This window comes from Chitinophagales bacterium, from assembly GCA_019694975.1.
In the GTDB taxonomy this organism is placed as follows: Bacteria; Bacteroidota; Bacteroidia; order Chitinophagales; family UBA10324; genus JACCZZ01.
Map to the genome: position 1 here is coordinate 57,672 of JAIBAY010000003.1, position 57,671 is coordinate 115,342.

Sequence of the window (57,671 nt, forward strand, 5' to 3'; positions counted from 1 at the left end):
CAGTTGCTGATTCTCTTTCTTAAATATGCCGGCAACTATCAGTGATAAAATAGATCCAAAAATTATGGTGAATACCAGGCTCCATATCGCAATCCATAACGGATTCATAAACTTACGCGTCCATTCCATAGCCACCTGGATTTGTGCATCCGGTAACCCCTTGTTGATCATATCCGTTTCCGCCTTTTTCAGGATTTCGCCGATCATATCAGGTGCTATCACATTCATCATGATTACTCCGAAAACGGCACCGATTGCTCCGGTAATAAGGCAAAAGAGGAATCCGGTCTTGAATCCTTCTCCAAATGAAATTAAGCCGCCCAAATCCTTGTCGCGGCGGTCTTTCACTGCGAAAACAAGGCCGGCAAGCAGTAATATGTAACTCAGCCAATTCAAAGTACTGTTAAGATACATCCCTGTAATATACATGACGATGGAGAAAATAAACATTGCCAGTGATGTGATGATGGCATACTTGAGCGCTGTGCTGAATGCAGACTTTTGATTTTCCATGTTATTGATTTTTCCTGAATTGGTTATTGTTAAAGATCGCTATTGGCCTTCCGGTAAATTTAGTCCCAATGAAAGGAGTGTTGTATGATTTGGAACAGATATCTTCCTGCCGCAAAGACCATTCAGCGGTAGCATCAAAGATAGTAAAATTGGCTTCCGATGATTCAGCAATAACCGGTACATCAATGCCGACAATTTTTCGTGGATTCACTGCTATTTTCGCAATAAGGTCTTCCAGCCTGATCACATCTCTCAAAGCTGTATTCACAAGCGCGAAGCAGGTTTGTAAATTGATCATTCCAGGTTCGGCATATTCGAACTCCAGCATTTTGCGTTCCTGGTTTTGAGGCTGATGTGCCGAGCAAATCACATCAATGGTACCGTCTTTCAGTCCTTCCTTCAAAGCCTGAATATCCTGCTGTGTACGCAGTGGCGGAAATATCTTAAGGTTGCTGTCATATTCAGCTAAAGCGCTGTCGTCCAGCATCAGGTGCACCGGATTTACGCCACATGTGACGGGGATTTTTTTAAGCTTTGCTTCACGGATACGGTCTACAGCTTCCTTCGTGGAAATGCAGCTGAAATGAATTCGAGAGCCGGTATATTCCGCCAACTCAATATCACGCACCACCATCAGATCTTCCGCGAGTGCCGGAATGCCATGCAGGCCGAACTGTACACTGCTGATGCCTTCATTCATGACGCCATGCGGTGCCAGTGAATCATCATGCGGATAATGAATGATGAGGCTATTAATCTTCTTGACATACAGTAATCCTCTCATCATCAGGCCTGCTTCGGCAATGGGATATTGAGCGTCTGAAAAAGCGATCGCACCGGCAGCTGCCATATCGTATATTTCAGCCAGTTCCTTTCCTTCACATTTTTTGGTAACCGCGCCTACAGGGAACACATCTACGATTTTGCCTTTGGATTTATTGAGGATGTATTCAATTCCCGATTTCGAATCCGCTACCGGCCTTGTATCGGGCAAAACAGCCAAGGCAGTGAATCCGCCAGCAGCCGCGGCATTGGTGCCAGACTCAATATCCTCTTTATATTCATAACCTGGATCACACAGGTGAGCGTAGAGGTCAAACCATCCGGGAGAAATACATTTTCCTTCTCCGTTAAATATTTCGGTATCAGCATCAGCTTCCAGGTGATGAGCAATTGCGGTAATGATGCCATCTGTAACAAGAATATCTTTGGTTTGAAGATGAAATGGTGAAGCAGTGTCAATAATCTGCACGGCACGGACAAGTAATTTCATCTATTTCCAGAATTTAAGCAGCACAGTTTCCAAAGTCAAGAAGAGTAAAACAAAGATAGCAGAAACTTTCCACAGCGACAATCCAAGGTGCTGTCCTGAAATCACATTTGACAGATCACGGCCGGCATTTTGAATCACCTTCATATTGATAGATTTGCTCTGCTGTAACAGGTCGTCATTGGAAATCAATTGCATATCCGATTCGCGTCTGTCGTAATTCATGGCGACATAATTCTTCACATCCTTCGCTTCATCTTCCAGCGAATAAATACCAGCCAGGTTTATTTCATTATTAATATTGACCGTTACCTGGTTGGTAATCAGGCGTTGTGCAGGAATAAATTCCTGATCCATCCCTTTCAATCGTAAAACCTGTGCACCCAATGCAACATCGGCCGGAACAGTAACCAGGTTATTGCGGCCAATAACCATAGCATTTAACGGGGCGGACTCTTTCACAATGGCCATCCTGTAAAGCATGGGAGCAAATAACGGATTGAGTGGCAGATCCGTAAAGTTTTTATCGAGGGGAACAGATGACACGAAAAAAAGTCCGCTTCCAACAGCATACTTGCTTATAAAAGAAGAACGGTCACTAAAGGACAACAATAATTCTGCAGTGGTATTTGTGCGGGTAACATTGATAAAACTACCCGATACCTGTGGCAATGCAAGGTTTTGAGGAACCTGCTGAAAGACATCTGCGAATACTTCATTGCGGGTATTGATCTCACTCACCGTCTTCTTTTGTGTACTGAAACCGGAAAATTGATCAGCACCCATCATCTGAAAAAAGGAATTGTAAGAACTGATATCAGCGCCCGCATCCGGAAAAACAAGCAGGTTCCCTCCTCCTTCCACGAATTTTTTCAACTCTGATGAAAGACCTGTTGAAATCTGTTTCAACCCATTTAAGATTACAAATTGCTGCTTCAGCAGATCAGCATAGTTGAGCTGATTGAATGCAACATTCTGCATTACAAAAAAATCATTTTTGCCGAGCAAAGCATTCAGATAAGGGCTTTCGGTGGTCTCATTCACTACCAACGTCAGCCTGTGATCAATGACGGGATAAACGAGAAAGTAGCTGTCGTCAAAAGTTATGGGATGATCTGCCAGTGATAATTCTGCTCTGCCCCATCCCTTTTCGGTGACTGTATAACTCAGCGTATCATCGGTTGACGACTGAGCAGCAATGGAGAAATTGCCAATTGCTTTTGTTTCATTGTTAATCTTCAAAGTCAGTCTTCCATTCTCGAGCGGTTGATTGCTTTCGTTTCTGATCTTAACGATCATGCGGTTTACCTGTCCGGTAATCTGCACCGGAGCTTCCATGCTGCAGGTATCAATAAATACATTTTCCGCTTCGCGCGCATGCAACGGAACCAGGCTTGTGCCATAGCTTGTATCTGCTTTAATCAGGCTGAAGTCGTTAAAGTTTTTCTGAAAATCAGAAATAACAAATATCGACCTTTGAGAAGCTCCTGAATTACTCAATGCCTGTCGTTGTCGTGCAATAATATCGCTGAGCAGGTGTGAATGTGTGGATAGCCCGACTTCCTTTATGAGGTTTATAGCTTCATCCCTGTCAACAAGTCTTTGCTGCTTCCCTTCAAAATCCTGTGTCAGCAATTGAAATAAATCATCTGCACCATAAGCTCGTACAATTTCTCCGGCTTTTGATTTGGCCAGATCAAGCAATGGCACATCACCTGCTAATTGACCCATGCTGAAGGAATTATCAATAAAAACACTGATCGCCCTTTTCCCGGCAGCAACCGGCGTTGATTTTCGCTTAATATAGGGCTGGGCAAAAGCAATCACAAGGAAGGTTATAGCCAGTATTCTGCACAAGAGGATTAATAAATGCTTAAGCCTAGAACGGGAATCTGTTTGTTCCTTGACTTCTTTCAAAAACCTGACATTTGAAAAATAGACTGTCTTGTAACGCCTGAAATTGAATAAATGAATAATAATGGGAATGGCAACTGCAGCGAGGGCAAATAAAAATGAAGGATACAGGAATGACATCGACAGCCTACCGGATTAATGATGATCAGCGTTTGCGAAAGTAAATAAGAATGCTGAGAACAGCTATCAGCACACACAAACGATTTTGTTCATCCAACGTTTCCATGCACATGATATTTGAATCGCCATACCGTTATACATCAAAGAAGGAGAATTTATTCTTAGGTATTATTTCCGAATAATTTAGCTTTGCGGACTGTTCCTTGTATTTGGTTTAAAAATTAATCGGGGTGTGGCGCAGTTGGCTAGCGCACCAGCATGGGGTGCTGGGGGCCGGTGGTTCGAGTCCACTCACCCCGACTTAATTTACGCTCACATTTTTTATTGCTTATTACGACAACATGCATCCCTGCATTGTCGTGATTACTGGCAGCAACGGTTTCATCGCATGCGTTTGATTACTTCGTCAGTCACTTCATTTTTACAATGCAGTCGCACTTCCCGTAAGGCATATCGCATCCGACAATAAAGATGTAAACTGCTCTGAATGATTTATAAGTAAGTTCGGTCGTTACGCCGATGAATTGCGATTAACCCTAAGCAAAGCCCGAAAGAAAATACACCCAGTTAATAAAATAAAGATCCGGGTGTTTTTGGCATCGGCTTACCGAGGTGGCTGAAGGCAATCTGAGTTGCCTCCCTGCCGCGTGAAGTCCTTTTTATATAACCTTCCTGGATTAAGAAGGGCTCATAAACCTCTTCAATCGTACCGGATTCTTCACCCACTGCAGTTGCTATAGTATTCAAGCCTACCGGGCCGCCATTGAATTTCTCAATAATGGTTGATAGAATTTTATTGTCCATTTCATCAAGTCCGTGCTCATCCACATTTAATGCAGATAATCCATATCGCGCCATTTCGAGATCAATGGTGCCGGTTCCTTTGATCTGTGCAAAATCTCTCACCCTTCTGAGCAAGGCATTTGCGATGCGCGGTGTGCCGCGGCTTCGTCGTGATATTTCCTTTGCTCCGTCTTCGGTAATGATGGTATTCAGAATTTTTGCGGAACGGTGAATTATCCTTTTTAATGTTTCTCCATCATAATAGTCCATCCGCGATGTGATGCCGAAGCGGGAACGGAGTGGCGAAGAAAGTAAACCGGACCTGGTAGTTGCCCCAACCAGTGTAAAGGGGTTAAGGTTGATTTGAATGGAACGCGCATTAGGTCCGGTATCGAGCATGATGTCGATTTTATAATCTTCCATCGCAGAGTATAAATATTCCTCAACCACTGTGCTCAAGCGGTGAATTTCATCGATAAACAGCACATCATGATCGCCTAAATTGGTAAGCAGGCCGGCCAGGTCACCCGCCTTCTCCAATACAGGCCCGGAAGTAATTTTAATGTTGACACCTAATTCATGAGCGATGATGTAAGCAAGTGTTGTCTTACCAAGACCCGGAGGACCGTGCAGCAATACATGATCCAACGCTTCTGCACGTTGCTTTGCAGCTTCTATAAAAATTTTCAGATTCTCCACAATTTTTGGCTGGCCTGAAAATTCTGAAAACGCTGATGGGCGCAAGACCTTTTCCACTTCCAGTTCGGATGCATTCAGGTTCTCTTCTTCAGGATCAAGATTGGGATTGCGCATAAGAAAGATTCAGCATCAAAAATAGGAATAAAGAATTTTCGCCTTTAACCCAACTCCGCAAAATTCATTTCAACCAACTAAAACATACGTTCACTTTAAGTGCTATGCCGTTAAAATGGCTGCGGAAAGTAATTGCTTGCCCTGAACATACGTTTTGATAAAATCAAGTAATTTCGAAACATGAAACGGTTGCTTCTTCTGCTGACACTGATCATATCCTTTGATGCTGTTAAGGCATCCATGCTAATGCTGCCCATGGATATGAAACAAACAGACCACCTCAAAGCATATGGCATTGCCTATTGGGTTTTGACTAAAAATGTAAAGGTTGACTGGATGCTGAATTATCGCGGAGGGAGTTTTGCCATACCTTACTTTGCGGAAGCGGAGAATGAATGTGTGGTGAGAGGTGTTACTTACGAGATTGTTCCCGATGCGCAATACAATGTTATCTTATCGTCAATCGCAAATCCAGAGGTGAACCAGGATATTGAAAAGCTGGAAAAACCGCCAAAGATTGCCGTCTATTCGCCAAAAACAAAAGAACCGTGGGACGATGCAGTTACGCTGGTTCTTACCTATGCGGAGATTCCGTACGATCTGGTGTATGATGATGAAGTACTGCAGGGCAAGCTTAGCTTGTATGACTGGCTGCATTTGCATCATGAAGATTTCACCGGTCAGTTCGGTAAATTTTACGCGGCCTATTCCAATGCTGCATGGTATCAAAATGATGTGAAAACAGATGCTGAAACAGCAGCAAGATGGGGATTTGGCAAAGTTTCGCAACTGAAACTGGCGGTAGCGGATAAGGTAAGGGATTTTGTTGCGGGAGGCGGATTTATGTTTGCCATGTGTTCCGCGACGGATTCATATGATATTGCGCTGGCTGCGGAAGGCGTGGATATCTGTGAAAGCATGTATGACGGTGATCCTGCTGATCCATCCGCACAATCCAAACTTGATTTTACAAAATGTTTCGCCTTTCAGAATTTTCAACTTGTGAGGGATCCATTGCAATATGAGTTCTCCAATATTGATGCTACAAACATTCGCCGCGTTCCCATGGATCAGGATTATTTTACCCTGTTCGAGTTTTCTGCCAAATGGGATCCCGTTCCCAGCATGCTTTGCCAGGACCATACCCAAACCATAAAAGGATTCATGGGCCAGACCACAGCTTTCCGTAATGAAGTAATCAAATCAACCGTGCTGATCATGGGTGAAAACAAAGCCGCAGGTGAAGCCCGTTATATCCACGGAGAATATGGTAACGGGACGTGGACTTTTTACGGCGGACATGATCCTGAAGATTATCAGCACCAGGTTGGCGATCCGCCGACTGACCTTGCATTACATCCCAATTCACCGGGTTACAGGCTCATCCTGAACAATGTGCTTTTCCCTGCCGCAAAAAAGAAAAAGCAAAAAACGTAGGTTGTCTTCAACTATCTTTGCGCTCATGTTCAGCCGGTTGTATTCACTTCTCCTGTTATTGCTATTACTCAGTCTGCCATTTACACAACCTGTATCGGCACAGGTTACCGTGAACAGGAAGGAATTTAAATGCACGGATCAACAGATTTTTGCTACTTACGACTTGCTGAAGACAACCCGTAGTTACGGTAATTATGATCCACAGAATGAATGGAGCCAGGAACTTTCATCAGATCAGATCATCAGGAAAAGCGTGGAACTGGAAGGAGGCAGGCAATATGCCATTTTACTGGTTACACGCAAAGATGTTGACGCAACAGGTGTTGAAATCCGTGATCAGTATGGATTTCAGTTGGAATATGTTTACAAGGTAACGGAGCTGGATAAAGGACAGATTAATGTGTTTTACACACCTGATGTTGATGGCATTTACCAGCTGTACTTCCGTGTAGTGGATAACGCGCCTGTATGCTCCTATATGGCTGTTTTAAAGGGTGATTTAGATCCGGAATTCGGTATTGATGAAGATGAGGACGGGAACAGCAAATAAGTTATCCGTATTTACGGTTGTCAGCCATTAATTCCAGAATCGCCATTCCAACCCCAGCTTAAATGACCTGTCCGGCATAGGTGAACGATACACTGCAAAGTAACCGGGCCCGAACATGTCCTTGTTAATATGCTGCATCATTGCAAAAGCCCTTACGCCTTTTACCTGCAACGAAATAAATAAATCAGCCACCGGATAATAATGCAGCTTGCTGAATTGCTGCTGATAAAACTGACCGGTTTCCGGCATATAGGCAGGAGCGAAATAATCATTGTTATAACGTATGTCAATCCCGATCTTGCTGTGCAAGGCGCCCTTAAACAGACGGTTCTCAAAATAAAAACTCTGCCGCAACAGGAATGTCGGAAAGCTCACGACAGTATCGTTGCTGTAAGACTGATATTGCAATTCATTCTCCAGGTGAAATCCCTTGTACACAAAGTTTTTCTGAAGAAAAAAAGAATACGCTTTCAGCACACGATCATACTGCGCCGGCAGTGCATCGCTGTTCCAGTATAAATAGTTTTTGACTGAGAAGAACTGAGCGGATAATTTTAATTTCCATACCGTTTGCTCCCAGGAAACAGAAGCAATAGCAGTATTGTAAGCCGAAAAATTATTGTTCCAGCTGAAATGGTTTGACAAATAGTGTTGCTGAATGTAGGAAGGGTGATTTGATGCGTTTTGCGCATCAACAGTAATGATATTTGATGCACCGGCATGCACATCCATAAGAAATTGCAAACGGAAATCGCCTTGATTTCTGTCGATAAGATTCACTTCACCAGCCAGCTGATATTCCAGTCTTAACCTGTTAACGGAATCAGGCCGTCCTGTTTTGCGTAGTGCAATGCCGGCAATTCCATTTTGTACTTTTTCACCGCCCAGCGCCGACTGCAACGCATACAGATCATGATGTAAATAAAGGTCTGCAGCAAAATTCCTCAATGGCCCGAGATCGCTTTTCATTGTGCGAAACCTGACTTCACTGCTTACACAATCAAACTTTAAGGTGTCTCGTGTAAGAACTGAATCCAGGTAAATATTGGAATAGAAGGCGCTGTCAATAGCTGCATCCCGGAACCTGTAACTGCGTCTTTCCCACTGAACCGATTGCTGCAGCCGCCATTTCGGAATAACCTTTCTATATGTGACGGAATCATTCTTTTTCACGTCAACCTTTTCACCGAAATCAAAACTATGCTGAAAAAAAAGCACATCATTCTTGCCGGTATTCATTGCGCTGTCCAGCAGCACTGGCTGCAACGACTTGTCGAGTAAAGTTGTATCGGTAAACACATCGGTATTTTCCACCCCTCCATTTTCTTCTACCTTCAATGAATTGAGTATGTAGGAAAAATCCAGGTGATAAAAACCATTTTGAGATGCATACCTCGTAAATGCGTCCATATTGGTGATCTTGGTTACCTGCCGCTGATAGAAGCCGTCTGTTCTGTAGCGGTTCAGGCTGACGCCTAAACTCCATTGTGGCAGTATATTCTGGGTGTGAATGAATGAACCCAATACTTCGGCTTTTGAACCTTGTTGATAGGCGACGACAGTGTATGGATGTTTTGAATCAAAATATTTTACAGCATCGCTTTTCAGCCAGTAAAGATCAAACTGATGAAAGCCAATATCAAAAGCGGCATCCGAAGGCGGTAAAAAAAACATCGGTCCGGCGGCGGCACCGATATGCCCGGTATGCAAATATCCAAATGCAGCCTCCGCAGGATGATACCTGTTGAAATAGGTAATAACCGTATCGAGCTGATAATAAATATCAGGATCCTGCATTAAAGAATAACTCGTCCAGGAAGGATTGTAGTTGAAAACGGTGTCTTGCGCGGTGGAAACCTTGGCCAATAAGAGTGTTGACAGGAGCAGTATGCAAACAACGGGTTTATTAAAATTTACCATCTGAACTATCTTATCCGCGGATGCCAACGATAAACTTTTCGGATGAATGGCGACGCGAAAGTGCTGTCGGAAAACGCTTTGTTACTGTTGCTGAATACTTTGAATAACTGGCAGGTTGGCTGCATGCAAATGAATGTTATGATTTATTTTCAAACAACAGTCAATAACTCCCGGAGAATAGTTGCCATGCGGGGTTCTGCTTCCCGTGCCGCATTCACCACTTCCTGATGTGTAACGGACACCGGTACCGGCGGATTGCCTTCATCACAGATCACTGAAATACAAAATATCCTCATGCCCATGTGGTTAGCCACAATCACTTCCGGCACAGTGGACATGCCAACTGCATCGCCGCCAATGATCCGCATATACCTGTATTCTGCCGGTGATTCAAAGTTGGGACCAGTCACACCCACATACACACCTGTGTGGCAAGTTATGGCATGCCGGCGGGCAATATTCAGTCCCTGATCAATCAATGCCTTATTGTACATAGCATGCTGATCCGGAAACCTCGGACCTAATGATTCTATATTTTCACCCCGCAACGGATTATCTGAATTAAGGTTAATATGATCCGTTACAATCATCAGCTCACCAATTTTAATAGCAGGATTCAGTCCGCCGGAAGCATTGGTAACAAACAAATTCACCGCACCCAGCAATTTAATTACCCTGACGGGAAAAGTCACCTGCTGCAGTGAATAACCTTCATAGAAATGAAACCTGCCTTGCATCACAGCCACCTTTCTTCCGTTCCATTCTCCCATACAAAGTTTGCCGGGATGTCCGTGCACGGTGCTTAAAGGGAAATGGGGAATATCCCGGTAGTCAATCACATCCTGAATGTTTATTTCACTCACGATGCTGCCCAATCCTGAACCCAGCACTATGCCGGTTTCAGGAACGATGGTCGTTCGTCGTTTTATATAGGCAACCGCTTCGTCCAGCCTCTTCACCAATGTATCCATTGTGTTCAATTTGTCATTTGCATCCTGATAAACTGAATCATTCATCCTGCCGACTGCCTTCAGTACTTTGCCCGTGATCTTCGGCATTGAATGAATGAACAAATGATCTTATCATTTCATCAAATTGCTTTCTATCTGCTTCAGGAAAAACTGTTTGTACTGGCATGCAATATATTTCAAGTTGATGACTATCGATAAATTCTTTAAATGGTAAAAGCCTGACGGCATCCTTCTCGGTTGTCAAGAGCATCTTATTCCCGCCTTTCATTCCTGAAAACTGCTGATGAATATCTTTCAGTTGCTTCAGGCTAAACGGATGATGGTCTTTGAAACGAATCAGTTGCACCGCAGCTTCTTTGCGCTGCAGACAGGTTACTAATGCATCTGGGTTCGCAATTCCGCAAAATAACAGGACCTGATCGCCGGCTGCAACACCTCGTTTCCTGGTATTATCAAATATATCATAGGGCTCACCATATTGCAAGGTGGAGAAGAACACGGGTTTTGACAGCACAGGTGACAGCTCACGCTTCAATGCTTCACGCTCATTTCCACTCAGTGCAACCGGACATTTTGTAACAACAATTACATCTGCCCTTAATGCTCCGCTTGCAGACTCCCGTAACCGGCCGGCCGGCAATAACCGGTCTCTGGTAAAAAGATGAGCATACTCAGAAAGCAGAATTGAAAATCCGGGTTTAACAGCTCTGTGCTGAAATGCATCATCCAGGATGACAACCTGCAAGCCGGGTTCATCACTCACCATACTCACCAGGCCTATCACTCTTGATTCGCAAACGGCTACCATCACTTGTGGAAATTTTCGCTTGAGCTGCATGGGTTCATCTCCTGTTTCCCTATAACTTAACTGCTGCTCTACTTCCAGGTAACCTTTTGTTTTGCGACGGTAACCACGGCTCAGGACACCGGTTTTATAGGAAGTTGCAAGCAGGGAAATAAGGTACTCCGCCATGGGTGTTTTACCCGTACCGCCAGCGGAAAGATTACCAACGACAATGACGGGAAAAGCGAATGCGACAGACTTTCTGATTCCGAGGTCAAATTGCCTGTTATGCAGCGCCGCTCCGGCTCCATACAACCATGAAAGCGGCAATAATATTTTCTGTAAGAACCTATTCATTGTATATACAAGTGGAGCTCTCAGTACCTAAACAGCAAAACAATCTGAAGACGGAACCTGCTGCCTGTTTTTTTAATGCAACTATCCGTCAAATATGATAAGAATAAAAAGATCACTCTGTTTGCAAACGCTATTTTTGTTCACAAATCTTTAAAGGTGAAATTGTCAGAAATTACCAAGGCCCTGGAATCCTTCGCTCCGCTTAGCCTGCAGGAAAATTATGATAATGCCGGACTGTTAACCGGCAATCCTGAGCAGGATGTACAGCAAGCAATGCTTTGCCTCGATATTACCGAAGAAGTGCTGGAGGAAGCAATTTCCACCGGCTGCAACCTTATTATTGCGCATCATCCGGTAATTTTTTCAGGGCTGAAGAAAATAACCGGCAGTAACTATGTAGAACGCATCATTATTAAAGCCATTCGTCATGATATCGCCATCTATGCAGCACATACCAATCTGGATAACCTGTTACGGGGTGTAAATGCAAAAATCGCCGGCCGGCTCAATCTGCAAAATACTACCGTGCTTACACCTGCAAGGCAGCAACTGATGAAGCTGGTCACATTTGTCCCCGTCGTTCATGCCGATAAGGTGAGAGACGGGCTGTTTGCAGCAGGCGCCGGCAGTATCGGAAACTATGATGAATGCAGTTTCAATACCGATGGAACCGGAACTTTCAGAGGTAATGAGCTCTCACAAGGTTTCACGGGTGAAAAAGGGAAAAGACACTATGAGCAAGAAACAAGAATTGAAGTAATATTTCCTGTATGGCGAAGGCAGCACATACTCTCGGCATTGAAGATGTGCCATCCTTATGAAGAAGTTGCTTATGATTTGCTGCATTTGTCTAATACCTTATATGAGGTTGGGATGGGACTGATCGGTAAACTCCCGGCAGCCATGGAACCTGTTGCATTCCTGAAATTCCTGAAAGAAAAAATGGCAGCCAAAGTAATCAGGCATACCGCGCTTTGTAAAGAAATGATAACTACCGTTGCTGTCTGCGGTGGCGCCGGCAGTTTCCTGCTGGAGGCGGCAAAAAATGAAGGAGCCGACCTTTTTATCACTGCTGATTTCAAATATCACCAGTTTTTTGATGCAGATAAGGATATAATTATTGCAGATATCGGGCATTTTGAAAGTGAACAATTTACGCCGGAGATTTTTGCTGATGTTTTAAGGCAAAGATTTCCTACTTTTGCCGTCCGTTTTACTACTGTTAACACTAATCCAATAAACTATTACTGATGGCAAAAGTGAAAGAAGCTCCAAAAACCGATAATTCGGTTGAAGAGAAATTGAGGGTGCTTTACCGTCTTCAAAAAATTGACACCAAGACGGATGATATTCAGGTGCTGAAGGGTGAACTTCCGATGGAAGTGAAAGATTTGGAAGATGAGCTGACAGGATTGAAGACACGCATTGGCAAGATTGAAGATGAGCTGAAAGAAATGGAAGAAAACATTGCCAGCCGCAAAAACTCAATCAAAGAAGCGGAATCATTAATCAAGAAATACCAGAAGCAGCAGAACAACGTAAAAAACAACCGTGAGTTCGATGCCCTTAGTAAAGAAATAGAACTGCAAAAACTGGATATACAGCTTGGCGAAAAGCGCATGCGAGAAGCAACGGATGAAATGGCCGCAAAAGGTGTATACCTCGAGGCTTCCAAAAAGGCCATCAAGGAAAAGGAGAAAAACCTGAAGCAAAAAAAGGAGGAGCTGGAGCACATTATTGAAGAAACTGATGCGGAAGAAAAAGCGCTCTTGAAAAAATCAAAGGAACAGCAATCGAAGATTGAAGAAAGGTTGTTGCAGGCTTATCACCGTATTCGCAGTTCTTACAAAAACGGCCTTGCCGTGGTAACGGTTCAACGGGACGCCTGCGGGGGTTGCTATAATGCTATTCCGCCACAGACGCAGATGGAGATCCGTCAGCACAAAAAAATCATTGTGTGTGAACATTGCGGCCGCATACTTGTGGATGAGGCTTTGGAAAGCAAGTAATCAAATAAAGCAAATGACAGAATGATTGAAAGGGCTTCGACAGAAGTCCTTTTTTTTGGTTGCTCCGCATCGTGACTCTGCATAAGTCGGGTTGTACTGCTGCTCGCAAATTCCTAATGAGACATCTTTATGATGATGACAAGGAATGAGAAATTATCTTATCTGTTCAGAACAGTGTTTCCGGTTCAGCTGGGAATACTGTTGTTTGTGTATGTGCTGGCGCGTGCCATTTTACTCCCCATCACACACGATGAATCCAATACCTGCCTCACCTATTCAACAATGTCCGTTCATGACATTGTTACTTATGAAAGACCCATTCCCAACAACCATATCCTGAATACACTGCTGATTAAGTTGTCGGCTTCCATTTTTGGCATGCATCCGTTTTCCGCACGATTACCAAATGTGCTTGGGTTTATATTATACTTTACCATCGTTGTGCTCTTTACCCGAAAAGTAACGAACGACGCAATAGTAACCTTCTTCGGCATCTGTGCCATGGTTTGCAATCCTTACCTGCTTGATTTTTTCTCCCTTGCCCGTGGTTATGCGCTATCCATCTCTTTCATGATGACAGGTATCTATTTTGCCTGGCTCTTTCTTCAGCGGCAGAAAGATAAATACCTCGCATTGGCTGTACTATTTGGAATGCTGGCCGTCTATACAAATTTCACCACCCTTAATTTTTATGCGGCACTTATTGCTTTACTGGGTATCGCCACATTTCAAATGAAGCTTCAGATGCGAGGTGAACATAAAAAATGGGTACAAACGCTGGCCAGGCAATGGTTTATTCTCCTTATCGGTTCGCTGATGCTGGCCGGAGCTTCTTATATTCCCATCAGCAAGATGGTCGCAACTGATCAGTTTGTATACTGGGGCACCAATGGTTTTTATAAAGATACGGTACTCACTTTACTCTATGCCAGCCAATACAATGTTCCATATTTCCACCTGCATGCTGAAGTATTCAGCTACCTGCTTGCCGGCATTGTCGGTGTAATGGTGTTTTGTGCCATGCTGCTTCTCATAAAAAACAGGACAGGCTGGTATAAAAACGCACAGGTTTTTTTTATGGCACTTTTCATTTTCACTATCATCGTAAATGTATTGCAGTTTTACCTTGTGCACACACCTTATCTGACTTCCAGAACAGCATTATTCTTTTACCCGCTGATGGCGCTCAATTTTATTTTTTTCGCGGAATGGCTGCGTGCTTATTCACCGCTGTCAAGATTTTATTTTTCACTGCCGCTGACAGCTTTGGCGCTTTTACACCTGTCGAGGTCGGCTAATCTTACATCCTGTTTTGAATGGTGGTATGATGCCGATACCTACAAAGTGATGAATTATTTGGAAAGCGAACACAGGAAAACCAATTTACCAATATCACTCAATTGCAGTTGGTGGTTCTTCCCTTCTCTGAATTTCGACATCGTGACTAAAAATAAAGATTGGATTACATTGGCTCCCTTTCACCAGGATTTTGAACCCAAAAGGGACGCTTTGTATATGTACTATTATACAACCTCAGATGATACGAAACATCTGGCAGCTTCCTATGATACTGTATTATCGTTGGGATGGAATTCACGTTTCCTGATGCGAAAAAAAGAAACGATCAACGAATAATGCAAAACCTCCATTTGAATTTTTCAGCATCCAATTTTTGCATCAATAGCTATTTTCACAGTTACATTTATGTTTAATCTGGTCCCATGAAAAGAATTCTTTTTATTGCTCTGTCATTTGTTTCATTCGCGCAGCTAAGTGCCGCTCAGCAAAGCAATGCACCTGCTAAACCTAAATTGGTGGTCGGCATCGTGGTTGACCAGATGCGTTATGATTACATCTGGAGATTCTGGGATCTCTATGGAGAAGGCGGATTTAAAAAGCTGGTCAATGACGGATTCCTTTGCAGGAACACACACTACAACTATTTCCTGACCACAACGGCGCCCGGGCATGCCTCCATCTATACGGGCACTACTCCGGCTATTCACGGAATTGTCGATAATGGCTGGTATGACAGGGCTTCAGGAGCTGAAATTTATTGCGTAACAGATCCTTCTGTAAATACGGTCGGCAATGAGACCGCCGGTGTTTCAGCTTCGCCTTTCCGGCTGGAAAGCTCTACGATTACTGATGAGTTGAAACTGGTAAGCAAATATTCAAAAGTTATTGGCATTGCCCTGAAAGACCGTGCTGCGATTATGCCGGCCGGACATCTGGCAGATGGCTCCTACTGGTTTGATTCCAAAACAGGTAACTGGATCTCAAGCACCTGGTATATGAAAGCCCTGCCGGAATGGATGCAGCAATTCAACAGATCCCGGAAACCTGATGCTTATCTTTTGAATGACTGGCGCTTGCTGCTACCGCGAAAAGATTACATTATGTGCTCCGGTGATACGGTTCCTTATGAAAGCAGTTTACCGGGCGAAATGCTTCCAGCCTTCCCTCACAGGATGGTAAAAAACAACTATGCACTGATTCCAATATCACCCTATGGAAATACCATGACAAAAGATGTTGCCATTGAAGCGATAAAAGGAGAACAATTGGGTAAACATACAACCACTGATTTTCTTTGTGTCAGCTTCTCCTCCACCGATATCATTGGTCATTCCTTTGGTCCGAATTCATTGGAAACAGCAGATTGTTATGCGAGGCTGGACAGGGATCTTGAAGCGCTGATCAAATTTATTGATGATTACGTCGGCAAAGACAATGTGCTGATATTCCTCACCGCCGATCATGGTGCAGCCTTAAATCCACAGTTCGCCAATGATGAGCAGTTAAACGGAAGATTTACTAACGCCGACAAATTGATGATTGACCTTAACAAGCACCTCTCATCCTTATATGGACAGGATTCCCTGGTGGCCGGTATCGGCAGTCAGCAGATTTATCTTAACAAAAAACGTATCGCTTCCGCCAAAATATCAGAAGCTGCTATAGCCGGCAAAATTCGCGATTACCTTATTCTGCTGCCAGACATTTTGTGTGTGTGCGCGCCAGATTATAACATTAATGACTGCTCACCATATGTACAAACCACCATCATGAATGGTTTTCAACCTGCCAGGAGTGGTGACATTCTTTACTCGCTTTCACCGGGAACTGTTGACTGGCATCTTACTACCGGCACTTCACACGGTACCGTTTATGCTTATGACAATCATGTGCCGCTGATCTGGTATGGCTGGAAAATAGCACATGGAACATCTGCCGATGCGACAGTCATTCCGGATATTGCACCAACTATTTCAAATTGGATGAATATCTCCTTTCCATCAGGCTGCACAGGCAAGCCCATTACAGGCATTCTTATGAAGTGATTTTCAGCATGTGTTTTGAAACCGGATTGCTGAAGAATCAACAGTTTGATCTCTGTTGCTAATACAAATAGTCTTTGAAAATGGGTGCTTCTTTTGCGCGAATGCTACAGGCGCTGATATTCAAATTGAGGATATCCCTTCTCACCTTGCTCATTGTAAAAATCAATAAAACGGAGTTTCCAATAGACACCATTCAGGTCGCGCAGTATATAATTGATATTTGAATGGACTACATAAGCTGCTTTGTCGAAGTCATAATACTTCCAGCCATACCCGATGATGTCACGGTTATCCGCAAAGTTTAAAGCCACTGCTTCCTGATAACCAATTTTACTGAAAGTCATGGTGGAATCTATTGCCACTGCCATGCCGGGATTAATCAGCACGCCTGTAACCAGGTAAGGCAAAGCTGGATGCTGATCATAAAAGATGTAGCGATAGTGCGTAAACTGCAAATGCCAATCCTGCCGTTTGGGTTCAATATCCGGCAGGTTACCATTTTCTTCAAAAGAAAAATACTTAAAGGTGTAAAGATCATTTTTGGGAATCTGCACATTGTGCCAGTCGCTTCCGTCCAGGTTTGCATATTCCATTTCATAAGCCGCATCCGATACACTTTGAAAAATTATTTTTTTATAGCGTTTTTCGGCGGGTTTTAGATAGCCAAGATCCAAAAGGTACACTTCCTGACTATTGCGCCATTCACCAATGGCTGTTGAATCAGGGTTCCAGCTCGATTCATCCCATTTCCAGGTGACTCCGGAAATGCTGCTGACTGAGTCGAAGTTTTTTGTATTCATCCGTGCGATCAGTGCAAGGTTACCTCCATTCATCCAGATGTGCCAGCCTGATGTTGCTGCTTCAAAACATAAATCCCAGGAATCGTAATTGCTGCCGAGTGTATCGCCGTTACTCAGATTAAAATACTGCTGCCGGTGATAATCCGCAGTCAAAGCAACCTGGCTGATGTGTGCATCGCCCGGCGGCGGAAGTACCATAGCCGTATCTCCCTTAAAGCAGGAAGACATAGCTGTGATAAACAACCATACTGCGATCACAGATACAATAGAGTTCAAATGACGGAGCAGCTGATCTACTTTGAAAATGCCGGATTTCTCCAGCGCACAAAACACTTTCATACATCCTATGTTATGGTATGACATGGATCATTCCCTGTAAAATTTAAACCGCACCGATGCAAACACGAATCTTCCCGTTGCATAAGGGATAGTTTCGGCTCCGGAAGTATGCACAGCTCCGGCATTTGCATTGCTTTGAATATTCACTACATTGAAAATATTCTTAATACCCGCGGAGAACCCTATCCGCTTTTGCAGTGCATATTTGGTTGCCGAAAAGTCAAGAATCGTATAGGCACCGGTGAAAACCTGGATCACTTTGCCCTCTGCATCAAGATTGAATGAAGGCGTTTCACCCGTATGCTTAAAAAAAACGGCACATTCAAAACCGGCTTTTGGAAAGGTCAGCAGTAAGTTGTTCCGGAGCTCAGGCGTAAGTGAGAATTTGTCAATCGCGAACGAATCAGACAATACATTGAAAAGCCCGGTTAAAGAAAAGCCCGTGGTCAATGACAGATGTGCTGAATTCAGTGATGCAGATATAGTTGTCCCTGCTGTTTTATATTCATCAAGATTGATGTACGTATAAAGCTGGGCAGCCTGATCAACCAATGCAAGTGTAATGATATTATGGATGCTGTTATAAAATAGCGCGGCATCGGCTTTGAGATTCCATTTTTCTTCTTCTTTAACTGCAGTAAAAGACAAGCCAAAGTTATCGGATGTCTCAGCCTGGAGTTCACTATTGCCAATAATGTTATGGTTTATATCAACAAAATATAAATCGAGCTCTTTCAATGATGGCGCCCGGAAACCATGAGCATAGGAAGCACGCACCGTGTACTTTGAAAGAAAGCCATACCTGATATTAAGTGAAGGGGTAGCCGGCGCGCCATATCGGGTGTTGTATGAAAAACGAAGGCCGGGACGGATAAAAAAATTATTAAAGGCACGGTACTCTACACTGCCAAATAGGGCATAATCATTTATTTGCTGCTCTCCCGACATTAGTTTATCACCTTTGCCGGTTTCCAGATTGATATCATAGCCGGCCTGAAAATTAGACCTGCGAAGCGGCAAACTGTTGTTATAAGTACCCCTGAATGACCACGAATCAAAAACGTTTGTATCCTGAATCGCTTCCGCAGTCAACAAACTCTGTTCAAGAGATACAAGGTCAGTTCTGTAAATGTTGCGGATATGACGGTAATAACTGTATGCATTGATGAATTGCAGCTTCGCACTATTTGGGAACCGGTATTCAGCAGTCAACGCATTATTCCACCTTCTGGTGAAATAGTAATCATCAAATGCGTATGCCTGATAGGGTGTTAAAACCGGATTTCCCTTGTTTTGGATTTGTTGCTGGAAGTAATCTGTCCTGAATCCGATTTTCAGTGACTTTCCCAGGTAGTCATAATTAAATGTGGTAAAATATTGTTCCCTTGGCTTCCATTCCATCCACCTTGAAGTATCGGTTGATGAAAACCCGTCAAAAAAATTGCGGCCACCTGAAAGTGATATGGCATTGTTGCGCTTACGCCAGAACACTGCAGCATCGCCGTTGTAGGTTCCAACCGTTTCATAGTACAGATGCAGATCTGCCGCTAACGGATAGCTGCTGGTTTTCCTGGTTACAATGTTGATCAAACCGCCAATAGCATCGGTGCCATAACTCACGGACATGGGACCTTCTACTATCTCTATGCGATCCACATTATTCATGTTGATCTGGCTGACATCAATATTACCGCCTTCTCTCCCAATTACATTGACACCGTCAATAAGAATCTTGACATGCTGGCCTGATATTCCATTCATGCTTACACTGCTGCCTAAAATATTATCCTCAGACAACCGGCAATTCAACTGATTCGACAACACATCTGAAAGATTCTTAGCCGCCATTGATTCAATGGCAGATCTGTCAATCACCTTGATGTTATAGATTGATTTATCCGTCGTATTAATGTCATATTGCCCGGTAACGACCACTTCACTGAGGTTCACACTTAACCGGTGGAGGAAAAATGTATAAGAAGCTCCCGGCAAAACGGTATCCTGAATCGTATTAAATCCAGCCGCTTGGATATAAATCGCAACCTTCTCCGGAAAAACATTTTTCAGCTCTCCTTGTTGATCCGTAAAAAGGATCATTTGCTTATCGCCTGATTCAGGATTTAATGGCTGTAGTATAATAACTGCTTCTGCCAGTGGTTCCTTCAGATCATTGTCCATTACAGCAATCGTACCGGGCTTCTGCGCAAAAACAGGACTAAGAAAAAAAACAAATATGCACGTTAACCAACTACCACTGCTGTAATTCACAAATTCAAAAATAAATTTCCCGTTTTTTCAACAAATTCAAACAGATCCGTTCTGCCACTATTGAGCAATCATCACTTTCAGATGCACTTCATCATTTCCCGATTTCAGCGCAAGAAGATATAATCCAACAGGAAGCTCAGGAAGCTGGAACGACCGTTGATTTATACCGGAAGCAGCCGGAAAATCAGTGCTAAATACTTCCCGCCCGTTAACATCATTTAATATGAGCCGAACTTCATTCAATGAGCTTTTCGCATCAAAAACAAGTTGTAACCTGTCATGAACAGGATTGGGATAAACCGCTGCCGCGCTCAGTGCAAGATTCAGGTTACTAACAGATGATACCAAATCAGTCTGGCTCCAGGAGATGACGCCGGTGGAAGAACCTTCAAAATCGGTAAACACCAGTTTATAGATGCTGCCATCTGCAAGCTTTACAAAATAGCATAATGAATCAACGATAACGTATTGACTGCTATTCATGTCAAAATACTTCCAGTCGTATCCAATTGCCGAGATGCTGTTCACATAGGCATTGCTGTAATCGTTAGCCTCTGCGGTGTTTACGTCTACATTAGCAGCCCTTGCGACTGCTACACCTGCATTACTTAAAACACCTGTTACCAGGTAAGGCATATTGTCGGGTGGCAACAGGGTAACATATCGTGTAAACAGGAGGTCCCAATTACTGTTATCCGGTTCCAGGTTTAGCGGTGTGCTGTTGGTAACGGAGTAATAAGCAAAATTCTTATCCGGATAATCAGTGGCATTAAGTGTCACGGTCTGATCATTGGTGTTGTCAAGGTTGGCATACCGGAATGTCCAGTTACCGAAATCCTTTTTTACAATCCAGAGTTTCTTATAGTTGGAAGTACCCAGTTTAAGGATAAACAAAGAATCACCATTTACAACATGCGTAGTCATGTCATAAACACCCCACCCGAAATCAGGAAATACGGTTGTTGACCGGTCAAATGCACCAAATTCCCATGATGTATCACTGTTGAAAAGCTGAGGCCAGGTGTTCAGACCAGCGGTATCAAGGGTAGCCCAACCTGAAATATCAGTATTGGGCACTTGATATAAGGAAACTCCATTGGCAGAATTAATGAATATGGAAGAATTCTGTAAACCCATCCTGAACGCAAGTTCCCAGCTGTTGATTGAGGCCTGTCCTGAAATTCCACTCTGTAACTTCCAGAAAACTTCATTTGCATAACCGGGGCCCATAACAGCGGAAGCCGTTGTCTGGGAAATAGCATTGCCGGCAAATAACAATATAATTATAAGTAGAAATACATTTTTCATTTGGCATTTATTTTATCGGCGCCAAAGGTACATTACCGAATTTCTCACGACCTTTTATAAACATCAATGCATGTTCATTTTACAGTAACATGACATTGAAATCACGTTCAGTGCTTCGCTGCTAATCCATTGCTACGGCACCTTCCTTATACAACTGATCGCGGTATTTTATTGATGGAGAAGTAAGTTTCGGACCGAGGGAAAGCGTGTCCCACTTGTCATCAATGGATTGTATGGTTTGCTCATCCATGCAGATAATATTTGGCCAATCACGATCAAAGCCATCATATTCCTTCGTCTTACGTGTTCCATCAAATCCAATGTGTGAGATCTTCAAATCATCCTCTGCCGGCAGCATAAAACTGTCACGCCGTGGATCAACGTTATTGCTCCAGCGCCAGATTACTGAAGCAAGGTCTTGCACATCCACGCTGCTTTCCACATAAATGATAAACTTCACTGCTTTAAGCTGCGACTCACGAAATAACTTATCATTGAGTTCGCGCAGGTGATTTTTCCGGTTCTTTTTAACGGCAATGAAAACCACAGAAATTCCAATTTCAATAAGCGCGGTATTCACATCAATTATTTCAGGGTACTCCAAGCGCATGGACTTCTTAAAAGCATCTGACCAATCCAATATGGCATCTGTAACAGAAGAGGTCTGCAGGTTGCTGATCAAACTGCTTTGCGTAATACGCAATTCTTCCTGGAATTTACGGGTAGCATCTATGCACATTTTACCACCAAAAGCCATTCGGGAACAAGAATGATCGAGCACATCCATTGGACCCTGTGAGAAGAAAATATCCTGTTGCGGATCAACATTTTCAGACACAGCCTTTGCAACCGCAGTATAATCACTGATATTGATATCCTCATCTACCACCACCAGCATTTTATTAAACATCATTTGCCCGGCTCCCCACATTGCATTGGTAACTTTTTGCGCCTGCCCCGGATATTCTTTCCTGATCTTTACAATGGTCAGGTTATGAAATACGCCTTCAATTGGCAGCTCCATATCAATAATTTCAGGTACCAGTGTCATCTTTATGGGAGCGAGAAAAATTCTCTCTGTGGCCTTGCCGAGCCAGGCATCTTCCTGAGGAGGAATGCCGACAATGGTGGATGGATAAATCGCCTGCTTTTTATGGGTGATACATGTGATGTGAAACTTAGGATAGTAATCTGCCAGTGAGTAGTAACCGGTGTGGTCTCCAAAAGGTCCTTCCATAATATATGCTTCATCAGGATCAACATAGCCTTCAATAATAAAATCAGCATCAGCCGGAACTTCCATATCTACCGTCAGGCACTTCACAAGTTCCACTTGCTTTTTACGCAAAAAACCAGCGAGCATATATTCATCAACGTTTTCAGGCAATGGTGCTGTAGCTGCATAAGTATATACAGGATCACCGCCAAGCGCCACTGCCACTGGCATACGTTTCTTCAGCTTTTTGTATTCATTAAAATGCTTCGCCGAAACCTTATGCTTATGCCAGTGCATACCTGTGAGCACTGGTCCGAAAACCTGCATACGGTACATGCCCACGTTACGGATGCCGGTATTGGGATCTTTGGTATTGATTACAGGCAACGTGAGAAACGGTCCGCCATCAGCAGGCCAGCAGGTCATTACCGGGAGACTTGTGATGTCGGGAGTGGCCATCACCACTTCCTGGCATTCTCCTTTACCTGGCCTCACTTTCGGCATCCATGAAGCCATTTGTGAAAGCTTGGGCAGCATCATCAGTTTTTCAAGAATACTGTCCTTTGGCTTCATCAATGATTTGAACAACTGCTCAATTTCTGATGATACATCATCAAGGTCATTTACACCGAGCGCCATACAAATACGCTTGCGTGAACCAAAGGCATTGATTAGCAAAGGGAATTCAGTCCCGTTATTTTCAAACAAAACCGCCGGTCCGTTATTTTTAGAAAGCCGGTCAATCACTTCCGTTATTTCCAGGTGCGGGTTAACAAATGATTTAACACGAACGAGTTCGCCGGCTCTTTCCAGCTCATCTGCAAAATGTTTTAAAGATCTGTATGCCATGTCAATCCTGTTATCAGGTGTTAAATTTAGAGAAAAGAAACTGCGCAATTCCGGCGGGAGAAGTCTAAAGTAAAATCCACATTAAATGTATGTTCAACACCTGTCAAATCCTGCAACTGTTGCCAGTATAAGTTAACAGGAGACTTATACGTTTTGTTTACAACGAGCAGGATAGGCTGACCTGCGGCAATGCTGATAGTATAGCGGCTGAGAATATAAACTGCTATATCAGTTCACCAGCGCTGATTGTTAAGCATTATGCGGAAATAACTGCTTGAGATTTCCATATAGATGGAACTTTTCAAGGAGAGACAAACTCATCGCTTCTTAAATCATAAATGGATACTGAAACTTTGTTGGTATGCTCCGGAACCAAATATTACGCAAGGCGTTTCAGGCTCCACTGAAATTCACTTGATTTTATCAGTATCAAAAGATGCAGCTAAAATATATTTGCCGCTGACAATCCTACATCAAAAACCGGTACGATTACTTGGCATTAGAATTTATAGGCAAAAGTCATCACTACATTACCACCATTATTGTCAATTCCGACGCCAGGCACCGCTTCAGAGCTCAAGGAATACGGCTGATAATATTGCCTGGAGGAAGTATGAATATAAGCTAAGTCAACAGATAATTTTTCCAGCTTCAAACCCAGACCTCCACTGATGTTTGTTTTGCTATAGTCGTAATCACCGGTTGCAACCCCGGACCTGAAAGGTGACATATAATACCCGAATCCGGCCCGGAAACGGAAAATGTCATAGGCAAGTTCACCACCAACCCGTATGTTGGATACGGAACCATATTTCTGATTAATGGACTGATTTAATGCAGCCTCTACAGAAAGTTCCGAAGCAGGTGCATAGTGGTTAAAGTTATAGTGCATGGATCCGTAATCCATGTATTCATAATCAACTGAAATAAATCCATATTGCTTGAAAAACAATGCCATGCTTGCCATTACCTTCCAGGGTGTTACCAGTGCATAATCATAAACTCCATATGGGGTGGAATAAGAAGCTCCCTGTGTTGTGTCCAGTTTCGCATTAATGTATGAATTGTAGTCATCATGCATGTAATAAATAGTGGGTGAATGGAAAGCGCCGCCAAACCTGATCCAGTCATTCACTCTGTAAGCAATACCGAATTTGCCATTAAACCCAATTCCATAGGTTGACAGATTATCATACAGCTGAAAATTGGAAAAATTGGAAATGGAATTATTTACATCTGTTTCCACATAAGAAGATGAAAAAGTATAGTGAAGTGATGGCATACCGAAAGTGGCGCCTATAAAAAGGTGATCATCATAGTTTGATCCAAGAGTAAACACATATTCAGTTGCCGAACCATCTTCCTGTATCAGCATGTCCTGTTCTACCTGGCCATCAGGAATTACGCTTGTATAAAAATTGGAATCAGAAATATCAGGATTAACCAGGTATGACTCCCATGCCATCGCCGATGAAAACGGATAAGTAGAAGTTATCTGTGAAGGGGGAATTCCGCCGCCGGCATTCAACTCCTCAAGGTAGGAGTCAATTAAAGAATTATCTTCATTAAAACCACGATAGTAGGTAGACTTATTGAAATCATTGATCCGGTTGGCACCGAAGCCGAAATTCAGCCGCTTCCATTTATTATCCGATTGCTTACGGGTGAGATCTGATGAAAATACGACGCCAAAATTGCTCACATTGAACTGGGAGGATGATGCATCATGCAGGATATTCTGAAAGTTAGTCGTAGAATTTGTCCAGGATACGGATGGAGAAAAACTCATTTCCGAACTACGGTAAAGCCCGATGCCGGCCGGATTGAAACTCAGTGAACCGAAATCCGCGCCCAAAGCGCCAAATGCACCGGCAACGCCGAGAAACCTTGCTGATCCGCCAACATTGTTTTGGGAAAAACGAAGTGCGTCTTCATCTGTTTGTGCGAAAACCACTGATTGAAAACACAGGAACAGACCTATGGCTAACAGTATATTTTTCATAACTGGAAATTAAATTGTCAGGAAATTGGAATACCTTATTTTCTGTGAAATGAGCCGGATGAATTCCTGCTGCTGCCGGATGAAAAATTATTTGAATTGCTATGCAGCTGACTGTAACTGCGGCTGGTACTATTGCCGTTGCTGATTGAATGCCGCTCGGAATTAGCATTCATTTTTATTTGCTGACCGCTTTTGCTGCTTCTGCCTGATGCGACTACATTTCCTTTTTGATTTTCCAGCCCATTGATTTTTTGCACCGTCGGGCTTTTTGAAAATTGTGCATTGCCTGTAATGTTGGCTTTGACGCTACTACTACTTTGTGGTCCTTTAGTTACGTCTTGAATGCCCTGGCTTGCAGCAATGCCGGTATTGCCTGTCTGCTGATGGTTGTTAGAAGCATTGATTGCCGCATTGCTGGCGCGCTGTTGCTGAAACAACAATTCTGCAGAGGAACTCGTGCGCGGACGGCCGTCCTGCGTATTCTGACGTGCCGGATTATTGGCAGGAGTAACCGAATGGGCAGGCGGAACCACTGATTTGATATCATTTGACTGGCCATTCAAATTAGGATTCTTACCGGTAACACCTTTTACATTGCCAGTTTCTGAAAGATTCCCGTCTTCAATAACAGGGTTACGCTTTATGTCTTTCGTTACTCCACTTCCTGTTGTAATTACAGGTGCTGCAACCCCGCTTTTGGCATTAACGGTATTTTGTGAAGCAGGAGCGGCAACATTAAGACCGGAACTGCCTGCCATTCTGCCTCCATCACCATTTAACCCGCCTTCTTCCCCGGCAGAACTGTAACTGCGTCCGCCTCCGTCTGAAGAAGTGTTACTGCTCGATGAGCCACGTGGTCCGTAGTAAGTATTGCCTCCGTAATAATACCCATCACCATAGCCACCATAATAACCGCCACCACAGTAACCCCCGCCATAGTATCCATTCCAATAAGGATAGTAATAAGGATAACCACAGTAACTATAAGGATAATACCATGAATAATAGGGATAATAGTATGGATTATAGTATGGATTATACCACGAACTTCCCCAACCAAAACCTATAGACCACGAAACACCAAATCCCGGCATGGAATAATATGGGCTGAAATAACTAAATCCTAATGACGGACCATACCAGTGGTTTAAGTCTGCCGAATAACTGCTTTCGCTTCCGTAAAAGTCGTAGTTCTGGCCTTCATAGTAATTATTGGTTATATAGCTTGTTCCATTCTCATCCGTGTATTTTTCCGTGGTGGTATAATCAGGATCCGGGTTAACCTGACCATCCTCATAAGCGGATGCGGGTGCATCTGAATAGTAATCATCTGTTGCACCTGCCGACGACTCTGTTTTTACAGTATATAAATCATCACTGTTTACGGATGATTGCATCTTATTCCCTGTGGAACAGGAAGCGAAGAAAATCACTGCTGGTATAGTTAGAAGAAGTGTCGTTTTCATAATCCTGGGATTTAAAAATGTGACTTTAATTAGCCCTTTAAGTTTAATACCAAAAAATGAGTTTTAAAAAAATGAACTATTTTTCCGACTATTATCCAACTTGTATGCCAAAAGTACGACATGAGTAAAGAAATTACAAATAGGAACGATGACTATGCACAATGGTACAACGACCTTGTTATCAAGGGAGGATTAGCAGATTATTCTGCTGTACGCGGCTGCATGGTAATAAAGCCTTATGGGTTCGCTATATGGGAAATGATGCAATCTGTTCTGGATTGTATGTTTAAAGATACAGGACATCAAAATGCCTACTTTCCGCTGTTTATCCCAAAGAGTTTTCTTGCAAAAGAAGCGGCCCATATCGAAGGTTTTGCAAAGGAATGCGCAGTAGTTACACATTACCGGTTAAAGAATGATCCTGACGGAACAGGTGTAATAGTTGATCCTGATGCAAAGCTGGAAGAAGAATTAATTGTGCGACCCACTTCTGAAACCATTATCTGGAATGCCTACAAAGGATGGATTAAATCTTATCGCGACCTACCACTATTGATCAACCAATGGGCCAATGTGGTCAGGTGGGAAATGCGGACCCGTTTATTCCTCCGTACTACCGAATTTCTGTGGCAGGAAGGACATACAGCTCATGCTACCCGCGAAGAAGCGTTGGCTGAAGCCCGCACCATGCTCGATGTTTATGCTTCATTTGCCGAAGATTGGATGGCTCTGCCGGTGATTAAAGGGTTGAAAACGGTGAATGAAAGGTTTGCCGGTGCAGAAGAAACATTCTGTATAGAAGCCCTCGTGCAGGATGGTAAAGCAATTCAGGCAGGCACCTCACATTTTCTGGGTCAGAATTTTGCAAAAGCGTTTGACGTCACATTTACGAATAAGGAGAATGTATCTGAATTTGTCTGGGCTACTTCATGGGGTGTTTCCACAAGACTCATCGGCACATTGATTATGGCCCATTCGGATGACCGGGGTTTGATTTTACCGCCGAAAATGGCGCCTGTTCAGGTCGTCATTATTCCAATTGTAAAAACGGAAGATCAACTGATGCTCATCAATGAAAAAGCGGCTATCATTCAGAAATCACTGCAAGCCCGCGGTATCAGTGTAAAATATGATAACGATGAAAAGCAAAAGCCGGGCTGGAAGTTTGCAGAGTATGAACTCAAAGGCATACCCATCCGTATCGCTATCGGACCACGCGATTTAGAAAACGGTACAGTTGAACTGGCCAGGAGAGACACGCTGACTAAATCAGTCGTCTCAATTGCTGGACTAAATGACACCATTGCAAATCTTTTGCAGGCAATTCAGCAGAATATTTACAATAAAGCGCTTGCCTATCGGGAATCAATGATCACCGCCGTAAATTCCTTTGACGAATTTAAATCAGTACTTGATGGAAAAGGTGGTTTCATCTCTGCTCATTGGGATGGCACATCCGCCACGGAAATCAAGATCAAAGAAGAAACAAAAGCAACTATACGGTGTATTCCTTTAAACAATCCTGCTGAACAGGGTACTTGTATTTATTCCGGCAGGCCGTCTGCACAGCGTGTGCTCTTTGCCCGTGCCTATTAAATTATTTATACGATGTCAGAAAAATCAATTGGCATAGGATCAAGGATACAACATGCAAGGTTTGGTTTAGGCGTGATTACCGGCGTGCGCCTCACCACCTATCTTATCACCTTCATGGAAGCTGGCCTGCATGAAATTGATCAGTTTGATGCACAGCTGGAAATAATTGAGGCGGTTGAAATTTCATCGGAAATTGAAACGCTTTCGGAAGTCGAAAAATCATTATTAGGAATATTAAGAAAATGGAGCGACGCCCAGGAAATCGTACCACTGGGTGAGCGATGGACCGGTGGAACATTGATATTAAAGCCCGCGGACAGCAAGTTACAGTCAAAAGAAGTGCCTATTGATGCATTCTTTCATAAGATTGTTATGCTTCGTGACCGACTACGCGTCTTGGAGCAAAACATAAATAGTCATGCTAAACTTTCGGATGAAGAAAAGGTTAATCTTCAACAGTATATCACCAGAATTTATGGTACGCTCACTACCTTCAATGTATTATTCAAGTACAAAGAACACCAGTTTGCTGGTGAAAAAGGAAAGCAGGATTGAGCAGCCTGCTTCAGGTTGATGTTACTTTCTCATTATTCACAGCCAAGTCTTCCTTCTGCGCCTTCTTTTTCGGCCTGCGCGAAGAGGTTTCTTCCTCACCGATCAGGTAGGCAAATGGTTTCAGCTGATCAACACTGTCAAAGACTATCTTGGCAATCCCAAGCAACGGAATAAATAAAATCATACCGGCAACACCCCACACCATGTTACCAATTAATATTACGCCTATGGTAGCTAATGCATTTATTTTTACCTGTGAACCGGTGATGCGTGGCGTCAGGAAATTATTATCAACAAATTGGTTAAAGATGAACAATCCCAATACACCCATAGGATAGAACAGGCTGTCTTTAGTGATCAGGGCCAGCAGAATAGGAAGTCCGGCACCTATCCATACACCGATATAAGGTATGATATTTAATACCGCAGCCAGCACGCCAAAAAAGATCGCATTCTGAATGCCAAATAGCAGCAACCCGGCTGAATTGAGTACCGACATCACACCCATTACGATCAATACCCCTGTGAGATACTGGCCTGTAATCTTTGTGATTTTCTCTATCATAGTGCTTGCCTTTTCATGATGCCCTTCTTTGATGAGCATCAGCAGGAATCCCTTTATTCGTTGCCTGTATAGAAGAAACAAAATAAAATGGAGAATCATCACTCCGAAAGCAGCAAGGGTTCCTCCGGTTGATATCAGGATTCCGGTTGCCCAACGATCAGCATTGGACAGGATAAGCGCTGTTTCCTTGTCAATGAAACTAACCTGGTTCTCAACGGTAAACCCCGTCATTCTCTGAATGAATTCCTGGAATTGGTCAAATTTTATTCTTAGCTGTGATTCTATGACAGGCAGATCCTGCGTAAAACTTATGATCTGCGTTGAAATCACCATGATGATACCAGAGATGATCAACAGAATGATTAACAGCGAGGCGATGATTGCCAGGATCCTTGGTGTACGGTAACGCTCCAGTAAACGGTTAAATGGCAACATCAGCATGGAGAGAAATGCCGCAAAAGTTACCGGTACGAGGTAGAAACTTAATGCTTGAAGGATAATAAATGAGAGTACAAAGAATAACAGAATGAAAACATACAATGCAATACGCGGGATTCCGGATGTGTTCATAGTCATACAAAATAGATTATTATTAATTATTTCACAAAAAATGGCTTATTGGTACACCGCTTCATATCCGATATTTGATATCCACCGTCAGAAATTGTGGTGAAAACAATGCATCAAAAACAATCGTCTGCGCTGTCTTCCTCATTTTGCAGATCATGCATTTTACTAATTCTTAACATCTCTGAATAACTCTTCTTTCCCCATCCCGAATTCAAAAGCTATCTTTGCGACCGTGAAAAATATCAGGAATTTCTGCATAATAGCGCATATAGACCATGGTAAGAGCACTATGGCGGACCGGCTGCTGGAAAAGACGAAGACAATAACAGAACGTCAGATGATGAACCAGGTGTTGGACGACATGGATCTCGAGCGGGAAAAGGGTATTACCATCAAGAGCCATGCGATTCAGATGTTGTATGAGCTGAATGGTGAAAAATTTGTCTTAAACCTAATCGATACCCCTGGCCATGTCGATTTCAGCTACGAAGTATCAAGAGCTATTGCTTCCTGCGAAGGAGCGTTGTTATTAGTGGATGCATCTCAGGGTATTCAGGCACAAACAATTTCCAATCTTTACCTCGCTATTGAAAGTAATCTTGAAATCATTCCAATAGTTAATAAAATTGACATGGCCGGTGCCATGATCGAAGAAACATGCGATCAGATAATTGATTTGGTAGGCTGCAAACGAGAAGATATTCTGCTGGCAAGTGGTAAAACCGGCCTTGGAATCGATGAAGTGCTTGAAAACATTGTGAAGAGAATTCCAGCTCCTAAAGGCAACCCCGATGCACCACTGCAGGCACTCGTCTTTGACTCGGTTTTTAATTCCTATCGCGGTGTAATAGTTTACTTCAGGATCTTCAATGGCGAGTTAAGAAAAAATGACAAGGTTAAATTTTTTAATACGGGAAGTGAATATGAAGCGGAAGAAATCGGTGTGCTGCTGTTAGAACGATCACCACGTGAAGTGATCAGCACCGGCGATGTTGGTTACATCATTACCGGCATCAAAGATGCCAGTGAAGTAAAAGTTGGTGATACGCTTACACTGCGTAACAAACCGTGTGCAGACTCTATTCATGGTTTCGAAGAGGTGAAACCAATGGTTTTTGCCGGTGTCTATCCGGTAGACACTGACGACTATGAAGAGCTACGGGATTCTATGGAAAAACTGCGGCTGAATGATGCTTCGCTGACTTTTGAACCAGAATCATCTGCTGCACTGGGCTTTGGATTCCGGTGTGGTTTTCTTGGCATGTTGCATCTTGAAATAATCCAGGAGCGGCTTGATCGTGAATTTGATATGCCGGTCATTACGACCGTCCCCAATGTTTCCTATCATTCTTATACAACGGATGGAAAGATGAAAATCGTCAATAACCCCAGCGATCTTGATGAACCAACAAAGCTGGAACGTGTTGAAGAACCATATATCAAGGCTCAGGTGATTACTAAGCCGGAATACCTCGGCGCAATCCTGTCACTGTGCATAGGCAAAAGAGGCATTCTCAAGAATCAGGCTTACCTCACTCCTACGCGCGTGGAAGTATCATTTGAAATGCCACTCGCCGAAATCGTATTTGATTTCTATGACAAGCTTAAATCAATCTCAAAAGGATACGCCTCATTCGATTATCATCCTATTGGTTACCGTCCCGGCGATCTTGTGAAACTGGACATTAAACTGAACAGCGAAAATGTGGATGCCTTATCTGCATTAATACATAAAGACCGTGCATACGATTTCGGACGAAGAATTTGTGAAAAATTAAAAGAACTGTTACCACGGCAGCAATTTGTGATCGCTATACAGGCTGCCATTGGCCAGAAAATTATTGCACGGGAAACCATTTCAGCGCTGCGAAAAGATGTAATTGCAAAATGTTATGGCGGTGATATCAGCCGGAAAAGGAAGCTGCTGGAAAAGCAGAAAAAAGGTAAAAAGCGCATGCGGCAGATTGGAAATGTAGAAGTACCGCAATCTGCATTCCTGGCTGTACTGAAGCTGGAAGATTAATCATCAGAGAAACTGAAAAAGGCGCCTTTTCATATTTTTTCTCTGGCTGAAAGTTCTATCAAATTGAAGAACACATGCAGATATTAGACGGAAAGCAACTTAGCATACAGCTCCAGGAAGAAATTGCCGCAGCAGTAGAGCAATTCAAAAAAGAGGGCAAAAAAACTCCACACCTCGCCGCAGTTTTGGTTGGTGATAACCCGGCAAGCCAGACTTACGTCAATTCAAAAATAAAGGCATGTAAAATCGTTGGCTTTAAATCCACGCTTGTACGATTTAACAGCAATGTTGCTGAAAGCGAATTGATCAGCGCAGTGCAAACTTTAAACAATGATGATGATGTGGATGGCATCCTTGTTCAGCTACCGCTTCCTGAACATGTGAATGAAGAAAAAATTACGGATTCAATCTCACCGTTGAAAGATGTAGATGGTTTTCATCCAGTCAACATTGGCAGGATGGTAAAAGGACTTCCTGCGCATTTGCCGGCAACTCCTTATGGCATTCTGCTTTTACTGGAGCGATTTAAAATTGAGACCAGGGGTAAGAACTGTGTCGTTGTCGGAAGAAGTAATATTGTTGGCACACCGGTGAGTATTTTGCTTTCACGTAATACCAATCCGGGGAACTGTACGGTTACCCTTGCACACAGCAAAACATTAAACCTGCCGGAAATCTGCCGGCAAGCCGACCTGTTGATCGCCGCAATCGGCCGTCCTGATTTCATTAAAGCAGATTGGGTGAAAGAAGGTGCGGTTGTGATAGATGTCGGGATAAATCGTGTGGAGGACAGCTCAAGAAAATCCGGCTTCCGGTTGAAAGGCGATGTTGATTTTGACACTGTAGCACCTAAATGCAGCTTCATTACGCCTGTACCAGGTGGAGTTGGTCCACTTACCATAGCGGCATTATTGATGAATACACTGCATGCCGTACAATCAAAAAATAACTGAACTGATACCACTCAAATTGACCCAGGCAAAGCCTTATCAAAGCTGAAAATTTTGAAGAGCTGCCTACTCAGTTTACACACCATATAGCATGAATCCTCCAAGCATAGTTACTATTATTGAATCACTTCCTGTTATGGAGCAATTTTATACCATTCAGGGAGAAGGATATCATCAGGGCAAAGCTGCCGGTTTCATAAGGCTGGCCGGATGTGATGTAGGTTGTTTTTGGTGTGATGTTAAGGAATCATGGGATGCTGCCAATCACAATTTGATAAGTGTTGAAAAAATAGCTTCGGACTGCAGTCAATACCCGTCTGATATATGTGTAATAACAGGTGGTGAGCCATTAATGCATGATCTCACAAACCTGACAAGATCACTGCATTCATTCAATAAAAAGACACACCTGGAGACTTCCGGGGCTTATCCAGTCACAGGGTCATGGGACTGGATTTGTGTCTCTCCCAAGAAATTCAAGGCACCCGTACCGGAAATAATGACATTGGCTGATGAGCTTAAAGTAATAGTATACAATCAGTCGGATTTTAAGTGGGCGGAATCTTTCAGCGATAAGGTAACAGACAAATGCATGCTTTTCCTGCAACCCGAATGGAGCAAAGAAAAAACCATGTTGCCGCTAATCACGGAATATGTGAAAGAAAATCCTAAGTGGAATATTTCACTTCAAATCCACAAGTACCTCAATATTCCTTAATTGCATGCTTAACCAATAATCGCTTCGCTAATTTTCCTCTCATGAAAAATCTGATTTATTTATTCATATCATTTTTCATAATATCGGAAGCAACCAATGCACAGCAGTATACGACCGTTAAGAATGCATCAAAGAAAACGTTACATGCATATGATGACGCACAAAAGATGATTATGTCGGAAAACTATGCCGGCGCCATTCAGCAACTCGACCTCCTCACAAAAACCGATGAAAATTTTATTGATGGATGGCTGCTGTTAGGTGAATTATACAAGGAAGAAGGAAATTACCAACAGGCAAAGACGACATTGGAAAGGGTGACTGCCCTTGATATCAACTATTCATCAAAATGCTACTTCTTCCTGGCTGAGAGTAACTGGAACCTCGACAACTATGAAGAATGTATAAGTGCCAGTAAGCAATATCTCACCTTCACCGACATCTCTAAAAGCCGTGAATTGCTTGCAAAACAATATATCGCCAATGCTGAATTTGCAGTTGTTGCAATAGCACACCCGGTTCCTTTTAATCCGGAAACTTTGGGCGATGCGATTAATACTGATGCACCGGAATATCTGCCTTCACTAACAGGTGATGAAAAGACAATCATATTTACCCGGAGGCCAGGCAATGGCAGAAGCTCCAATGAAGATTTTTTTGAGAGTCATATGGTCAGCGAACAATGGAGTCATGCCACTCCCCTGACGGAAATTAATACAGCATATAATGAAGGTGCACAATCCATCACACCGGATGGAAACATCATTTATTTTGTTGTTTGTGATAAGCCAAATGGCTATGGGAGTTGTGATATCTATTTCACACAAAAGCGTGGTGATGAATGGAGCGTACCTGAAAATGTTGGTGCTCCGGTCTGCAGCAATGCGTGGGAAACGCAACCCAGCATTGCGGCAGATGGAAAAACATTGTATTTCGTCAGCACACGGCAGGGAGGAAAAGGCGGTAGTGATATCTGGTATTCAGTAAAAGATAAGAATGGACGATGGTCTGTGCCACAGAACGCAGGTGATTCCGTAAATACATCCTTCGATGAAAAGACACCTTTTATCCACCCTGACGGGAAAACACTTTACTTCTCCTCATCCGGGCATCCCGGGATGGGAAAAGATGATATTTTTTTTTCACGAAAAAATGATGATGGTCGCTGGGGTATGCCTGTAAACCTCGGCTATCCGATTAATACCAAAAATGCTGAAAACAGTTTTATTGTTTCTTTAGATGGAAAGCACGCTTATTTCGCTTCAGATCGTTTTAAGACCGGACGTGATATGGATCTGTATTTTTTCAATCTTTATAATGCGGCACGTCCCAACCCCGTTACATACTTAACAGGTAATGTAACCGATTCAGAAACCGGGTCAGCGGTCGCCGCTGATCTTCAGCTAATAGAACTCAAGAGCGGCGAAATCACCGGCGAGGCAACATCTGATTCCCAAACAGGCAATTACCTGGTGAGTGTCCCCACGGGAGCGAATTATGCACTGAACGTTTCAGCTAAAGGTTATTTATTCTTTTCGGAGAACTTGCCGCTAAAGGATTATATCAGCGAAGAGCCGTTCCGGTTCAATGTGCCATTACAGCCTATACAGAAGGGTGGTACTGTTGTGCTGAAAAATATTTTTTTTGAGAGTGATTCTTATGTTTTGAAGGAAGAATCAAAAGTTGAGTTAAGCAAACTCAATGATCTGATGAAACAAAATCCAACGCTGAAAATTCAGATAAGCGGACATACTGACAATAACGGGTCCGCAGCATATAATCAGTCATTATCAGAAAACAGGGCCAGAACAGTCTATGAATATCTAATCAGCAGTGGAATAGCTGCAACCCGGCTCTCCTATAAGGGATATGGGGAAACCAAACCGGTGCGAGGCAATGAAACAGAATCGGGCAGGAGTGAAAACCGGCGCACTGAATTTACCGTCACCGGCTATTAAGGAGTTTGTAACCAGTTAAGAATCTCCTGTTCTTCGAGACTGATGTAAAGGCTCTTTCTGGTAACAAATCCATTCTCCACCCAATAAATAGTTGGCACATTACCACCGGTGATTTTAGCAAATGGCTCTCCTAACAATATCATATAGGGAATATTTCCTGACTTCGTCTCTTCAAAAAATTGATTAAGATTTTTCTGCTTTCCGTTCAAAACCATAAAAAATGGAATTTCAGGATGTCGCTTTTTCATGACATGCAACTTAAATGCTGCAGATTTACAGTGCACGCATGTCATGCTGAAAAAAGCTATGATATGCTTTCCTTCACCGGGTTGAAGGCTGTCACCTTCCGCTAAAGCATCACCCTTCATTACGCTGGCATCTAAAGGGAAATTAACTTGCTGCGGTAATCGCGATTCAGCAGCCAGCAAGTCAACCGGATTCAGGATAAACGGCAGCACGAGAGATAGCGTCAACAAAACAGGTAACAGCCATTTCCATGGCTGCACAACAGGATCAGGATGAAAGTACTTCAAAAACAACACACCTGAAATGAGGATACCATTCTTAATAATTGATTCCAGTGGTGTCATCTGAAGATAAGTGCCAAAGCACCCGCAATTTCCATTGTTACCCTCCAGCAGTAATTGCAGCATCAAATAAGCAGTAAAAAAAATCAAAGTAATTAATGTCGCGTTCAGTGTAAACCTCTTCAAATAGAATCCAAATATTAAAAGCAGGCCGAGAAAGAGCTCTAATGCTACAAGTAGCCTGGCAATAAATGGAGCCGTATACCAGTTTGCGATTCCCATATCAATGAAATTCAACTCGAATGGCTCAATAGGAAACAGCTTAAGAATTCCTGAGCAAAGCAGGATCAAACCAATCGCGGCACGCAGCCCTTGCGGGAAATAACCAAGAATTTTCATAAAAAAAGGGCATCGATGAATGCCCTTTATTAAGTTGGGTGAATGAGTTAATCTAACGTGCAGGTTCCACCAACCAATTGTGCCGCAGCATTTTCAGCATCACATGCGGTTTGTGCATCATCTTTCGATGTATTCTCAAATGGAATTACAGTTGTTTGTCCAAGAATATTACAGGTACAATTGTAATCCTTCTTGCAACTGGTTAATCCAATAACGGCAAATGATGCAATCAATAAGAGTTTCTTCATGCTAAGGGTTTTTAAGTTAAGGAATGAAAGAAGCAAGATTATGCTTTTATATATGATTTCCAAATTTTGCTTACAGTTTCAGCTGATTCATTTGACTGCGGATGCAGCCTATACTATTGCCTTTCTGATGCGCACCAGCTTTTCAAGTAAATTTTCCATCTCCTTAAGCGGAAGCATGTTCGCGCCATCAGATTTGGCGACAGATGGGTTTGGATGTGTTTCAATAAACAGTCCATCGACGCCTGTGGCTATTCCTGCCTTTGCAATTGTTTCAATCATCTGAGGATTACCACCGGTCACTCCTGATGCCTGATTCGGTTTTTGCAATGAATGCGTACAATCAAGCACAACAGGGTAACCAAATTGCTGCATGATCGGAATACTGCGATAGTCAACGATCAAATCCTGGTAACCGAATGATACACCTCTTTCCGTTAAAATAATTTTTGAATTTCCGCTCTCCACCATTTTTTGAATAGCAAAAGACATTTGATCAGGCGCCAGGAACTGACCTTTTTTTATATTGACAAATTTTCCGGTTCTGGCAGCTGCAACGATCAGATCTGTTTGACGACAAAGAAATGCCGGTATTTGCAGCACATCCACATATTCTGCCGCCAAAGCTGCATCGCTTGATTCATGGATATCCGTAATAACCGGAACATTAAAAGCATTACCGGCATGCTGAAGAATTTTCAATGCGGTTTTATCACCTATTCCTGTAAATGAATCAAGTTTTGAACGGTTGGCTTTCTTAAAAGATGCCTTAAAAATAAGGGGAATTTCAAGCCGATCAGTAATGCGAACTAACTGCTCAGCTGTTTCCATAACAACTGACTCACTTTCCACGACGCATGGCCCGGCGATGAGGAAGAAGTTTGAATGAATAAGCTCATTAAACCCATTAAATTTCCGTTTCATCCATTAAACAATAATACAATTAACATTAAATACAAGCTACAACATAAACCTTTCAATCTAAACAAATCTATTTCAATGATATGAAAAAACCAGACTGGCCATCTGTCTCAACTGAATATTCAAAAACATCAATTTTATAACCAGCTTGCTTAATTAACTCATCAAAGTATCTTCTATCATAACGAACGCAATGGAGAGGCATCTTCCAGGTCATAATGTAATTTTCTGGATTCTCAAGTTCATCTTCGACATTCTCCTCCACAAATGCAGTAAAGAATATTTTGCCAGTCGAAGCAATTATACGTTTAAATTCTCGTAAATAATTCATAATATCTCCTGATCTCATATGCGAGAATACAGAATATAAATATACTACATCAATCTCACCATTACTAAATGGTAATACTATTCCATCTTTCATATCTAATCCATTTATATTATATAATTCATTATGCATATCCACCTTGATAAACATAAAATTCAAAGAAGCAGTTTGCAAATATTTATTACACCAATTGATCGATTTTTGACTCACATCTATTCCATAATATTGCTTTATGCTAGGAAGTTCATGTAATAATCCAATCGCTAATCTTCCAACGCCACAGCCGACATCCAATACTTTTGAATTGTTTGTTACACCCATTCTAGTAATCAACCTTCTTGCTTCGTATATTGCGCTATTAAAAAAATGATCGTCATTATAAAAATCTGTACCACAATATCTCAAATGCCTGGCAGGCAAATAAATGCTACCATACTTTACTGAGTCTGCTAACATCCGATAATATATTTTTTTTAATTTATTTATCCCCATAATAAATTTCCCTTTTTAAATACCTCCAGTATTCTTTGATTTGTAGCACTCTGCGTATAAATCTAAACTTCTATGTAAATCTTCATCAATTAGATAAAAATTATCTATTGATAACAAATCTCTTTTTTCTAAAAATTTATCACCCATATTGTCTTTTAATCCCAAAACTCTTATACTTTTGCTTAGTATACTTTTTAGTTTAGTCGGCATGAAATTCATGCAACTATTCAAATCTTTCTGGATCTTATGAATACGCATATATTCGTATTCCATTATTTCTAATGAAGCTGAGATTCCCTTAATAGCTACATTGGTAAATGAGCTTTTTAATAATTCTTTCAATTCATGCGAATAATATTCTCGTAAATGATATCTATTCCAAGGTTTTTGCTTGGGATATAAGCGAATTGATTTATTAGGAGTAGTCAAATAAAAAGCTCCTCCTGGCTTAAGTATTCTATGAACTTCACTTATGAATTGATAATCATTTTCAACATGTTCTATAACCTGAAATGAGACAATAGCATCAAAACTCTCATCTTTACAATCAATATGCACTCCATCATAACTTCTAAACTCACAATTCGCACTACTATACTTAAGATTCGCATAACTCACAGCTTCTCTGCTAATGTCAATACCCAGAATTTTTTTAACCTTCTTTGCTAATAAAAAGGTTCCATAACCCACTCCGCATCCCAAGTCTAGTATCATATAATCCTTCCCTAAGGCATTTTTGACATGCTCATATACAAAGAGATGCCTAATTAACATCAACTCCTCACTAAATCCTTTAGCTCTTTCAGGAATCATTCTTTCAGATGTCTTTTCAATCTTATATATGCTCATAATGAATTTAAAAATTATCTTCCATATATACTCTTCATTCTATTCAATGTCATTTTGAAAATTACCCACCATTCCATCTCTCACAGCTCTTAAGAAAACTTTATATGTATTTATTTTTAAAAACAATATTGAGGTTAACAACATAATGAACAGAAACAAAAACATGTTAAAAATAAATAACATTTTAGAAGAACACAAAAAGTTATGTGCAAAATATACATTATTTCTTACTGTATAATATCTTCGAAATTTGTCCTGCAATAGATATCTTGAACCCAAAATTGTGGATCTTCTATTACGATACCAAACAGAGTCGAGATCTACAATTTTACAACGATGCAAAAGAAAAATCCTACCTCCGGAATTTGTTATCCTGTTAGTATACTCAAAATCATCAGCATAAAGAAAATATTTAATGTCTGGAAGCCCAATCAAATTAATCAAATTTTTGTGCAGAAATAAACCTCCATATGGCGCAAAAGGGATTTCCACATCACGTGCATTTAGTAAGCTTTTCTTTTTAAATGCTTTGGAAATTTTGTACTTAAAATAAGCTGGTAATCTAATTAAGTTGAATCCTAGAAAAGCATTCTTTGAAGGAAAATTAAATTCAATCGGATCCCCGTTTGATACATTCACCAAATATTTTCTATTGATTCTTAAAGGTAGTATCGCATGCATCTCGTTTTTGCTAATTGATTTAATAGCATACCAATAATGTAAAATATGATCTAAACAATTGTCAACAGGTTTGTTGTCATCGTCAAGCATCCAAACAAATTCTGTATTTTTATTATACATAATATACTCTAATCCAAACTTAAATCCGTATGCAGATCCCATATTCTTTTCTAACCTTAGAATATTTATTTTATTTTTAATACTTATATTACTTATTAATTTTTCTAAATCATAATTTGTTCCATTGTCAACAATAACTATTTGCACCAAAGGATCGAGATCTATCAAGCTTAATATGACCGTTTTCAACATTGTCCATCTATTACCGTATGTTACAATAAGAATACTGATCATACATTGAATCTGATTAATGTAATCGCATTTTTAAGTATATTAAGAATTGTTTTCTTCAATATATTTTATTATTTTAAATGCCAATTGTTTTCTTGAATATTGAGTTAAGCTAAGCGTATCAAATCCTTTGGGCATTGTCATTTTAAAATTGTATAAAACTAGAATCTCGGCTTTCAATTGCTCTGTATCTGAAAACCCACAAAACACACCCCTTCCTGTTTCTCCTACAATCTTTGCCGCATCGCCATCATCATTTCCTATGCCTAAGATCGGCCTGCCTGCTGCAAGATATTCAAAAAGTTTTCCCGGAATGTGGCCCAATACATTAGGGACATTATTCAATACCAATAACAGGACGGCCGACTTCCGCTGCAACTTTATTGCTTCTTCATGCGGCACATATCTGAGATACTCAAGATGCGGCATCAAACCAAAGCGCTCCATTTCGCTGAATACCTCAAAATCAACCTTCCCAACCAACCTTATAACCAGGTCTTCCTTAAAGGCCGGATTTTCATCACACAATTGCTGAAGCGCCTTCCAAAATGCTGTCATCGTCCTGTCGGCACTTAAGAGTCCAATATGACTGATGGAAAACTTCTTATCCACTTCAACAGCAGCCCCCTGATAATCATCTTCATCAAAACCATTCGTAATTACTTCCACCTTCCGGTTCCCTATCTTTCCCAATTCCTCAGCCCAATGCCAACTCACGGTGGTTACTGCATCTGCCTTTGTCAGCACTTCCTTTTCCAATCGATGATGCTTTGCATCAGCCCATCTGGTTAATTTCAGCTGATCGTAAAAATCAATGTTAGTCCATGGATCCCGAAAATCAGCAAGCCATGGAATATTCAGTTTCTCCTTCAGTGCCATAGCAATCAGGTGCGTGCTGTGCGGCGTGCCGGTAGAGATAATGGCATCAACGGGATTCTTGCTAAGTTCATGCAAGAGAAATTTAACCGATGGCTTAATCCAAAAGCACCTTGCATCCGGTATGAAGAAGTTACCACGAATCCAGATGCTCAATTCTTGTGTTAATGACTTGGGCTGCTCCTCGGTTAAAAAACCCGAATACACTTTTTCTTCCTGTTTCTGCCCGGTAAATCTTTTATACCAGCTATAGGGTTCCCATATCGGCCGGCGAATCACTTTTATGCCAGGCAGCACATCTTTTTCCAAAGACTTGTCTATAACCGGATATTCAGCATTAAGGGCGGTATAAATGACAGGATCCCACCCCAATTCCGGAAGGTATTTCGACATCTTCAACCATCGCTGAACACCTGCGCCACCACTCGGAGGCCAGTAATATGTTATTATCAATACCTTTTTCAAAAGAAAATTTATCAAAGGTAACAAACAATCATTTCATTTTTAACCGCAGCGAGGCAATCAAAAAACTGCTGATCTCATTATCATATCTAAGCGAATTGAGCATTTTTTTCTCAGTCAACTTTATCCATCTTAACCTGATGCAACATGCGCATTAATGCCAGTTCAAAACAAAAAACCATGGCATGCTTCAGCATTCGACCAATAATTCAATTCTTTCGACCAATCTTCTTCAGCGGAATAATATTGTTGCTACTTTTGCAATTCATTTCAACCTCCATTTCAATTATGAAGAAATTAATCTACCTATTCCTGCTGCTGATATCGTGGACAACCATGGCCGCTGCTCAGGAACATCTCCCCTCCAATTTCTACCTGCAGCGTCTCAGCAATGGGTTACAGGTGCTGGTTATAGAAGACAACAGTGTGCCACTGGCTACTATAGAAATTGCAGTGCACAACGGTTCATATACGGAGGATTCAGCTTTTAACGGGCTCTCCCACTTGTATGAGCATATGTTTTTTAAAGCAAATAAGGACATCCCTTCGCAGGAAGCTTATCTTAAAAGGGTTCAGGAACTGGGTATTTCTTTCAATGGAACAACTTCAGAAGAACGGGTTAACTACTTTTTCACGCTGCCCGTGGGCAATCTTGATGAAGGTCTCAAATTTATGAACAGCGCGATCCGCTACCCTTTGTTTCTTGAACAGGAAATGAAAAATGAAAATCCGGTGGTTGACGGTGAATTTCAAAGAGCTGAATCTAATCCCGCCTTCCTGCTTTTTCAGGATTACAACAAAGCAATGTGGGGGAAATTATACGTACGCAAAAATCCAATCGGTATACATGATGTGATTCTGACGGCGACTCCTGAAAAGATGCGGACAATACAGTCAAAATATTACTGGCCTAATAATTCAATACTGGTGATCGCCGGTGACGTAAAGCATGATGTGATATTTACAAAGGTAAACAATCTGTTTGGTGACTGGCAGTCTTCCGGATTCGATCCATTCGAGAAATGGCCGATCCCTGTGTTCGAGCCGATCAAACAAAATAAGTCCTTTATCACTATTAATGAGAATTCAAGGGTGCCTTTCGTGATTCAGGGCTGGCATGGGCCTGATACACGCAATGATGTTAAAGCCACCTATTCTGCAGATGTATTTTCATTTATCCTCTCGCAATCATCTTCCAAATTTCAGCAGGAACTGGTTGACAGCGGATTAGCCTACCAGGTTCAGTTCGGCTATCAAACCTGCAAATACACCGGCCCGATACAATTATTTTTTGTTCCTAATCCACAGCATCTGAAAGAGTGCATGAAAAAGGTGGAAGAACAAATAAACCTGTGGGACAGCGACAATTACTTTACCGATGAACAGTTGCAAACGGCAATTAATCAGCTTATCATCAGCCAAACTTATGAGAAGGAGAAGACATCCGCATATGTTCACACGGTAACTTTCTGGTGGGGTTCTGCAAATATCGACTACTACACAACTTACACTGACAATCTGAAGAAAGTAACACGCCAGGATATCCAGGACTATGTACGCAAGTACATCAAAAACAAACCGAAAGTTTCAGGTATTCTGATGTCAAGCGCGATGCAAAAAATGCTCGGCATCACTTCTTACGATCAATTGTTTCAATAATCCACTCCGCTACAAAATTCTGAAATCATGAATAAAATTTTCTCAAAAATCAATATTGCTTTCGTTATCGGCCTGCTTATGACCACTTTTACTGCCTGGGCCAGCAGCGGAATCAAAGAAATAAATGTCGATGGCTTGCGTGTCATCATCAAGCCTACCTCCAAGGATGTCATCAGTGCCCGCCTTTTTATTCAGGGAGGAACTGCTAATTACACGTTGGAGAAGCAAGGCATCGAATCGGCTGCATTAAATGCTGCATTAAACTGTGGGACACTTTCAAAAAGCAAAAATGTATTCAAAACCGAAGCGGAAAAAATAGGCACCAACTTTGGCTATACCGCATCCCTCGACTACAGCCAAATGAGTATGACATGCATCAAACCTTTCTGGGATAAATCATGGGATCTGTTTGCCGATGCTATCCTGAATCCTTCATTTAATCAAAATGAATTTGATCTCATTAAAGATCAGATGGTCAGCAATGCCAAGCAGCAGGAAGAAGATCCGGATGCGGCTCTCCAGCGCCTCGCAGACGGATTTGCTTTCAAAGGCAAAAACTATGAAAAAGACCCGGATGGAACATCCGAATCGCTCAGTAAGCTGACTGCCGAAAGTACTAAAGCATACTATAAAAGCACGATCGGCAAAGCACGTTGTTTCCTGGTTGTTGTGGGAAACCTGCCGGAAGCAGATATCATAGCCAAAGTGAAAGCAACACTCTCAAAACTACCGGGAGGCACCAGTGCCAAATCTGAGCCACGATTCGTCATAACAAAAGGCGCCGAGAATATTGTAGACCGCAATATAGCCACCAATTACCTGTGTGGCATTATGTCTTCAGCTCCCTTAGCCAGCCCCGACGGAATCCCGATGATGATGGCAATGGCTATCATGTATGACCGCTTTTTTGTGGAGTTAAGAACCAAACGCAGTCTGTCGTATGCTCCTGCCGCATTCATTAACTCCAATGCAATCACCAGCCCGTACAGCCAGATATATATCTCCACCGACTCTCCCAAGAAATCCATCCTCGTGATGGTTGATCTGCTGAATGATATCAAGCGTGACGGATTTAAAGCCGAAGAGTTGGAGAATAAAAAAGAAGGCTTCCTTACCCGTTACCTCATGGGCCTGGAAACATCGGATGCACAGTCGCAGGCACTTGGACTGTGGACTGTTCGCGGTAACTGGAAAATGTATGACGAATTCGTGGAACGCGTTAACAGTACCACGCTCAAGGATCTCAATCGTGTGATGGATCAGAATACCAATGCCATAATATGGACTTACCTCGGGAAGAAATCAGAGATTGTATCGGAAGATTTTAAACAGACAGAGGTATATAAAAATAAACCTTATTGATTCCCTAAACTTACTGGCGTATTGCATCTTTCAGCTTTAGGTGCCTCATATCAGGTATCAGGCATTTAACCAAATAACCGGATATTCATTTCCTCCTTACCAGTATAAAGGAACTGAATATCCGGCTCCACAGTCAACCGTAAGCTGCACTTATCAACTTACAGGTTATCTTTACCGGCTCCATGAATTATCTATACGCTGAAAACATCGCCAAATCATTTGGCGAGAAAGAGCTGTTCAGCGACATTACCATCAGCATCAACAAAGGACAGCGCATTGCGCTGGTCGCCAAAAACGGTTATGGCAAAACTTCACTCCTGCATATCATTGCAGGGCTCGAGCCGCCGGATGCCGGATCAGTGTTGCTTCGTAAAAACCTCCAGGTTGGTTTCCTGGAACAGGAGGCATTACTCGACGATAACAAATCCATCATCGAAACAATTTTTGATGCCGACAATCCTGTTGTGAAAGCTGTCAGGGAATATGAACAGTGTATACTGGAAAATGCAGATGCCAGTAAGATGCAGGCGGCCATGGAACAAATGGACCTGTTGCAGGCATGGGACTTTGAATCAAAAGCACAACAGATACTCGGCAAATTAAGTGTGGGCGAAGTCAGCCGGAAAATCGGCACGTTAAGCGGAGGACAGAAAAAACGTGTTGGCCTTGCAAGCGTGCTGCTGCATGAACCGGAATTTCTGATCCTCGATGAGCCCACTAATCACCTCGACCTTGATATGATTGAGTGGCTGGAAGAATTTCTAAAGAAAAACTATGATACAATTCTTATCGTAACGCATGACCGTGATTTTCTTGATAACGTATGCAATGAAGTAATCGAACTCGATGATGGCAGAATTTATAATTACAACGGCAACTACGAATATTATGTCGAGAGAAAAGCAGAACGGAAAGCAAACGATGCGCTTACCGTTGATAAAGCAAGAAACCTCTTGCGCAAAGAGCTTGAATGGATGCGCCGCCAGCCTAAAGCACGCACCGTCAAAGCCAAATCAAGGATTGATGCCTTTTATGAAATAAAAGAGGAAGCTTCCAGGGATTTACGGGAGAAGGAAGTAAAGGCTGAAATTAAGATAACACGACTTGGCGGCAAGATCGCGGAGTTTCACCATGTACATAAAAAATTTGAACAGCTTAACATTCTATCCGACTTCAGCTACAAGTTCAGGCCCAGGGAAAGGCTTGGTATAGCCGGAAGAAACGGCATCGGCAAAACAACATTTCTTAACCTCATTACAGGGCAGGAGAAACCGGACAGCGGAAAAATCGTTATCGGCGAAACCGTCCAGTTTGGATATTATACCCAAAAAGGGATGAAGATCAGAGATGATCAAAGAGTGATTGAAGTGGTGCGTGAAATAGCAGATTATATAACACTTGAAAAGGGTAAGACTTTGTCTGCCGCACAATTGCTGGAACGTTTTCTATTCGACCGTAACAAGCAATACGATTATGTATCGAAACTGAGTGGTGGTGAAAAGCGCCGGCTTTACCTCCTTACCGTGCTCATGAAGAATCCCAATTTCCTCATCCTTGATGAGCCAACTAACGACCTCGACATCATCACTCAAAATGTGCTTGAAGATTTCCTGGAAGAATACCCTGGTTGCCTTGTGGTAGTTTCGCATGACCGGCATTTTATGAAAAAGATCACCGATCACCTGCTCGTGTTTGAAGGCAATGGTGTAGTAATTGATTTTCCGGGAACTTATTCGGAGTATCTGTTATGGAAAGATGAGCAGAAGGAAAGTGAGAAAGAAATGAAACCTGAAAAGCCTGTAACATCTGAAACAAAAAGCCCCGGAAAAGCAAAAATCAAACTCAGCTATAAAGAACAACGTGAGTTTGAATCGTTGGAAAAGGAAATCGCTGAACTGGAAAAGCGAAAAAATGAACTGACCTCAGCGATGCAGGTGACAAACCTTTCCTTTACTGATCTTCAGAAATTATCGCTCGAAATGACGGAGGTACTGCAATCCATTGATAAAAAAAGTATGCGATGGCTTGAGCTTTCAGAAATTGGCTGATTCACTGACATTACCATGAAAACAGTTTATACCTTTCATGCGGAATGCCGTGAAATGAAAAAACAACAAGATCAAAGGCAAAAAACACCGGCAATGCAAAAGGCCGAAAAACCGCTATGGGACAACAGCCGGTTTCACTTTGCAATAATCACCTGTCTCGCCTTTATACTATACATTCCAACGCTCAGTTACCAGCTCACCTACTACGATGATGCAACACTGATAGACTTTATGCAAACATTCATTAAAGGTCACCATGCCTTTTATGAAATTTTTGCTCAAAACGTTTTCGGATCCGCAGAAAAAGGCACTGACAGTTATTACCGCCCGGTGCTTACCTTATCCTTTTACCTGAACATCCTGGCTGGCGGAACATCTCCCGCAGCTTTTCACCTGGTCAATATCATGCTTCATGCACTGGCCGGTTGCCTTGTGTATGCAATGATGAAGAAATTCAAGTTTGACCGGAAGCTTTCCCTGGCCGGCTCACTGATGCTGATTGCACATCCGGCCCTGGCGCAGGCCGTTGCCTGGATTCCAGGCAGGAACGATTCACTTCTTACCATTCTGTCGCTGACTTCATTGCTTTTCCTCGCTGAATACATTGAGCAAAGGAAGTCTCGTTCATTTCTGCTGCATTTGTTTTTCTTTTCGCTTGCCTTACTTACCAAGGAAACGGCCGTACTCTTGCCTGTGCTGTTTGCCATCAGCGTTAACATCTTTCTGCGTAACACAACAAGTGAACTGCTTCCCGTCAGAGAAAAAATTCCCGGCACGAAAAAACTTTTCGTCTCCTGGTTTATATTGATTGCATCCTTCCTGTTTTTGCGCCAGGTTGTAGCAGGGTCTTCCATCGGATTGCCATTGCGTTTCACGCTCGTAAATTTTATCGGTAATCTTCCTGCTATCATTCAATACACGGGAAAAATGCTATTACCTTTTGAACTCTCTACGTTCCCGGTATTACAAAACACATCATACTTATTTGGAATCATCACGATTGCCTTGACTGGATATCTTCTATATGTATCAAAATTGATCAGGTTTAACTATCTCCTGTTGGCGGTTTCGTGGTGGCTGATTTTCTTATTACCAGCCATTTTACGTACAACGGATGAATATGAATCGGTTTTCCTCGAACATCGTCTTTATTTTCCATTTATCGGATTTTTGCTGCTGTGGGTTGAAACTGACTTCATAAAAAAAATCAATTGGTCTTCACCCTACACAAAAATTTCTGCAGCGGCAATTCTTATTTTATTTTCTGCGCTCACCTTTATCAATTGCAAAAATTATCAGAACGAATTGAGTTACTGGTCGCGTGCAGTTGCAACATCACCGAATGCGTCCTTTGCCTACAGAGGATTGGGCACAAGCTATTACACTTCGGGGAAAACACCGGATGCAGAGAAAGCATACCTGATGGCAATGCAGCTCAATCCGAACTTAAAAGATGTCCGTAATAACCTGGGCCGTATTTACATGAACAATGGCAACCCGCAAAAAGCGGAATTATTATTCCGGGAAGAATTAAAGATCAATCCTGCCAGCGCGGTCACCTATTACAATCTTGCATTGTTGCAGCTGGATCAGAAAAAATTGCCGGAAGCAGAAAGCCTGATCAGGAAATCTTTATCGCTGCAACCGGATTACCTTGATGCGCAGAATGATCTTTGCGTGATACTGGCCATGCAAAAAAGATATGAAGAAGCAGCAACACTGTGCATTCAGGTATTGGTACAGCATCCGGATTATGCAAGTGCCCGGCAAAATTTAATCCTGATATTTAAAAGCTGGAACGACAGTGAAAAAGTGCAGCAGTATAAAGACATGCTGCAGCAGAAAGGAATCAGGCTATAAAATATTTATTGCAGGAAAGCCTTCCATATTGGCACATTACTTACCCTTTCACCTTCACATATTTTCTCCATTTTTCCAGCACCTGCTGCAGGTCTTCCGGTAGTGCTGAGTCGAAGTAAGTTTCCTTTCTTGTGGAGGGATGAATAAATCCGAGTGATTTTGCATGCAATGCGTGCCGGGGAATTATTTCAAAACAATTCTCCACAAACTGTTTGTATTTGGTATAGACTGTTCCTTTTACAATCCTGTTTCCTCCATACGTTTCATCATTAAAAACAGGATGTCCTGCATATTTCATGTGCACCCGAATCTGATGCGTTCGGCCGGTTTCCAGCCTGCATTCAATCAGCGTTACGTAACCCAATCGCTCCAATACTTTATAATGTGTGATCGCTTCTTTTCCATAATCAGCATCCGGAAACACATCCATCATCTTCCTGTTTTTCAAACTCCGCCCCACATTACCGGTGATAGTACCTTCGTCTTCCTTGAAGTCGCCCCAAACCAATGCCTGGTAAGTTCGCTTCAGGGAATGGTCTGCAAACTGCCTCGCTAAAAAATTCATGGCAAATTCATTCTTCGCCACGACTAAAATGCCACTGGTATTTTTATCAATGCGGTGAACTAATCCCGGACGGTCTTTATTTTTCTCTCCGGGTGAAACAGGCAATTGCTGAAAGTGATATATCAAAGCATTCACCATGGTGCCGGTATAATTCCCCACACCAGGATGAACAACAAGTCCGGGAGGTTTATTGATTAATACTACATCATTGTCCTCATAGACGATATCCAATGGAATATTTTCAGGCAACAGGTCATGCTCCATCTTCGGTTCCGGCAACATAACCGTTATAAGGTCAAGCGGTTTTACTTTGTAATTGGATTTTACGGCAACTCCGTTTACGAGAATCATTCCTTCTTCGGCGGCATGCTGTATTTTGCTACGGCTGATTGCTTCAATCCTGTTGAAGAGAAATTTATCTATACGCAGCGGTGATTGTCCTTTGTCAACGGATACCCTATAATGCTCATAAGCACCATCTTCTTCTTCCGTCTCAATCAGTATTTCTTCCACTGAAGGCGGTTCCAGTTCATCTTTTATTTCTGCTTGTGGATTCAATGGTAAAACGATGTTTGTGCTGAAGTTTTCAGAAAATAGCTATTGTTGCATGAGATCATGAAGAATAAACCGGCAAACCAATTGGCTGAGGCGGCTATCGCAAAATACTATTGCATTTCCGGTAATTGGTTTACCTGTCTTCCTATAACAAAGACTAACCCGGTTCCCAATTACTCAGTATGATCACTTCTGCAACTAAACCAGGTACAGCGTTTCCTTTACTGCTCTTATCACTTTTTCAGGATCCGGCATAAAGGCCTGCACCAATGTAGGCGCATAGGCGATGGATGTATCCAGTGTTGTTACTCTTTTAATCGGTGCATCAAGATAATCGAAAGCATGTTTCTGTACCTGGAAAGTAACTTCCGAAGTAACCGAACCGTAAGGCCAGGCTTCTTCGAGAATTACCAACCTGTTGGTTTTTTTGACGGAAGAAATGATGGTCGGAATATCTAATGGCCGGATTGTTCTCAGGTCAATCACTTCAGCGGAAACACCATCTTTTGCCAATTCATCGGCGGCGGCAAAAGCAACTTTCATCATCTTATTGTAAGAAATGATGGTGACATCCGTTCCCTCACGTTTCACATCAGCTTTTCCAATCGGAATCAAATATTCTTCTTCCGGCACTTCACCCACGTCACCATACATTACTTCTGATTCAAAAAAACAAACCGGATCATTGTCGCGGATTGCGGTTTTTAAAAGACCTTTTGCATCATACGGATTGGAAACAGAAACCACTTTTAATCCCGGAACATTTGCCATCCAGTTTTCGAAACTTTGCGAATGCTGCGCGCCCAATTGACCGGCTGCGGCAGAAGGTCCACGAAACACAATCGGAATATTAAACTGACCGGCTGACATCGACAGCATTTTTGCGGCAGAATTCACGATCTGATCGAAGGCCAGCACGGCAAAATTCCAGGTCATAAATTCAATCACCGGACGTGTTCCATTCATAGCCGCCCCTACACCAATGCCGGCAAAACCAAGCTCAGCAATAGGTGTATCAATCACGCGCTTCGGCCCGAATTCATCGAGCATGCCCTGGCTCACTTTATAGGCGCCATTGTATTCAGCCACTTCTTCACCCATCAGGAATACGCGTTCGTCAAGCCGCATTTCTTCCACCATTGCTTCGCGCAATGCCTGGCGGAAAGGAATTTTTCTCATTGCCATAAAACTAAAATTTGCGCGGCAAATATAAGGAAGTAATGGTGGTTTGTTGAGTTACGGTGACTTTTGATCCATGAAGTGAATTAGAGTGGAATCGGCAGTAATATATCCTTAAGCAAATGATGGCCGGGTTAGCAACCCTATCTGTTCAGTATGGTAAAAGATTTCGTATTCAGAGGATTAAAAATCTTCTTCTCATGCAGTCCGGATTTGAAATAAATCCGGACAAACCGGGGATAACGAGAAAATGAAAATTTGAATTAAACCGGAAGAATAAATGCGCACTCGTTCGCCTGCCTCATTTGCCTGCATGCAAACGAACGCGAGCTGGAGTCTTCACACACGTTGTTTAACCTTTTTTCGTTTACTGCCTGTTTTCCAATAAATTTGCTTCAATCATGACAAGATGAAAAAGATCAAACGATTTCTGTTTCCGTTGTTCACCCTGCTGTTTCTTTTTTCTTCCTGCCTCATCACCAAGCAAGTAAAAACAGGTGATACACTTTTTGCAGAAAAGCAATATACACTTGCGGCTGAATTGCTTCAAAGCGAATTCAATAAAGAAAGTGAGCCTTCCCTCAAAGCGAAGAAGGCATTTATGATTGCAGAATGTTACCGGTTAAACAGCGAAACCGAAGCTGCCGAAAAATGGTATAAGACCGCTTTTACATTGAATGATGATCCGCGATCGCAATATCTGTATGGCCAGATGCAGAAAAGCAATGAGCAGTATGCAGAGGCATCCGCTACCTTCACGGAGTATTTAAAAGAATCACCGTTCGATGACCAGGCACGCAGTGAAGTGGAAGCGTGTAACCTCGCACAGCAATGGAAAACTGCTGCTTCCGGAACCACGATTACGAATGTGGAAGCATTGAATTCTCCGGCTTATGACTATGCACCGGTTTTTTTCGGAAAAAGCGGATTGGTATTTACCTCCGACCGTTCAGATGCCGCGGGTAATAATATTTATGGATGGACGGGTGAAAAATTCAGCGATCTGTTCCTGAGTTTGAAAGATGATAAAGGAAGTTTTGGTGTACCGGCTCCCTTCAGTGATGTGTTGAATTCGGCATTCAATGAAGGTGCTGCCTGCTTCAGCAAAGATTTTTCAGAATGCTATTTCACCAGATGCGGCAGCAATCAAACCGATAATGACTACTGCAAAATATACTACTGTTACAAAACGGATGATTCGTGGAGTGAGCCGCAGGCGGTTCCCATTTTCAACGACAGCACCAATGTATCGCAACCCTTTTTATCTGCTGATGGAAAGGAATTGTATGTATCGGCAGATGTTGACGGAGGTTATGGCGGAAAAGATATTTACGTGCTAACCAAAACAGCGGAAGGCTGGGGCAGTCCGCTTAACCTCGGTCCGAATGTAAATACAACAGAAGAGGAAACCTTTCCTTACCTGGCCGACGATGGCAGATTATATTTTGCTTCAAACGGCCAAATGGGCATGGGCGGACTGGATATTTTTGTTGCCTCACGCATAAAGAATCAATGGGGAAACGTTCTGAATCTGAGATCACCCATCAATTCAGGCGCGGATGACCTGGCGATTATTTTTGAAAAGGTAAATCCAAAGGATCAGTATAAAATCAAGTCACAGGGGTTTTTCGTTTCAAACAGACCGGGTGGAAAAGGGCATGATGATATCTATCATTTCACGGAAGAGAAAGTGAAAGTGCACCTGGTTGCCGGAGATGTAGTTGAAAAAATATTTGAAAAAGAAAACAACCCCAACAGTCGCGTAACCGGATATTTACCACTGGCAGCAATTGATGTTACCATTAATTTACTCGACGAAAAAGGCAATGTTGTTCCAAAATCACAACAGGTAATTAAAGCAGATAAAAACGGGGCTTTCCGTTTTAAAGCAGAACCTGAAAAATCTTATCGTATCAGCGCTTCCAAACCTGATTACTTCAGCAAGTCGGAAGTAGCAAGCACCGTTGGTTTCACGATGATTGACAAAGATACGGTGACTGCCACCGTGCGGATTATTCTTGATAAAATCTACAAAAACGTGCAGGTGAACCTTAGTAATATCTATTACGACTATAACAAGGCAAACATCCGTGAAGACGCCGCTAAAGTGCTCGATACACTGATTGTGCTGCTCAATGAAAATCCAGGCGTGCAGGTAGAGTTTGGTTCTCATACTGATTCGCGCGGCAAGGATGATTATAACCTGCGATTGTCGCAGGCACGTGCACAGTCGGTGGTGGATTACCTCGTTTCAAAAGGCATCGATCCGAAGCGGCTGACGGCGAAGGGTTATGGTGAAACACAACCGGTGAATGCATGCGTGAACGGTGTAAAATGCACGGAAGAGCAATTCCAGGAAAACCGGCGCACGACTTTCAAGGTATTGTCGGATAGTTTCATGATTGAATCTACACGGCCGGAAGAGATTATTGTGGATCCGAAGAAAAGCCCTTAGACGTGAGTCGTTAATTAGTCATTGGTCACTTTAGTTGGTTGGTGTTGAAAAGCTGAAACCTTCACGGGATAAGTTTCTTTTTTGCCGGTGTACCTTGCTGCTGTTTCATTCCAGAAAGTTTTTTAAAGATTATGAAAAAGTCATTCAATAAATTTTTCGCTACGATTCGCAAAGGGAGGATTCCCGCAATACTGACCAACAAATATCTTATTGTGTCAATTGCCTTTTTCTCGTGGATGTTATTCTTTGACAATAATGATATTATATCGCAGATACAGTTGCGGCTGAAACTGGCAGACTACCGGAATAAGAAAGAATATTATGAACAGAAGATTGCAGAGGTAAAGCAAAAAAAGCAGGAGTTGCTTACCAATCAGCAGTCGCTGGAAAAGTTTGCACGCGAACAGTATATGATGAAGAAAGACGATGAAGATTTATTTGTGATTGTGCCGGAGAAGGAAAAATAAAATCTTATCCTTTGCGACTTCGCTCATTTATTGGTTGTTTTATTCGAAAATCCTCCGTGCGCTTTTATCCATTCCCGAATAAAGGTCATGATTAATATCCTCCGTTAAACTTCCTTATTCCCCATTCCAGGGCAAGCAGGAACAGGATCGGAATGATCAGCCAGCGAAGGTTGATCAGGGGTTCGGTGCGGGTGGAACTGTATAAGACCGGCTTAATTTCCTGCTTTGCCGTTATCTCTTTGAGCAATTGATCCAGTTGCGAAGGATAAAATAATTTTCCTCCCGTCTTTTGACTTAAGGCATAGAGTAACTGATGGTTTGCTCTTGTTGTTTCCAGCTCCAGCTGCGTTGGGGAAACAGTAAACACACCGGACGTATAAAAGTCTTTGTTGTTGTAATTCACCTTTGCGCTATAGGAATAATTACCTGCCGGGAAATAGCCGGCATTCAGGGAATAGGCGTTGGCATGCTTGCTGAATACAAATGGAAATTCTTTGGCCTGATCATCTTTTATGACCAGTGAGACATCTGGCGTATTGATAAGTTCATTCGATTCATTCAGCAGCTCCGCGCTGAAGATCACCGATTCATTTTCAGAAAAAATATGATTGCTGCCCGATTGCTGCTCTTTCTCCAGCCGCACCCTGAACTGCCGTTCATCGGCTTTGACTGATAAATACTGTACCACGGAGGAAATCAGTGCATTGAATGCATCGTGGTTTCCGTTCAGTTCAAAATCATTCATGCGCCACCGCCATAATCCTTCTCCGGCAATAATGCCGGCCCGGCCATCAAGATCCTGCCTGAAAAGAATCAATGGAAACTTCGTCACTACGGAACCAATCTTCTGCAGCATGAGCGTGGAAGCTCCGGGCGAACTGCGGTAATCGCCAAAAGGCGAAAAGAGCGGCGGCCATGCCATTATCTTCCGCTTCAGTTCATCGGGCACATTGAAGAGGCTGAACTCCTGTGAGAATACAGGGAAAGCATCGTTGGTTGCGTTATTGGCACCCGTGAGGTTAACAAGAGTTTGCGCGCTATTCAGCAATGCGGCATTGGATTGTGCGCCGAGAATATACAGCACCGATTTCTTCTTCTCTTTCAAGCCCTGTATCACCGGCTGAATAGTATTGGCGGCTGAAGGCAATTGGTGCAGCATCACCAGGTTGTAATCTTCCATCTTTCCGGGTACTGTGCCTCCGAAAGCTACGGTGACTTCATAGTTCTTATTCGCTTCAACAGCTTGTTTAATAGCGGCAATATCAGGATGCGGAGCATTTGCCAGCAGGAGTATCTTTTCTTTCTTTTCCACCACTTCAATAAACACATCTTTAACATTGTTACTCACCGATGCTTCTCCTGTTACATTGGCAATGACCATACGATAATGTATAATGCCGGGTGTTTCGGCTTTCAGCATAAACTCAGCACTTCCGCTGTAGTCATTTCCTTCTATGGCTATTGGTTTTTCATCCAGCTTTTTCTCCGTGTTGCCGTCAACCATGCTTACGGCAACGGCTGTTTTTTCATTGGCGCAAAAGAGGGCGCGCCATTCCACTTTCAGGGGAAAATAATCGCCGTAGAAAACAGTGCGGTTGTGAATGACACTCAGGATCTGTACATCACGTTTGACAGTGGTGTCGCCCAGCCCGATGGTATAAACCGGCATACTCAGCTCTTCACGCAGGTAAACGGGATTGCTTCCTTCATTGTAAATGCCGTCGGTTGCAAGAATGACAGCGCCTACGTTCTGCCCGGCATACAGGTTAGCCAGTTCGTCAAGCGCGGCAGAGATGTTGGTGGTTTTATCGCTAAAGGAGTAATCAGGATTTTCCCGCAGGGAACTTCCGAAGGCATAAGATTTTACCTCATATTGCTTCGACAATTCATCCAAAAACCGGGACATGCTCTTTACATAATTGACAGAATCAGGGCCATGCAGATTAATTATCGCTGAAGTGGAATTATCCTGGGCAAAGAGCAGTATGGGCTTTTCGACACGCGTCGAAATGGTTCTGATGAGTGGCGACAGAAGCAGGAAAGCAATGAAACTGATCGTGACCGCCCGTATGATTGCCAGCAGCCAAAGCCATTTTTTAAAGGATTGGCCAAGGTCTCTGAACTGCCAGTCGCGGTAATAAAGCAGGAATGCTGCCGCTATACCGAATGCCAGGCATAAGAGGATGTAAGCAGGAGGATAAGAAAGGCTGATATGCACAGAATGCGCTAAGAAGGCTAAACAGTGAAAGATGCACTATCCGTCAACAGGATAGTGGTATGGTGTCACAGAAAAAACTCCATTCGAATTTACGGAATGCAGCTTCCGCTGTACAAAAAACGGCTATTCGCCGATTACCGGCAAAAAACAATTCTGCGGATTTCAGCATATCAGGTGTTAAGCCCGCCGCAAACAGAAATCACCTGTCCGTTCACATAACCTGATAAGTCGGAGGCCAGGAAAAGCACCACATTAGCCACCTCTTCAGCAGATCCATAGCGCGACAATGGAATGTTTTTCCTGAACTGTTCCTTCATCTCATCGCTGATGCCGTGCGTCATATCCGTTTCGATGAAACCGGGTGCAATAGCATTACAACGGATGTTGCGGGATCCTAATTCCTTCGCCAGTGATTTCGTGAAACCGATGACACCTGCTTTAGAGGCGGAATAGTTGGTCTGGCCGGCATTGCCGGTCATGCCTACAATGGAACTCAGGTTAATGATAGATCCGCTCCGTTGCTTCATCATGGGCTTGCAGACATTTTTTGAGATGTTGAATACCGATTTCAGATTCGTGGTGATTACAGCATCCCATTGTTGTTCCGTCATGCGGAGAATCAGGTTGTCATGCGTGATGCCGGCATTGTTCACCACTACATCAATCGTCTGAAATTCCATCAGGATATTACCTACGAGTTTTTCTGCTTCCGCAAACGATGCGGCATCTGATTTATATGCAATTGCCTTAACGCCCATGGCATGCAAAGCATTTTCCAGCGTCATCGCTTTTTCTGCCGATGACAGGTAAGTGAAAGCGATGTTAGCGCCATGTTCGGCGAGCTTCTTTGCAATGGCTTCACCAATTCCGCGTGAAGCACCTGTTACGAGAGCTGTTTTTCCTTCTAAAAGTTTCATGGTGAATGGTGAATGGTCAATGGTGAATGGTCAATGGTGAATGGTCATGAATGAACAGTTCCTGTTATGCTAGACTGTTGAACTAATTAATTTTGATAACATTTTAAAACAACCGGAAGTCAACTCCGGAAGCGCTCCACAATTTTCGATTTTGAAATGACCAAGGTCAAATGCAACATCCAATGATGCGTCAATTTCAATCACAGATCCTCTTGAAACCTCAAAATACCTTTTTCTCTCCATGGGCGATTTTCTGGAAGCGCCCTCAGCGATATTCAAATGTACAG

General features: G+C 42.6%; 44 protein-coding genes and 1 tRNA gene (2 of these 45 cut by a window edge). 19 read left to right on the forward strand and 26 right to left on the reverse strand.

The window, feature by feature from the left end; translation table 11 throughout:
* The 3 genes in view from K1X61_06720 to K1X61_06730 are tightly spaced (at most 1 nt apart) and all read right to left on the reverse strand, a layout consistent with a single transcriptional unit that may run on beyond the window.
* Positions 1-513, reverse strand: partial view of a DUF4199 domain-containing protein gene (locus tag K1X61_06720; protein ID MBX7108321.1) — the 5' portion only. It extends 15 nt beyond the left edge of the window; the window shows 513 of its 528 coding nt (coding positions 1-513); it begins with the start codon at positions 511-513; its stop codon lies beyond the left edge, outside the window.
* A 1-nt stretch (position 514) separates the two neighbouring features.
* A complete protein-coding gene (locus tag K1X61_06725; protein ID MBX7108322.1) occupies positions 515-1,786 on the reverse strand; it encodes a dihydroorotase in 1,272 nt (423 codons plus the stop codon).
* Positions 1,787-3,817: a BatA domain-containing protein gene (locus K1X61_06730; protein ID MBX7108323.1), complete on the reverse strand. Its 2,031-nt coding sequence runs from the start codon at positions 3,815-3,817 to the stop codon at positions 1,787-1,789. It abuts the gene before it with no gap.
* 226 nt (positions 3,818-4,043) lie between these two features.
* Here K1X61_06730 and K1X61_06735 point away from each other — a divergent pair.
* Positions 4,044-4,117, forward strand: a tRNA-Pro gene (locus K1X61_06735).
* Between the two features lie 267 nt (positions 4,118-4,384).
* On the opposite strand, the gene ruvB is transcribed toward K1X61_06735, so the two are convergent.
* Positions 4,385-5,413, reverse strand: coding sequence for a Holliday junction branch migration DNA helicase RuvB (ruvB, locus tag K1X61_06740; GenBank protein ID MBX7108324.1), 1,029 nt, complete (start codon positions 5,411-5,413; stop codon positions 4,385-4,387).
* Between the two features lie 180 nt (positions 5,414-5,593).
* Here ruvB and K1X61_06745 point away from each other — a divergent pair, with 180 nt between their 5' ends.
* Positions 5,594-6,850 carry a hypothetical protein gene (locus tag K1X61_06745; protein ID MBX7108325.1) on the forward strand — a complete coding sequence of 419 codons (1,257 nt, stop codon included), beginning with the start codon at positions 5,594-5,596 and terminating at the stop codon, positions 6,848-6,850.
* A 1-nt stretch (position 6,851) separates the two neighbouring features.
* Positions 6,852-7,400 carry a hypothetical protein gene (locus K1X61_06750; protein ID MBX7108326.1) on the forward strand — a complete coding sequence of 183 codons (549 nt, stop codon included), beginning with the start codon at positions 6,852-6,854 and terminating at the stop codon, positions 7,398-7,400.
* Positions 7,401-7,427: 27 nt separating this feature from the next.
* Here K1X61_06750 and K1X61_06755 read toward each other — a convergent pair whose 3' ends face one another.
* The 3 genes from K1X61_06755 to lpxK all read right to left on the reverse strand — a co-directional run bounded on the left by K1X61_06755 (position 7,428) and on the right by lpxK (position 11,432).
* A complete protein-coding gene (locus K1X61_06755) occupies positions 7,428-9,320 on the reverse strand; it encodes a putative porin (GenBank protein MBX7108327.1) in 1,893 nt (630 codons plus the stop codon).
* Between the two features lie 149 nt (positions 9,321-9,469).
* The gene (locus K1X61_06760; protein MBX7108328.1) at positions 9,470-10,291 is read right to left on the reverse strand and encodes a purine-nucleoside phosphorylase; all 822 of its coding nucleotides are present in this window, start codon (positions 10,289-10,291) and stop codon (positions 9,470-9,472) included.
* A gap of 37 nt (positions 10,292-10,328) precedes the next feature.
* The gene (gene lpxK / locus K1X61_06765; GenBank protein ID MBX7108329.1) at positions 10,329-11,432 is read right to left on the reverse strand and encodes a tetraacyldisaccharide 4'-kinase; all 1,104 of its coding nucleotides are present in this window, start codon (positions 11,430-11,432) and stop codon (positions 10,329-10,331) included.
* A gap of 156 nt (positions 11,433-11,588) precedes the next feature.
* Between lpxK and K1X61_06770 the strand changes: the two genes are divergently transcribed.
* The 4 genes from K1X61_06770 (at position 11,589) to K1X61_06785 (ending at position 16,785) form a co-directional block, all read left to right on the forward strand.
* Positions 11,589-12,683: a Nif3-like dinuclear metal center hexameric protein gene (locus K1X61_06770; protein MBX7108330.1), complete on the forward strand. Its 1,095-nt coding sequence runs from the start codon at positions 11,589-11,591 to the stop codon at positions 12,681-12,683.
* Complete coding sequence (locus K1X61_06775; GenBank protein ID MBX7108331.1) at positions 12,683-13,441, forward strand: hypothetical protein; 759 nt, start codon at positions 12,683-12,685, stop codon at positions 13,439-13,441. The genes K1X61_06770 and K1X61_06775 overlap by 1 nt, the downstream gene beginning before the upstream one ends.
* A 132-nt stretch (positions 13,442-13,573) precedes the next feature.
* Positions 13,574-15,076 (forward strand): hypothetical protein, encoded by a 1,503-nt coding sequence (locus K1X61_06780; protein MBX7108332.1) that lies wholly within the window; start codon positions 13,574-13,576, stop codon positions 15,074-15,076.
* A gap of 86 nt (positions 15,077-15,162) precedes the next feature.
* Positions 15,163-16,785, forward strand: a complete 1,623-nt coding sequence (locus K1X61_06785) for an alkaline phosphatase family protein (protein ID MBX7108333.1) — start codon at positions 15,163-15,165, stop codon at positions 16,783-16,785.
* Between the two features lie 104 nt (positions 16,786-16,889).
* On the opposite strand, the gene K1X61_06790 is transcribed toward K1X61_06785, so the two are convergent.
* The 6 genes from K1X61_06790 to K1X61_06815 form a co-directional block, all read right to left on the reverse strand.
* The gene (locus K1X61_06790) at positions 16,890-17,924 is read right to left on the reverse strand and encodes an HmuY family protein (protein ID MBX7108334.1); all 1,035 of its coding nucleotides are present in this window, start codon (positions 17,922-17,924) and stop codon (positions 16,890-16,892) included.
* A gap of 27 nt (positions 17,925-17,951) precedes the next feature.
* Positions 17,952-20,192, reverse strand: coding sequence for a TonB-dependent receptor (locus tag K1X61_06795; GenBank protein ID MBX7108335.1), 2,241 nt, complete (start codon positions 20,190-20,192; stop codon positions 17,952-17,954).
* A 57-nt stretch (positions 20,193-20,249) separates the two neighbouring features.
* The gene (locus K1X61_06800; protein MBX7108336.1) at positions 20,250-21,500 is read right to left on the reverse strand and encodes a T9SS type A sorting domain-containing protein; all 1,251 of its coding nucleotides are present in this window, start codon (positions 21,498-21,500) and stop codon (positions 20,250-20,252) included.
* 121 nt (positions 21,501-21,621) lie between these two features.
* Positions 21,622-23,565, reverse strand: coding sequence for a menaquinone biosynthesis decarboxylase (locus tag K1X61_06805; GenBank protein MBX7108337.1), 1,944 nt, complete (start codon positions 23,563-23,565; stop codon positions 21,622-21,624).
* Between the two features lie 499 nt (positions 23,566-24,064).
* Complete coding sequence (locus K1X61_06810; GenBank protein MBX7108338.1) at positions 24,065-25,567, reverse strand: outer membrane protein transport protein; 1,503 nt, start codon at positions 25,565-25,567, stop codon at positions 24,065-24,067.
* A gap of 35 nt (positions 25,568-25,602) precedes the next feature.
* Positions 25,603-27,033: a hypothetical protein gene (locus tag K1X61_06815; GenBank protein MBX7108339.1), complete on the reverse strand. Its 1,431-nt coding sequence runs from the start codon at positions 27,031-27,033 to the stop codon at positions 25,603-25,605.
* Positions 27,034-27,153: 120 nt separating this feature from the next.
* Here K1X61_06815 and proS point away from each other — a divergent pair, with 120 nt between their 5' ends.
* Together proS and K1X61_06825 are read left to right on the forward strand one after the other, a co-directional pair.
* The gene (gene proS, locus K1X61_06820) at positions 27,154-28,629 is read left to right on the forward strand and encodes a proline--tRNA ligase (GenBank protein MBX7108340.1); all 1,476 of its coding nucleotides are present in this window, start codon (positions 27,154-27,156) and stop codon (positions 28,627-28,629) included.
* Positions 28,630-28,641: 12 nt separating this feature from the next.
* Complete coding sequence (locus tag K1X61_06825; GenBank protein MBX7108341.1) at positions 28,642-29,184, forward strand: hypothetical protein; 543 nt, start codon at positions 28,642-28,644, stop codon at positions 29,182-29,184.
* A 10-nt stretch (positions 29,185-29,194) separates the two neighbouring features.
* Here K1X61_06825 and K1X61_06830 read toward each other — a convergent pair whose 3' ends face one another.
* The gene (locus tag K1X61_06830) at positions 29,195-30,319 is read right to left on the reverse strand and encodes an AI-2E family transporter (protein MBX7108342.1); all 1,125 of its coding nucleotides are present in this window, start codon (positions 30,317-30,319) and stop codon (positions 29,195-29,197) included.
* A 232-nt stretch (positions 30,320-30,551) separates the two neighbouring features.
* Here K1X61_06830 and lepA point away from each other — a divergent pair, with 232 nt between their 5' ends.
* The 4 genes from lepA to K1X61_06850 all read left to right on the forward strand — a co-directional run bounded on the left by lepA (position 30,552) and on the right by K1X61_06850 (position 35,968).
* A complete protein-coding gene (lepA, locus tag K1X61_06835) occupies positions 30,552-32,342 on the forward strand; it encodes a translation elongation factor 4 (protein MBX7108343.1) in 1,791 nt (596 codons plus the stop codon).
* A gap of 74 nt (positions 32,343-32,416) precedes the next feature.
* Positions 32,417-33,295 carry a bifunctional methylenetetrahydrofolate dehydrogenase/methenyltetrahydrofolate cyclohydrolase FolD gene (gene folD / locus K1X61_06840; protein ID MBX7108344.1) on the forward strand — a complete coding sequence of 293 codons (879 nt, stop codon included), beginning with the start codon at positions 32,417-32,419 and terminating at the stop codon, positions 33,293-33,295.
* A gap of 133 nt (positions 33,296-33,428) precedes the next feature.
* On the forward strand, positions 33,429-34,010 hold the full coding sequence (locus K1X61_06845) for a 7-carboxy-7-deazaguanine synthase QueE (GenBank protein MBX7108345.1): 582 nt from the start codon (positions 33,429-33,431) through the stop codon (positions 34,008-34,010).
* Positions 34,011-34,051: 41 nt separating this feature from the next.
* Complete coding sequence (locus K1X61_06850; GenBank protein MBX7108346.1) at positions 34,052-35,968, forward strand: OmpA family protein; 1,917 nt, start codon at positions 34,052-34,054, stop codon at positions 35,966-35,968.
* On the opposite strand, the gene K1X61_06855 is transcribed toward K1X61_06850, so the two are convergent.
* The 7 genes from K1X61_06855 to K1X61_06885 all read right to left on the reverse strand — a co-directional run bounded on the left by K1X61_06855 (position 35,965) and on the right by K1X61_06885 (position 42,102).
* Positions 35,965-36,894: a DoxX family membrane protein gene (locus K1X61_06855; GenBank protein MBX7108347.1), complete on the reverse strand. Its 930-nt coding sequence runs from the start codon at positions 36,892-36,894 to the stop codon at positions 35,965-35,967. The genes K1X61_06850 and K1X61_06855 overlap by 4 nt on opposite strands.
* Before the next feature lie 47 nt (positions 36,895-36,941).
* Complete coding sequence (locus tag K1X61_06860; GenBank protein ID MBX7108348.1) at positions 36,942-37,142, reverse strand: hypothetical protein; 201 nt, start codon at positions 37,140-37,142, stop codon at positions 36,942-36,944.
* A 108-nt stretch (positions 37,143-37,250) separates the two neighbouring features.
* On the reverse strand, positions 37,251-38,063 hold the full coding sequence (gene kdsA / locus K1X61_06865; protein MBX7108349.1) for a 3-deoxy-8-phosphooctulonate synthase: 813 nt from the start codon (positions 38,061-38,063) through the stop codon (positions 37,251-37,253).
* A 67-nt stretch (positions 38,064-38,130) separates the two neighbouring features.
* The gene (locus tag K1X61_06870; protein ID MBX7108350.1) at positions 38,131-38,880 is read right to left on the reverse strand and encodes a class I SAM-dependent methyltransferase; all 750 of its coding nucleotides are present in this window, start codon (positions 38,878-38,880) and stop codon (positions 38,131-38,133) included.
* A 15-nt stretch (positions 38,881-38,895) separates the two neighbouring features.
* A complete protein-coding gene (locus tag K1X61_06875; GenBank protein ID MBX7108351.1) occupies positions 38,896-39,729 on the reverse strand; it encodes a class I SAM-dependent methyltransferase in 834 nt (277 codons plus the stop codon).
* A 39-nt stretch (positions 39,730-39,768) separates the two neighbouring features.
* Entirely contained in the window at positions 39,769-40,764 is a 996-nt protein-coding gene (locus K1X61_06880) for a glycosyltransferase (protein MBX7108352.1), read from the reverse strand.
* Between the two features lie 39 nt (positions 40,765-40,803).
* Entirely contained in the window at positions 40,804-42,102 is a 1,299-nt protein-coding gene (locus tag K1X61_06885) for a glycosyltransferase (protein ID MBX7108353.1), read from the reverse strand.
* A 285-nt stretch (positions 42,103-42,387) separates the two neighbouring features.
* Between K1X61_06885 and K1X61_06890 the strand changes: the two genes are divergently transcribed.
* The 4 genes from K1X61_06890 (at position 42,388) to K1X61_06905 (ending at position 49,028) form a co-directional block, all read left to right on the forward strand.
* Positions 42,388-43,758, forward strand: a complete 1,371-nt coding sequence (locus tag K1X61_06890) for an insulinase family protein (protein MBX7108354.1) — start codon at positions 42,388-42,390, stop codon at positions 43,756-43,758.
* Positions 43,759-43,785: 27 nt separating this feature from the next.
* A complete protein-coding gene (locus tag K1X61_06895) occupies positions 43,786-45,120 on the forward strand; it encodes an insulinase family protein (GenBank protein MBX7108355.1) in 1,335 nt (444 codons plus the stop codon).
* Between the two features lie 182 nt (positions 45,121-45,302).
* Positions 45,303-47,168, forward strand: coding sequence for an ABC-F family ATP-binding cassette domain-containing protein (locus K1X61_06900; GenBank protein ID MBX7108356.1), 1,866 nt, complete (start codon positions 45,303-45,305; stop codon positions 47,166-47,168).
* Between the two features lie 93 nt (positions 47,169-47,261).
* Entirely contained in the window at positions 47,262-49,028 is a 1,767-nt protein-coding gene (locus K1X61_06905; protein ID MBX7108357.1) for a tetratricopeptide repeat protein, read from the forward strand.
* 40 nt (positions 49,029-49,068) lie between these two features.
* Here K1X61_06905 and K1X61_06910 read toward each other — a convergent pair whose 3' ends face one another.
* Positions 49,069-50,121, reverse strand: a complete 1,053-nt coding sequence (locus K1X61_06910) for an RluA family pseudouridine synthase (protein MBX7108358.1) — start codon at positions 50,119-50,121, stop codon at positions 49,069-49,071.
* Positions 50,122-50,346: 225 nt separating this feature from the next.
* Positions 50,347-51,327 (reverse strand): pyruvate dehydrogenase complex E1 component subunit beta, encoded by a 981-nt coding sequence (locus tag K1X61_06915; protein ID MBX7108359.1) that lies wholly within the window; start codon positions 51,325-51,327, stop codon positions 50,347-50,349.
* 409 nt (positions 51,328-51,736) lie between these two features.
* Here K1X61_06915 and K1X61_06920 point away from each other — a divergent pair, with 409 nt between their 5' ends.
* Positions 51,737-53,782, forward strand: coding sequence for an OmpA family protein (locus tag K1X61_06920; GenBank protein MBX7108360.1), 2,046 nt, complete (start codon positions 51,737-51,739; stop codon positions 53,780-53,782).
* 131 nt (positions 53,783-53,913) lie between these two features.
* Complete coding sequence (locus tag K1X61_06925; protein ID MBX7108361.1) at positions 53,914-54,249, forward strand: septum formation initiator family protein; 336 nt, start codon at positions 53,914-53,916, stop codon at positions 54,247-54,249.
* A gap of 91 nt (positions 54,250-54,340) precedes the next feature.
* Here K1X61_06925 and K1X61_06930 read toward each other — a convergent pair whose 3' ends face one another.
* The 3 genes from K1X61_06930 to K1X61_06940 form a co-directional block, all read right to left on the reverse strand.
* On the reverse strand, positions 54,341-56,467 hold the full coding sequence (locus tag K1X61_06930; protein MBX7108362.1) for a hypothetical protein: 2,127 nt from the start codon (positions 56,465-56,467) through the stop codon (positions 54,341-54,343).
* A gap of 170 nt (positions 56,468-56,637) precedes the next feature.
* Entirely contained in the window at positions 56,638-57,384 is a 747-nt protein-coding gene (gene fabG / locus K1X61_06935; GenBank protein ID MBX7108363.1) for a 3-oxoacyl-[acyl-carrier-protein] reductase, read from the reverse strand.
* A gap of 69 nt (positions 57,385-57,453) precedes the next feature.
* A protein-coding gene (locus tag K1X61_06940) for a four helix bundle protein (protein ID MBX7108364.1) crosses the window boundary here: on the reverse strand, positions 57,454-57,671 show its 3' portion. 142 nt of this gene lie beyond the right edge of the window; 218 of the gene's 360 nt are visible here — the last part of the coding sequence; its start codon lies beyond the right edge, outside the window; the stop codon is at positions 57,454-57,456.

Coding starts and splice junctions, on each gene's coding strand:
- K1X61_06855 (MBX7108347.1), bottom strand. CDS start 36,894: ATGAAAATTCTTGGTTATTTCCCGCAAGGGCTGCGTGCCGCGATTGGT.
- K1X61_06790 (MBX7108334.1), bottom strand. CDS start 17,924: ATGAAAGTGTTTTGTGCGCTGGAGAAATCCGGCATTTTCAAAGTAGAT.
- K1X61_06880 (MBX7108352.1), bottom strand. CDS start 40,764: ATGATCAGTATTCTTATTGTAACATACGGTAATAGATGGACAATGTTG.
- folD (MBX7108344.1), top strand. CDS start 32,417: ATGCAGATATTAGACGGAAAGCAACTTAGCATACAGCTCCAGGAAGAA.
- K1X61_06775 (MBX7108331.1), top strand. CDS start 12,683: ATGGCAAAAGTGAAAGAAGCTCCAAAAACCGATAATTCGGTTGAAGAG.
- K1X61_06850 (MBX7108346.1), top strand. CDS start 34,052: ATGAAAAATCTGATTTATTTATTCATATCATTTTTCATAATATCGGAA.
- ruvB (MBX7108324.1), bottom strand. CDS start 5,413: ATGCGCAATCCCAATCTTGATCCTGAAGAAGAGAACCTGAATGCATCC.
- K1X61_06730 (MBX7108323.1), bottom strand. CDS start 3,817: ATGTCATTCCTGTATCCTTCATTTTTATTTGCCCTCGCTGCAGTTGCC.
- K1X61_06760 (MBX7108328.1), bottom strand. CDS start 10,291: ATGGATACATTGGTGAAGAGGCTGGACGAAGCGGTTGCCTATATAAAA.
- K1X61_06780 (MBX7108332.1), top strand. CDS start 13,574: ATGATGACAAGGAATGAGAAATTATCTTATCTGTTCAGAACAGTGTTT.
- lpxK (MBX7108329.1), bottom strand. CDS start 11,432: ATGAATAGGTTCTTACAGAAAATATTATTGCCGCTTTCATGGTTGTAT.
- K1X61_06920 (MBX7108360.1), top strand. CDS start 51,737: ATGAAAAAGATCAAACGATTTCTGTTTCCGTTGTTCACCCTGCTGTTT.
- K1X61_06900 (MBX7108356.1), top strand. CDS start 45,303: ATGAATTATCTATACGCTGAAAACATCGCCAAATCATTTGGCGAGAAA.
- K1X61_06810 (MBX7108338.1), bottom strand. CDS start 25,567: ATGAAAAATATACTGTTAGCCATAGGTCTGTTCCTGTGTTTTCAATCA.
- K1X61_06825 (MBX7108341.1), top strand. CDS start 28,642: ATGTCAGAAAAATCAATTGGCATAGGATCAAGGATACAACATGCAAGG.
- K1X61_06830 (MBX7108342.1), bottom strand. CDS start 30,319: ATGAACACATCCGGAATCCCGCGTATTGCATTGTATGTTTTCATTCTG.
- K1X61_06755 (MBX7108327.1), bottom strand. CDS start 9,320: ATGGTAAATTTTAATAAACCCGTTGTTTGCATACTGCTCCTGTCAACA.
- K1X61_06785 (MBX7108333.1), top strand. CDS start 15,163: ATGAAAAGAATTCTTTTTATTGCTCTGTCATTTGTTTCATTCGCGCAG.
- K1X61_06805 (MBX7108337.1), bottom strand. CDS start 23,565: ATGGCATACAGATCTTTAAAACATTTTGCAGATGAGCTGGAAAGAGCC.
- kdsA (MBX7108349.1), bottom strand. CDS start 38,063: ATGAAACGGAAATTTAATGGGTTTAATGAGCTTATTCATTCAAACTTC.
- K1X61_06860 (MBX7108348.1), bottom strand. CDS start 37,142: ATGAAGAAACTCTTATTGATTGCATCATTTGCCGTTATTGGATTAACC.
- K1X61_06800 (MBX7108336.1), bottom strand. CDS start 21,500: ATGAAAAATGTATTTCTACTTATAATTATATTGTTATTTGCCGGCAAT.
- K1X61_06895 (MBX7108355.1), top strand. CDS start 43,786: ATGAATAAAATTTTCTCAAAAATCAATATTGCTTTCGTTATCGGCCTG.
- K1X61_06905 (MBX7108357.1), top strand. CDS start 47,262: ATGCAAAAGGCCGAAAAACCGCTATGGGACAACAGCCGGTTTCACTTT.
- K1X61_06745 (MBX7108325.1), top strand. CDS start 5,594: ATGAAACGGTTGCTTCTTCTGCTGACACTGATCATATCCTTTGATGCT.
- proS (MBX7108340.1), top strand. CDS start 27,154: ATGAGTAAAGAAATTACAAATAGGAACGATGACTATGCACAATGGTAC.
- K1X61_06725 (MBX7108322.1), bottom strand. CDS start 1,786: ATGAAATTACTTGTCCGTGCCGTGCAGATTATTGACACTGCTTCACCA.
- K1X61_06915 (MBX7108359.1), bottom strand. CDS start 51,327: ATGAGAAAAATTCCTTTCCGCCAGGCATTGCGCGAAGCAATGGTGGAA.
- K1X61_06815 (MBX7108339.1), bottom strand. CDS start 27,033: ATGAAAACGACACTTCTTCTAACTATACCAGCAGTGATTTTCTTCGCT.
- K1X61_06875 (MBX7108351.1), bottom strand. CDS start 39,729: ATGAGCATATATAAGATTGAAAAGACATCTGAAAGAATGATTCCTGAA.
- K1X61_06870 (MBX7108350.1), bottom strand. CDS start 38,880: ATGGGGATAAATAAATTAAAAAAAATATATTATCGGATGTTAGCAGAC.
- K1X61_06845 (MBX7108345.1), top strand. CDS start 33,429: ATGGAGCAATTTTATACCATTCAGGGAGAAGGATATCATCAGGGCAAA.
- fabG (MBX7108363.1), bottom strand. CDS start 57,384: ATGAAACTTTTAGAAGGAAAAACAGCTCTCGTAACAGGTGCTTCACGC.
- K1X61_06890 (MBX7108354.1), top strand. CDS start 42,388: ATGAAGAAATTAATCTACCTATTCCTGCTGCTGATATCGTGGACAACC.
- K1X61_06925 (MBX7108361.1), top strand. CDS start 53,914: ATGAAAAAGTCATTCAATAAATTTTTCGCTACGATTCGCAAAGGGAGG.